General features: G+C 62.9%; 44 protein-coding genes and 2 tRNA genes (1 of these 46 running past the window's edge). 10 read left to right on the forward strand and 36 right to left on the reverse strand.

Features of this window, described 5'->3' with window-relative positions; genetic code table 11:
* The 9 genes from MWN76_RS16100 to ccmA form a co-directional block, all read right to left on the reverse strand.
* Nucleotides 1–3,491 (reverse strand): DUF6531 domain-containing protein (locus MWN76_RS16100; RefSeq protein ID WP_250463089.1); only part of this gene is annotated, 3,491 nt, incomplete at its 3' end.
* Between the two features lie 406 nt (nucleotides 3,492–3,897).
* On the reverse strand, nucleotides 3,898–4,491 hold the full coding sequence (locus MWN76_RS16105) for an IMPACT family protein (protein WP_250463092.1): 594 nt from the start codon (nucleotides 4,489–4,491) through the stop codon (nucleotides 3,898–3,900).
* The gene (locus tag MWN76_RS16110; protein ID WP_250463095.1) at nucleotides 4,454–5,038 is read right to left on the reverse strand and encodes a DsbE family thiol:disulfide interchange protein; all 585 of its coding nucleotides are present in this window, start codon (nucleotides 5,036–5,038) and stop codon (nucleotides 4,454–4,456) included. Before MWN76_RS16110 ends, MWN76_RS16105 begins: the two co-directional genes overlap by 38 nt.
* Nucleotides 5,039–5,058: 20 nt before the next feature.
* Nucleotides 5,059–7,044 (reverse strand): heme lyase CcmF/NrfE family subunit, encoded by a 1,986-nt coding sequence (locus tag MWN76_RS16115; RefSeq protein WP_250463098.1) that lies wholly within the window; start codon nucleotides 7,042–7,044, stop codon nucleotides 5,059–5,061.
* Nucleotides 7,041–7,490 (reverse strand): cytochrome c maturation protein CcmE, encoded by a 450-nt coding sequence (gene ccmE, locus MWN76_RS16120; RefSeq protein WP_250463100.1) that lies wholly within the window; start codon nucleotides 7,488–7,490, stop codon nucleotides 7,041–7,043. The genes MWN76_RS16115 and ccmE overlap by 4 nt, the downstream gene beginning before the upstream one ends.
* Before the next feature lie 73 nt (nucleotides 7,491–7,563).
* Nucleotides 7,564–7,782 (reverse strand): heme exporter protein CcmD, encoded by a 219-nt coding sequence (gene ccmD / locus MWN76_RS16125; protein WP_250463103.1) that lies wholly within the window; start codon nucleotides 7,780–7,782, stop codon nucleotides 7,564–7,566.
* Between the two features lie 12 nt (nucleotides 7,783–7,794).
* Nucleotides 7,795–8,553, reverse strand: coding sequence for a heme ABC transporter permease (locus MWN76_RS16130; RefSeq protein ID WP_250463105.1), 759 nt, complete (start codon nucleotides 8,551–8,553; stop codon nucleotides 7,795–7,797).
* Between the two features lie 13 nt (nucleotides 8,554–8,566).
* Nucleotides 8,567–9,265, reverse strand: a complete 699-nt coding sequence (gene ccmB, locus MWN76_RS16135) for a heme exporter protein CcmB (RefSeq protein ID WP_250463108.1) — start codon at nucleotides 9,263–9,265, stop codon at nucleotides 8,567–8,569.
* Nucleotides 9,252–9,926 (reverse strand): cytochrome c biogenesis heme-transporting ATPase CcmA, encoded by a 675-nt coding sequence (gene ccmA, locus MWN76_RS16140; protein WP_250463111.1) that lies wholly within the window; start codon nucleotides 9,924–9,926, stop codon nucleotides 9,252–9,254. Before ccmA ends, ccmB begins: the two co-directional genes overlap by 14 nt.
* Before the next feature lie 195 nt (nucleotides 9,927–10,121).
* Between ccmA and MWN76_RS16145 the strand changes: the two genes are divergently transcribed.
* Nucleotides 10,122–10,817 (forward strand): 2OG-Fe(II) oxygenase family protein, encoded by a 696-nt coding sequence (locus MWN76_RS16145; RefSeq protein ID WP_250463114.1) that lies wholly within the window; start codon nucleotides 10,122–10,124, stop codon nucleotides 10,815–10,817.
* Between the two features lie 44 nt (nucleotides 10,818–10,861).
* Here MWN76_RS16145 and MWN76_RS16150 read toward each other — a convergent pair whose 3' ends face one another.
* From MWN76_RS16150 to MWN76_RS16160, 3 genes are all read right to left on the reverse strand, one after another.
* Nucleotides 10,862–12,619: an ATP-binding SpoIIE family protein phosphatase gene (locus tag MWN76_RS16150; RefSeq protein WP_250463117.1), complete on the reverse strand. Its 1,758-nt coding sequence runs from the start codon at nucleotides 12,617–12,619 to the stop codon at nucleotides 10,862–10,864.
* Nucleotides 12,619–12,963, reverse strand: a complete 345-nt coding sequence (locus MWN76_RS16155; RefSeq protein WP_250463119.1) for an STAS domain-containing protein — start codon at nucleotides 12,961–12,963, stop codon at nucleotides 12,619–12,621. Before MWN76_RS16155 ends, MWN76_RS16150 begins: the two co-directional genes overlap by 1 nt.
* Nucleotides 12,964–13,235: 272 nt before the next feature.
* Nucleotides 13,236–13,424 (reverse strand): PA3496 family putative envelope integrity protein, encoded by a 189-nt coding sequence (locus MWN76_RS16160; RefSeq protein WP_250463121.1) that lies wholly within the window; start codon nucleotides 13,422–13,424, stop codon nucleotides 13,236–13,238.
* Nucleotides 13,425–13,971: 547 nt separating this feature from the next.
* On the opposite strand from MWN76_RS16160, the gene MWN76_RS16165 reads away from it, so the two are divergent.
* Nucleotides 13,972–14,047, forward strand: a tRNA-Arg gene (locus tag MWN76_RS16165).
* A gap of 645 nt (nucleotides 14,048–14,692) precedes the next feature.
* Here MWN76_RS16165 and MWN76_RS21020 read toward each other — a convergent pair.
* The 8 genes from MWN76_RS21020 to MWN76_RS16200 form a co-directional block, all read right to left on the reverse strand.
* A complete protein-coding gene (locus MWN76_RS21020) occupies nucleotides 14,693–14,824 on the reverse strand; it encodes a hypothetical protein (protein WP_284500612.1) in 132 nt (43 codons plus the stop codon).
* Between the two features lie 228 nt (nucleotides 14,825–15,052).
* Entirely contained in the window at nucleotides 15,053–16,078 is a 1,026-nt protein-coding gene (locus tag MWN76_RS16170; RefSeq protein WP_250463124.1) for an isoaspartyl peptidase/L-asparaginase family protein, read from the reverse strand.
* A gap of 33 nt (nucleotides 16,079–16,111) precedes the next feature.
* Nucleotides 16,112–16,249, reverse strand: coding sequence for a hypothetical protein (locus MWN76_RS16175; RefSeq protein WP_250463129.1), 138 nt, complete (start codon nucleotides 16,247–16,249; stop codon nucleotides 16,112–16,114).
* A 23-nt stretch (nucleotides 16,250–16,272) separates the two neighbouring features.
* A complete protein-coding gene (locus MWN76_RS16180) occupies nucleotides 16,273–17,064 on the reverse strand; it encodes an enoyl-CoA hydratase/isomerase family protein (protein WP_250463132.1) in 792 nt (263 codons plus the stop codon).
* Complete coding sequence (locus MWN76_RS16185; protein WP_250463135.1) at nucleotides 17,051–18,226, reverse strand: CaiB/BaiF CoA transferase family protein; 1,176 nt, start codon at nucleotides 18,224–18,226, stop codon at nucleotides 17,051–17,053. Before MWN76_RS16185 ends, MWN76_RS16180 begins: the two co-directional genes overlap by 14 nt.
* Before the next feature lie 128 nt (nucleotides 18,227–18,354).
* On the reverse strand, nucleotides 18,355–19,125 hold the full coding sequence (locus MWN76_RS16190) for an SDR family NAD(P)-dependent oxidoreductase (RefSeq protein WP_250463137.1): 771 nt from the start codon (nucleotides 19,123–19,125) through the stop codon (nucleotides 18,355–18,357).
* Between the two features lie 86 nt (nucleotides 19,126–19,211).
* Nucleotides 19,212–21,365, reverse strand: a complete 2,154-nt coding sequence (locus tag MWN76_RS16195; protein ID WP_250463139.1) for a 3-hydroxyacyl-CoA dehydrogenase NAD-binding domain-containing protein — start codon at nucleotides 21,363–21,365, stop codon at nucleotides 19,212–19,214.
* Between the two features lie 54 nt (nucleotides 21,366–21,419).
* Entirely contained in the window at nucleotides 21,420–22,628 is a 1,209-nt protein-coding gene (locus tag MWN76_RS16200; protein ID WP_250463142.1) for an acetyl-CoA C-acetyltransferase, read from the reverse strand.
* A 172-nt stretch (nucleotides 22,629–22,800) separates the two neighbouring features.
* Here MWN76_RS16200 and MWN76_RS16205 point away from each other — a divergent pair, with 172 nt between their 5' ends.
* Nucleotides 22,801–23,805, forward strand: a complete 1,005-nt coding sequence (locus MWN76_RS16205) for an AraC family transcriptional regulator (RefSeq protein ID WP_250463145.1) — start codon at nucleotides 22,801–22,803, stop codon at nucleotides 23,803–23,805.
* Between the two features lie 60 nt (nucleotides 23,806–23,865).
* On the opposite strand, the gene roxA is transcribed toward MWN76_RS16205, so the two are convergent.
* From roxA to MWN76_RS16255, 10 genes are all read right to left on the reverse strand, one after another.
* Nucleotides 23,866–25,902 (reverse strand): rubber dioxygenase RoxA, encoded by a 2,037-nt coding sequence (roxA, locus tag MWN76_RS16210; RefSeq protein ID WP_486635094.1) that lies wholly within the window; start codon nucleotides 25,900–25,902, stop codon nucleotides 23,866–23,868.
* 278 nt (nucleotides 25,903–26,180) lie between these two features.
* The gene (locus MWN76_RS16215; protein WP_250463152.1) at nucleotides 26,181–26,639 is read right to left on the reverse strand and encodes a DUF4334 domain-containing protein; all 459 of its coding nucleotides are present in this window, start codon (nucleotides 26,637–26,639) and stop codon (nucleotides 26,181–26,183) included.
* 14 nt (nucleotides 26,640–26,653) lie between these two features.
* Nucleotides 26,654–27,745, reverse strand: a complete 1,092-nt coding sequence (locus MWN76_RS16220) for an NAD(P)-dependent alcohol dehydrogenase (protein ID WP_250463155.1) — start codon at nucleotides 27,743–27,745, stop codon at nucleotides 26,654–26,656.
* Nucleotides 27,746–27,752: 7 nt separating this feature from the next.
* Entirely contained in the window at nucleotides 27,753–29,438 is a 1,686-nt protein-coding gene (locus MWN76_RS16225; RefSeq protein ID WP_250463158.1) for an AMP-binding protein, read from the reverse strand.
* Nucleotides 29,439–29,789: 351 nt separating this feature from the next.
* Nucleotides 29,790–30,932 carry an acyl-CoA dehydrogenase family protein gene (locus MWN76_RS16230; protein ID WP_250463161.1) on the reverse strand — a complete coding sequence of 381 codons (1,143 nt, stop codon included), beginning with the start codon at nucleotides 30,930–30,932 and terminating at the stop codon, nucleotides 29,790–29,792.
* 48 nt (nucleotides 30,933–30,980) lie between these two features.
* On the reverse strand, nucleotides 30,981–32,168 hold the full coding sequence (locus MWN76_RS16235; RefSeq protein ID WP_250463165.1) for a phosphotransferase: 1,188 nt from the start codon (nucleotides 32,166–32,168) through the stop codon (nucleotides 30,981–30,983).
* A gap of 114 nt (nucleotides 32,169–32,282) precedes the next feature.
* Nucleotides 32,283–34,607, reverse strand: a complete 2,325-nt coding sequence (locus MWN76_RS16240) for a TonB-dependent receptor (RefSeq protein WP_250463168.1) — start codon at nucleotides 34,605–34,607, stop codon at nucleotides 32,283–32,285.
* Between the two features lie 168 nt (nucleotides 34,608–34,775).
* Nucleotides 34,776–37,487, reverse strand: coding sequence for a winged helix-turn-helix domain-containing protein (locus MWN76_RS21190; RefSeq protein WP_250463171.1), 2,712 nt, complete (start codon nucleotides 37,485–37,487; stop codon nucleotides 34,776–34,778).
* 209 nt (nucleotides 37,488–37,696) lie between these two features.
* Nucleotides 37,697–38,674, reverse strand: coding sequence for an NAD(P)H-dependent flavin oxidoreductase (locus MWN76_RS16250; protein WP_425606627.1), 978 nt, complete (start codon nucleotides 38,672–38,674; stop codon nucleotides 37,697–37,699).
* A gap of 55 nt (nucleotides 38,675–38,729) precedes the next feature.
* Nucleotides 38,730–39,887 carry an acyl-CoA dehydrogenase family protein gene (locus MWN76_RS16255; RefSeq protein WP_250463174.1) on the reverse strand — a complete coding sequence of 386 codons (1,158 nt, stop codon included), beginning with the start codon at nucleotides 39,885–39,887 and terminating at the stop codon, nucleotides 38,730–38,732.
* A gap of 152 nt (nucleotides 39,888–40,039) precedes the next feature.
* Between MWN76_RS16255 and MWN76_RS16260 the strand changes: the two genes are divergently transcribed.
* The 6 genes from MWN76_RS16260 to MWN76_RS16285 all read left to right on the forward strand — a co-directional run bounded on the left by MWN76_RS16260 (nucleotide 40,040) and on the right by MWN76_RS16285 (nucleotide 52,156).
* On the forward strand, nucleotides 40,040–40,651 hold the full coding sequence (locus MWN76_RS16260; protein ID WP_250463177.1) for a TetR/AcrR family transcriptional regulator: 612 nt from the start codon (nucleotides 40,040–40,042) through the stop codon (nucleotides 40,649–40,651).
* Nucleotides 40,652–40,709: 58 nt separating this feature from the next.
* Nucleotides 40,710–42,362, forward strand: a complete 1,653-nt coding sequence (locus MWN76_RS16265) for a GMC family oxidoreductase (RefSeq protein ID WP_250463179.1) — start codon at nucleotides 40,710–40,712, stop codon at nucleotides 42,360–42,362.
* A gap of 456 nt (nucleotides 42,363–42,818) precedes the next feature.
* Nucleotides 42,819–44,189: a peroxidase family protein gene (locus tag MWN76_RS16270; protein ID WP_250463181.1), complete on the forward strand. Its 1,371-nt coding sequence runs from the start codon at nucleotides 42,819–42,821 to the stop codon at nucleotides 44,187–44,189.
* A gap of 342 nt (nucleotides 44,190–44,531) precedes the next feature.
* Complete coding sequence (locus MWN76_RS16275; protein ID WP_250463183.1) at nucleotides 44,532–45,707, forward strand: efflux RND transporter periplasmic adaptor subunit; 1,176 nt, start codon at nucleotides 44,532–44,534, stop codon at nucleotides 45,705–45,707.
* 12 nt (nucleotides 45,708–45,719) lie between these two features.
* A complete protein-coding gene (locus tag MWN76_RS16280) occupies nucleotides 45,720–48,860 on the forward strand; it encodes an efflux RND transporter permease subunit (RefSeq protein ID WP_250463185.1) in 3,141 nt (1,046 codons plus the stop codon).
* Nucleotides 48,861–49,210: 350 nt separating this feature from the next.
* On the forward strand, nucleotides 49,211–52,156 hold the full coding sequence (locus MWN76_RS16285; RefSeq protein ID WP_250463187.1) for a di-heme oxidoredictase family protein: 2,946 nt from the start codon (nucleotides 49,211–49,213) through the stop codon (nucleotides 52,154–52,156).
* A gap of 481 nt (nucleotides 52,157–52,637) precedes the next feature.
* Here MWN76_RS16285 and MWN76_RS16290 read toward each other — a convergent pair.
* Together MWN76_RS16290 and MWN76_RS16295 are read right to left on the reverse strand one after the other, a co-directional pair.
* A tRNA-Ser gene (locus tag MWN76_RS16290) sits at nucleotides 52,638–52,725 on the reverse strand.
* Between the two features lie 284 nt (nucleotides 52,726–53,009).
* Nucleotides 53,010–53,576 carry a nitroreductase family protein gene (locus MWN76_RS16295; RefSeq protein WP_250463189.1) on the reverse strand — a complete coding sequence of 189 codons (567 nt, stop codon included), beginning with the start codon at nucleotides 53,574–53,576 and terminating at the stop codon, nucleotides 53,010–53,012.
* A 195-nt stretch (nucleotides 53,577–53,771) separates the two neighbouring features.
* On the opposite strand from MWN76_RS16295, the gene MWN76_RS16300 reads away from it, so the two are divergent.
* A complete protein-coding gene (locus tag MWN76_RS16300) occupies nucleotides 53,772–55,166 on the forward strand; it encodes an adenylate/guanylate cyclase domain-containing protein (protein WP_250463191.1) in 1,395 nt (464 codons plus the stop codon).
* Nucleotides 55,167–55,205: 39 nt separating this feature from the next.
* Here the strand turns inward: MWN76_RS16300 and MWN76_RS16305 are convergent, their stop codons facing one another.
* From MWN76_RS16305 to MWN76_RS16320, 4 genes are all read right to left on the reverse strand, one after another.
* Nucleotides 55,206–56,063, reverse strand: coding sequence for a sigma-70 family RNA polymerase sigma factor (locus MWN76_RS16305; protein WP_250463194.1), 858 nt, complete (start codon nucleotides 56,061–56,063; stop codon nucleotides 55,206–55,208).
* Nucleotides 56,063–56,536 carry a carboxymuconolactone decarboxylase family protein gene (locus tag MWN76_RS16310; protein ID WP_250463196.1) on the reverse strand — a complete coding sequence of 158 codons (474 nt, stop codon included), beginning with the start codon at nucleotides 56,534–56,536 and terminating at the stop codon, nucleotides 56,063–56,065. Before MWN76_RS16310 ends, MWN76_RS16305 begins: the two co-directional genes overlap by 1 nt.
* Nucleotides 56,537–56,643: 107 nt before the next feature.
* Complete coding sequence (gene queF / locus MWN76_RS16315; RefSeq protein WP_250463199.1) at nucleotides 56,644–57,474, reverse strand: NADPH-dependent 7-cyano-7-deazaguanine reductase QueF; 831 nt, start codon at nucleotides 57,472–57,474, stop codon at nucleotides 56,644–56,646.
* Between the two features lie 81 nt (nucleotides 57,475–57,555).
* Nucleotides 57,556–57,671, reverse strand: partial view of an ABC transporter permease gene (locus MWN76_RS16320; protein WP_250463202.1) — the 3' portion only. It continues 658 nt past the right edge of the window; the window shows 116 of its 774 coding nt (coding positions 659–774); the start codon falls outside the window, past its right edge — the gene reads right to left on this strand; its stop codon occupies nucleotides 57,556–57,558.

The following is a 57,671-nucleotide window of genomic DNA, read 5'->3' on the forward strand; positions in this document are numbered from 1 at the left end:
CGGTAGCCGCGTTCCAGCAGCGGGTTTTCCACCGGACCGTCGGCCTTGCCCAGGCGCACCTTGTGCAGACGGCCCTGGGGATCGTAGTCCCGTTCGCTGGCGAGGCCGTTGCCGTGCTGGCGGCGGATCTCGCGGCCCAGGTCGTCGTGGTCGAGTACGGTCAGCAGTTCGTCGGTGTCGCCGTCGGCCGCGCGGCGGTGCAGGCTGTCGAACTGGTTGGCGAGGTTGTAGCCAAAGCTGAGTACCTCGCCGTCCGGCAACCTGCTGGTGGTACGCCGGCCGGCGGCATCGTAGCGGTGCCGCATCTCCGCCCCACCCTGCCAGTCGCCGATCACGCGGCCGCCGGCATCGTATTCCCAGCGCAGTTTGCGGTGGGCGTTTTCCGCTTCCAGCAGTTGGCCGGCGCGATTGTAGCGGAAACTGGTGACGCCGTCCGGGGTGGTTTCCTGCAGCAGGCGGCCGAAGGGATCGCGCTCGAAAACGGTGTCGATTCCCCTGCCGCTGTCGGGATCGGTCACAGCGCGGCTGCTGACCAGGTGGCCGGCGTTGTTGTAGGCATAGCGGGTGGTGCGGCCATCGAAGCCCACTTCCTCCACCAGGCGCTCGCTCAGGTCGTACTTCAACTGGTAGCGCTCGCCGTTCTCGTTGGTGAGGCCGACCAGGTTGCGCTCGCCGTCGTAGTGGTACTGCAGGCGGCTGCCGTCGGGGTTGGTGCGCGCCCGGACCTGGCTGAGGCCGTCGTATTCGTAGCGGGTGCTGCGCTCCTCGGCGTCGACGATCTCCGCCACCAGGCCCTGGGCGTTGTAGCGGTACTGCGTGCGGGCGCCGTCGGGGCTGATTACCGCGCTGATGCGATCCTGGCGGTCGTACTCGTAGCGGGTGCTCTGCCCCGGGCCGTGCTGCACTTCGGCCAGGCGCTGTGCCACATCGTAGCGGTAGTGCCGCGACCGGCCCATGGCGTCGTGCACGGCCGCCAGCCGCCCCTGGGGATTCCACAGGTAGCGGGTGGTGTTGCCGAGGGGATCGGTCACGCTGCCCACCAGGCCGAGCGGGTTGTAGCTGTACTCGGTGGTATTGCCGAGCGGGTCGGTGCTGGCGGTGACCTGGCCACCGGCGTTGTAGCGGCGCTGCCAGGACTGGCCGGCGGCATTGGTGATTTTCTGCGGAAGCCCCTGATCGTTGTAGTCGATGTAGTGCCGGCCACCGCCCAGGTCGGTTTTGCCGATCAGGCGCCCGCCGCTGTCGTACTCGTAGTGCTCCACGCGCGGAACACCGTTCTCTGTCGGCAACTGGACGTCGGTCAGCTGGCCGAGCTCGTTGTAGGTGTAGAGGGTCTCGCCGCCCTCCGCGTCGCGGTGGTAGATCGGCAGTGCGCGCTCGTTGAAGCGGTAGCGCTCCCGGCCGCCGCGGGTGTCGGTGACGGTGACGCCCCTGCCGTCGTCATCCCATTCAAACTGGTAGCTGTAGGTGGGCTGGCCGTCGATCGGGTCGCCCCACTGGCGCAGGCAGCGGGCGCCGGGGCCCTCCGCATCCCACTCGAAATGGAAGCTGTAGCCGCTCTTCAGTGTGCGCTGCGCAATCAGGTGGCCGCTGTAGCGATACTGCTCGCTGTGGCCGTCGGCATCGGTGGCGTGTACCAGGTCGCCTTCATCGCTGTATTCGTAGGTGGCGAGGGTCGAGATCTGTCCGTCTGCAGTTTCTTTCTTCAGCTCGCCGATACGGCCGTTGACCGGCTTGATATGCAGTGCCTCGCCGAGACTGCTCTCAACGCAGATCAGGTCCCGCCCGACGTAGTGGAAACGGTAGAAATTGCCGTAGCCGTCGCGGATTTCCGACAGCGCCAGGATGCCGTCACCGGCCTCCAGGGCACGGAAATGTTTCTGCATCCCCTCCGGCGCGCCGTAGGGGGAAACGATCCAGTGGCCCTTGCCGGCGCGGGTCAGGCTCAACTGCTCCACCACATTGTGGCTGCGGCCGCTGCCGCCCGGCGCCGGCAGGGAGATGACACGGCCCTCGGCGTCGTGGAGCTGCAGCGGCTGCTTATCGCCGCGCCATTCCAGCCGCTCGCCCAGGGTGTGGGTCCAGCCGTAACCGAAGCCGAAATCCTTGTGGTTACTGCTGCGGTAGGTGCGCGCCATCGTCAATGGCAGTGGGCCGTCCAGTACCGCGTCGACCAGCGTCAGGCGCTCCTCGCCGGTCTTCAGGTTGATCGGCTCACCGCCCTCACAGGCGTTGGCGTTGCACTGGCTGCTGTCGCCATTCTGGTTGGTACCGGTGGCGCTGCCGGTCCTGTCCGGTTCGTCGGTCGTTGCCGGTTCGACCGCGCTGTCAGGGCCGGAGCCGGACTGACTGCCGCCATTGGTGCCACTGCCGCCCGACCGGGCGGGCGCCGGCTGGCTGCCGGAATTCGCGGGCGCCTCGGCCTCCACGGTTTCCAGGTCGGAAAAGCTGGTGCCGTCGGTCTGCGCGCCGGCATTGCGGCGCAATGCCTGCCGCTGTCGCTGCTTGCCGGCAAATTCGAGCATCAGCTCGCCGATGCCGCGGAAGCGGCCCAGCAGGCGCGCATTCTTTGCCATGGCGCCGGCGGCGCCAACACCGCCGGTGGCAGCGGCCAGCACAATCGTCAGGACAATTTCGAAGGCGCCGGCGCCGGCAAACTCGGCGATCTCCAGGCTGTGCTGGGCATCGACATAATCCCGGGCAAACTGCGTGATGGCGCTGCGCAACGCCGTGTCTTCGCAGACAAGCTCGGCGACGTCGTAGGCCTGCTGCAGCTGGGCGAAGGTGATATCGGTGGGATCGAATCCCAGCACATCCACGACCTCTTTCCAGAGGTTGCCGTGGTTCTCGCGCAGGGATTCCTCGACGCTCTTGCCGTGCACATAGTAATCGGTGGCGGCCGACGCCATCTGGAAACTCTGCCGCAGTGGGCTGACGAGCGCCGCCACCTCGGCGACATCCTTGGCCCACAGCGCCAGCCCCCATACCTGCTGGCCGAAACCGGTGGCGTAGCGGCCCACGTAGGCACCCACTTTTTCCAGCGGGTTGCGCTGCTCGTGCTCCGTCTGGATACGCGCGGCTTCGGCCCGCTCCTCGGCGATGATCCGCTGCAGGCCCATACGGATTTTCATCCGCAGTACCGATTGGCCATCCGCCAGCTCCGCGGCGGACAGGGGGCTCTCCTCGATGGTCAGGCGGTTGTGCAGCAGCGCCAGGTAGATTTCCTTGTGCCGGTCCGGGAGAAGGCCGGGCGCGTCCAGATAGGGGCCAGACAGAATACCCGGACTGCTGGCGGCAGTGTCGAGAAGCAGCGACCTGGGCACCGTATTCTCGACACCGAAAAACTGCTCGTAGATCCTGTCGAGCGCCCGGTCATCAAAAGATGACAGCAACTGGAGCGCGGCCCGGTTGCGGGTAATTCCGTCATCGTAAGACCAACCGCGGCTCACCCGGTAGCGAATGCCCGCCCGGCTCTCAACAATCAATTGCATCGACAATCCCTTATTCCAATCTGCGGCACTGTGCGCGAGCAGCCCCAATCACAGCCGGTTATTCTGACAAGGCAGAAGAAAAAATATCGGTTTCAACAAATTATCGCACTGATAAAAAACCGTTCCGCCGCTATAAAAAAACGATTTTTTTTGAATAACAGGAAGATTGAAACTGCAGTGTCATCACACCTCTCTGGGCGACAGGGAGATTACCCGATTTCGACTCCGGGCAACAGGCGGGCGCATTACACGGAAGTACAGTATCGGCTGGGAATCAACCGGGCGGGGGTGCGAGCGCGCGCTTGCGGAAACAAAACCGACAGCGATCGCCTCAGCTTCGAGTTGAGCCTGCTGGCCACACCGACATGGCAATTACCAGGAGATGCGGGATTTTGCCTACAGGCACTTACTCCCGGATTGCAAAGCCCTCGGCCAACAGCTGCGCTTTCAGCGCGGGCCACTGGCTGCGGGGCAACTCCAGCGCCATGCTGACCCGCTCGCTGTAGTCGGCCGCGCCACAGACACCTCTGTGCTGGGTGGCGAGATAGCGCAGGCGGGATTCGCCGGCGAAGTCGCAGGTGATCCGGACTCGAACCAGGGGCACAAAAGGCTCCTGTTCCACCGACTGCAGCGCGCCCCCCACGGCGCCGCGGTAGGCGCGCATCAGGCCGCCGACACCCAGCTTGGTGCCACCGAAATAGCGGCTGACGACCGCGCCGACATTGCCGATTTCCCGCTTCAGCAACAACTCCAGCATCGGCCGGCCGGCACTGCCACCGGGCTCGCCGTCGTCGTCGGATTGCATGGTGTCGGGATTGGCCGGGTTGCCGATAATCAGCGCGGTGCAGTGGTGGCTGGCATCCGGGTATTGCGCGCGCATCGAATTCAGCGCGCGCTGGAAAGCCGCTTTATCCTGTACCGGCCCCAGCCAGCAGATAAAGCGGCTCTTCTTTTCCTCGATTTCACTGACAACGGGAGAGCAGGGAATCCGATAACTCACCGGCAAACTCGTCCCAGTGCTGTTGTTGCAGTTTCCGGTAGAGCGGCTGCAGCTTGGTCTGCCAGATGCGGTCGCCCACCACGCCCACGTGCTTGCAGCGGATGGTGCCGTCGGCATCGACAAGAAAGGTTTCCGGCGCGCCGAACACACCCAGGTCCAGTGCCAGGCGCCCTTCCCGGTCGGCGATACTGAACAGGTAGGGGTTGTGGAATTTCTGTAGCCATTTCTGCGCCTCGGCGTCGTCGTCCTTCAGGTTGACGCCCACGATGGGCACGCCCTGCTCCGCCAGTTGGTTCAGGTAGGGATGCTCCACCCGGCAGGCGATACACCAGGTGGCCCAGACATTCAGCAGCAGCGGCTTGTCCGGCAGATCCGCCCTGCTCAGCAGGCGCTCGCTGTCGGCCACATTCGGCAGGGAGAACGCCGGCACCGGCTTGTTCAGCAACGCCGACGGCATTTCTTGCGGGTCCAGTGACAGGCCGCGCCAGAACAGCAGCGCCAGCGCGGCAAAAATGATCAGCGGCAGAAACAGTTTCAATCTGGCCATGGTCGAAAACTCCCTACTTCTCAGGCACTGGCGGGTACGGCGCCAGGCACCGGGCTGCGCGCGGTGCCGACTTTGCGATAGCGCTTGTCCGCCACCGCGATACCGCCGCCGACGGCCATCAGCAGCGCGCCCAGCCAGATCCAGACCACGAACGCCTTGTACTGCAGGCGCACGGCCCAATCGCCATTGGGATTGGTCTCGTCCAGCGGCTCGCCCAGGGCGACATAGAGATCGCGGAACAGGCCGGAATCGATCGCCGCCTCGGTCATGGTGTTGCCGCCGGAGAAATAGTTGCGTTTCTGCGGGTGCAGCTCGGCGACTTCGCGGCCATTGCGGGAGACAAACAGTACACCCTCGGAAGCGCGGAAGTTCGGTCCCTGGGCGATGCGCACGCCGTCGAAACGGAATTCATAGCCGGCCACCGAATGGGAGCTGCCCGGGGACATGCGCAGATCCTTCTCCACGGTGTAGACGCTGGTCAGCGTCACCCCCAGCACCGTCACCGCCAGGCCGATATGGGCCAGGTGCATACCGTAGTAGCTGGCGCGCTGGCGCTTCAGGCCGGCGAGAAAAGACGGCGCATTGCGGCTCCGGGCGAAGATATCGGCCAGGCTCGAGGCGGTCACCCAGAGCCCCACAAACAGGCCCAACGCCGCGCCCCAGTGGAACTCTCCCAGCGCAAAGGGCAGCGCCAGTGCGCCGAGCACCGCCACCGCGAATGGCAGTTGCCAGGCTTTCAGCAACCGGTCCCAGCGGCTGTCTTTCCAGTTGGCGTGGATACCGAGCCCCAGCAACAGCGCCAGCGCGGCCATCAGCGGCACAAAGAACAGGTTGAAAAACGGCGGGCCGACACTGATCTTGCCCCAGTTTAGCGCGTCCGCCAGCAGCGGATAGAGGGTACCGGTCAGCACCACCGCCATCGTCAGCACCAGCAGGAGATTGTTGCCCAGCAGGAAGGTCTCGCGGGAGCGGAAGGAAAACACACTGCCGGCACTGACCGCCGGCGCGCGCAGCGCGAACAGCAGCAGCGACAGGCCCACGACGATCGCCAGGAACGCCAGGATAAAGCTACCGCGCAGCGGGTCCGTGGCGAAGGCGTGCACCGATGTCAGCACGCCGGAACGGACCAGGAAGGTACCCAGCAGGCTGAGGCTGAAGGCGAAGATCGCCAGCAGGATGGTCCAGCTCTTGAACAGGCCGCGCTTCTCGGTAACCGCCAGTGAATGCAGCAGCGCCGTCCCCACCAGCCATGGCATGAAGGAGGCGTTCTCGACCGGATCCCAGAACCACCAGCCGCCCCAGCCCAGTTCGTAGTACGCCCACCAACTGCCCAGTGCGATACCGAGGCCCAGGAAGGCCCAGGCCACCGCAGTCCAGGGCCGCGCCCAGCGGGCCCAGGCGGCGTCCAGCTGGCCGCCCAGCAGCGCGGCAATGGCAAACGCAAAGGCCACAGAGAAACCCACATAGCCCATATACAGCAGCGGCGGGTGGATGATCATACCCGGATCCTGCAGCAGCGGATTCAGGTCGCTGCCGTCCATCGGCGGGAATGGCAGGGTGCGGTCAAACGGGTTCGATGTCAGCAGGATGAAGAGGAAGAATCCCACCAGCACAAAGCCCAGCACCGACAGCACCCTCGCCACCAGTTCGTCCGGTAACTGGCGGCTGAACACCGCCACCGCCGCCGCCCAGCCGGCCTGGATCAGCAGCCACAGCAGGATCGAACCCTCGTGGCCGCCCCAGACGGCGGTAATCTTGTAGTGCAGCGGCAGGATGCTGTTGGAGTTCTGCGCCACATAATTGACGGTAAAGTCGCTCTGTACGAAGGCGACCGTCAGGCAGAGAAAGGCGATGGCGGTGAATACCAGCACCCCCAGTGCCAGCGGCCGCCCCGCCGCCATCCACAGCGGGCGCGCGCTATAGCTACCGGCCATGGGCAGCACCGCCAGCGCGATGGACAGCAGCAGGCCGACGATCAGGGCGAAGTGGCCGAATTCCGGTGTCATGTTTTGGCTCCGTTGCCACAACTGGCGTTGGCGCCCATGGACTCGGCCACTTCGGGCGGCGTGTAGTTTTCGTCGTGCTTGGCCAGCACCTGGTCAGCGCGCACGGTGCCGTCGCGCTGCAGGGTGCCGGTCACTACCGCGGCCTCGCCCTCGGCGAACAGGTCCGGCAGTATCTTGTCGAACACCACTTCCACATTCGCGTCGCCGTCGGTGATGGCGAAGCGCACATCCAGGGTATCACCGGCGCGCACCACACTGCCCGGCACCACGCAGCCGCCGGCGCGGATATGCTGCCCGAACGGCACCTCGCCGGCGGCGAAGGCGCTGGGGGCGTAGAAGTAGTTCATGTTGTTGCGCATCGCGTAGGTCACAAAACCCACCGCCGCACTGGACAGCGCGACCAGGACGATCACCAGGATCAGGCGTTGTTTGCGTACTGGGTGCATTGTTGTCGTTTTGCTCCGGAAAAATTCGATCGGCGGGCCCCGACTCCCGAGGGAAGAGAGGCGCAGTCGTATACTATGCGGGTTCGGCCACCCGTTTCTTTTCGGCGGACTGCCGCCGCTGCCGGATCCGCTCCTGGCGTTTCAGCTCCGCCTGCAGCTGGCGACGGCGCCATACCGGCTGTAGCACCAGCGCGGCCATCGCCACCAGCGTCACACCGTAGGCGATCCAGACATAGGGACCGTGGCCCTCCATCGCCAGGAACTCGGCCAGACCGGCAAACTGGAATTCCATCGTCCCGCCCCCTTATTTCCCCGCCGCCAGCGGCTCGCCGCGCAGCGCCTGCTGCGCCCAACTGGTGCGCCACTCGCGCTGCAACACCAGGTTGCGCGTGTGCAGCAGCAGCGTCCAGGCGTAGAAACAGTAGAAACCGATAATCATCGTCAGCAGCGGGTAGAACATGCTGGCATCGATACTGCTGGACTCGGTCAGCTTGATGGTGGCCGGCTGGTGCAGGGTGAACCACCAATCCACGGATTTGTAGATAATGGGGATATTCACCGTGCCCACCAGGGCCAGGACCGCGCAGGCCTTGTCGGCAACCTGCTCGCGGACAAAGGCACGGGACAGCGCGATCACACCGATATACAGGAACAGCAGTATCAACATCGAGGTAATACGGGCATCCCAGACCCAGTAGGTGCCCCAGGTGGGCTTGCCCCAGACGGCACCGGTCAACAGCGAGATGAAGGTCAGCACCGCGCCGATGGGCGCCGCCGCGCGCATGACCAGGTAGGAGAGTTTCATTTTCCAGATCAGGCCGATGGCACCGCTGATGGCCATGATGTAGTAGCCGGCCAGGGCGAGAAAGGCGGCCGGTACATGGATGTAGATGATCCGGTAGCTGTTGCCCTGCTTGGAATCCTGCGGGGCAAAACCCAGGCCCCAGACGGCGCCCAGCACCAGCAACAGCACACTGGCCAGCGCCAGCCACGGCAGCCACGCGCCGGTGTTCTGGTAGAACCAGCGGGGCGAACCCAAGCGGTGAAACCATTGCCAGGCCAAGAGGAAACCTCCGTCAAGAATCGGTGCTGATGCGGATCGCACCCGCAGCAGCGAGCGGTGCCAGCGCCGCGGCCGCTGCCAGCAGCGCGGCGAGTACCGCTAGTTGTACGTGATAGGCGTAGCCGTCGAGGGCCGCCTGCACCGCTCCGGTGCCGAAGATTAACACGGGCACATACAGCGGCATAACAATCAGTGCCATCAGCAGGCCGGCCCGGCGCAGGGAGACCGTCAGTGCCGCGCCCACGGCGCCGATCAGGCTCAGGCAGCCGGACCCCAGCAGCAGGGACACAAACAGGCACAAATACCCCCCGGCGGGCAGGTTCAGCATCAGCGCCAGCAGTGGCGACAGCAGTGCCAGCGGCAGGCCGGTCACCAGCCAGTGCACCGCCACCTTGGCCAGCACCGCGAAATAGAGCGGCTGTGGCGACAGCGTCAATTGTTCCAGGGAGCCGTCCTCGAAATCGCTGCGGAACAGGCTCTCCTGGGACAGCATGGTCGCCAGCAATGCCACCACCCAGATCATGCCCGGCGCCATCCGCGCCAGCAGCTCCGGCTCCGGCCCCACCCCCAGCGGCAGCAGCGCCAGCACGGTGACGAAAAACAGCAGCGGGTTGGCGATATCCGCACCGCGGCGCAGGGCCAGCAACAGCTCCACCCGCAGCAACGCGGAAAATCCGGGGCCTGCGGTGGCCGGTCGATCAACTGAAGACACTGGCACCTCCGACCCAGGCATCGGCGGGGGCAACCGCGTGGTCCGACAGGTTCAACCGGCGCAATTGCGCCAGCGCCAGCGGCTGGTGGGAGGTCAGCAGGATACTGCCGCCGCCGTCCAGATGGGCCGCCATACGCGCTTCCAGTGCGGCCACACCGGCCGTGTCCAGCGCTGCCAGCGGCTCGTCGAGCACCCACAGCGGCGCGGCGTACGGCAGGTACAGGCGCGCCAACGCCACGCGGCGGTTCTGGCCGGCGGAGAGTTGCTGGCAGAGGCTGTCCTCGAAACCGAACAGGTCCACCTGCTCCAGGGCCCACAGGGCATCGTCTTCCGCGGCGCCGTACCAGGCCAGGTTCTCCAACGGTGTCAGGCCGCGGCGCACGCCCGCCTGGTGGCCGATATAGAGCAGCGATTCGCGCAGCGCCGGCAGTGCCCGGGACAGCGGCTCGCCGTTCCAGAGGATCTCGCCGGCGAAATCAGCGGCGCTGCCGATCAGGGTCCGCAGCAGCGTGGTCTTGCCGGCGCCGTTGGCACCTTCGAGCTGCAGTGCTGCGCCAGCGCCCAGCTCGAAAGACAGGCCCGCAAACAGCCGCCGCCCGTCCCGTTCACAGGACAGGTCGCGCACGGATAACCGGTGTCGGGATGTCGCGGGTTCAGACATGGTGCCGGCGGGCCACTGTTGATGAAAAACTGACCGGCATTATACCGGGACTGGCGGGAATTGCATTGGCCATGCCCCCCGCCTCTGTTATCTTGGCGCCATTCATAGACCCCGGTCGGCGCACCGGCATCTCCAGTTCGCCGACTCCGGTGTGCTTTCCCGACTCCCCGAACCATGAACAAGGACCGCGCAACCATGACAACTGCCACTGCCGATGCCACCAACTGGCTGCGAACCGACACGCCGGCGTATCGGGAAGCGCTGGTCCGCTCTGAGCCATTCTCATTTATGGTCGCCGAGGGCATGCTGCCCCGGGATATCATGCCGGCACTGCTGGAGGACTTCCCGCAGCTCAGGGGCGCGGGCTACCTTCCCTACGAAACCGATCAGTGCGGGGATTCGATCAACGCCCTGATCGACCGCCTGGTGGCGCCGGAATTTGCCAATGCCCTGGGGGACAACCTGGGCATCGACAACATGGCCCAGTACCCCACCTACGTCTCCATTTCCCGCTCGCTGAAAAAGCGCCACGGCAATATCCACACCGACGGCAAATCCAAGATCGCCACGGCACTGCTCTACCTGAATGGCGACTGGGCCGAGACCGGCAGCGGCTGCCTGCGCTTCCTGAACCGGATCGACGACTACGAGGACACCGTGGTGCCGGAGATTCCGCCGGTGTACGGCACCCTGGTAGCCTTCAAGCGTGCGGAAAACTCCTTTCACGGCCACCTGCCGTTCCAGGGCGAGCGCCGCGTGATCCAAGTCGCCTGGCTGGTCAGCGCCGAGGACAAGGCGCGCAAATCCAAGCGCGGCCGCCTGTCCTACAAACTGAAGAAGCTGCAGAACTGGCTCAAGGGCAAGTCCGACACCGCGGCTACGGAGCGATGATCGGAACCGAAAATTTCCCGGCGGCGCCGTAAACCCGGCCCGGATCAGATCGCCAGCTCGCGCTGGCGGCGCGAGCGCCTGGCCACCTGGCCCCAGTCGAGCACTGCGCGCACGCGACTGCTGCCCGGCTGCAATTGCAACTTGCGGCAGATGGCCCGCAACAGCGGCAGGCCGCGCCCGGAGTAGGCGGTGCCCCGGTCGCCACTGCCGATGTCCTCCGGCAGCCCCGGACCACTATCCTCGACAATCACTTCCAGCAAGCCCTTCCCGCCGCGATCGCGGCATCGCAGCGCGATGCGGATCCAGCCCCCGGTCAATTGGCGCCGGCCGCAGTCTAGCTGGCGGTAGTATTCGGCAAAACCGCGGTCCGTGCGCTTGAGGGCACTGTCCAGGCGCAGCAACCCATGCTCGAGCGCGTTGCGGAAAAGCTCCCCGAGCACGATGGTCAGGGGATCCTGGAATTTTGCCGCGCCCGGCACCTGCGCCAGCACGCTGTGCAGCAACGGCAGCGGGTCGGCATCGCGCAACTCCTCCGGCCCCAGGGTGAAATTGATCGACCACTCACCGAGGCGGCCGATTTCCAGGGTCGGCTCCGCGCCCATCTCAATGCCGGTCACCGGACCGGACGGCACCTCGGCCAGGGCCACCTCCACCAGCGACAGATCGTCGTGTTGCTCCGCACTGAAACGATTGACCGCGGCCAGGATATGCTCGAACCGGCCGCCCTCCTCCACCGGCACCGCCATGGCCTCCAGCAGGCGCACCTCGCCGAACATCTCGCCCTCCAGGTTGCGCGCCTCGTGAATGCCGTCACTCCACAAATACAGATGGTCCCCCGCATCCAGCGGAAACTGCACCACGGCCTCCTCGAACTGCCCCTCCGCCAGCACCCCCAGGGGCAGGTGACGGGATTCCAGCAGCCGCAGGCTGCCGGAGCCATGGCGCAGGCAGGCACTGGGCATACCGCCGTTGAACAGGCGGCCGCAATGCTTGTGCGGGTCCAGCTCCAACATCGCGGCGCAGCAGAACATATTCGCCGGCAGCACCCGGTGCAGCTTGGCGTTCAGTTCGCGCAGGATATGGCAGAGGGAAAACCCCTTGGGCACCATGGAGTAGAAAATGGAGGTCAGTGGCACCGCGCCCACCGCCGCGGCCAGGCCGTGCCCGGTGAAATCCCCCAGCAGCAGCATCAGCTTGCCGCCGGGGGCATAGGCGGCCGCCAGGACATCCCCGTTGAGTACCGCCCGCGGCGACAGGTGATAGCGGATGGCGCGGGTCTGGTCGAGACAGCTCTCCTGCCCCATATTGCTGAAAATCTGCCGCGCACTGGCCTGCTCGTGGAGCAGATCCGCATGGTGCCGGCGCATGCGGTTGCGCTGCGCCACCAGTGAGCGGTTGAAGTCGCAAAAGCGCTGCAGGGCGGCGAGCTTCAACTGCACCAGGTTGGGGTTATAGGGTTTGATCAGTATGTCGTCGCAACCGGTCTGCAGGCAGGCGGACCCCAGGGTTTCGCGCTCGGATTTCACGAACAGGATGGGTACCGGTTCCAGGCCCGCCTTCGCACGTATCCGCTGCAGCTCCTCCCGGGTGACCCAGGGCGTGGCCGCGGGGCCGTATATCACCAGGTCCGGCAGCAGTTGCGGGTAATTGTCCAGGGCCCTGCGGGTATCGGACACCAGGCGGGCATCGATCGCGTAAATCCCCTGGCCGCTGCGCGCACACTGCTCCAGCAGGCCGCGCAGGCGCGCGGCCTCGCCGGAATCGGCCTCGATGATCAGTACCCGGAATGGGGCAGGAGACATCAACGCAGGGTGAAGATTTTGTCGAAATTGGAGACCAGCAGGATATTTTCCACATGGTCACTGGCATTGAACAACTCGACCTGGCGCTGCCCGACGTCGTCCTCGTCACCGAGGCAGTGGTCGCGCAACAGCAGCAGCATACCCAGCGCGGCGCTGTCGAGGTGGAGTGTTTCGGAGAGGTCGATTCGGTAGTGCCTGGGGGCCGGGGAGAGATTCTGGTAGGCGCGCTGGAAGTCGCGGTGCAGGTTGAAATCGAAATTCCCACACACGCGAATGGTCAGCGCATCCCCCCCTTCCGACAATTCGGAGCTGACCCTGGCTCCAGACCGAACTGAGACTGCCATTGCGAAATTCCTTTTCTTGCTGGGGTCTCTAACAGCCGCGGGGTAGCGGCCACCTGCCGCAACAGGCCGATATGGACGCTGGCGAAGCACTGTGCCGGCCGCGCCGGTCCAGTGTCGGACAATGCCTTGCTGCCCGTCGGCCATTGCCGGGCAACCCTACCGCTTATAAGACGAACCATAAAAGGTTTGCCTCAACGGGTAAAGGATGCCCGCACAGGACCCCTTGCAGTCTCCCACAACGCAGAAAGGCGCCGAGATCGGCGCCTTTCCAGCTACAGGTCGAAGTCGTAGTCCATCAGCTCGCGGCGCAGGCGCATCTCTTCCAGCTTGTCCTCGACCATGCGTCGGGCATCGCGGGGAGGCTGCGATGTCGCCTGCCGGAGCACCTCGGTGGCTACCTGGGGGATGTCATCGATTTCAAAGTCATTGATGTTGACGTTGCCGCTCATACGAAACTCCACAATCTCGATCTGCGAGCGCAGAAACACCCTGATGGGGGGTCGCCCACACTGAACTCGACACTGCTCTGGAGCCCGTTTTTTCCAAGGCAGGGCTTGGTCCCCGCCCCGTGGTCACTCCACATAAACGAACTGCAAAGCAGCCATTGAATTTAGTGTGAACTGGCCCTTGTTTTTGTTTTGCAATCGCAGATTAGCCAGCTCTACAGATCCCGGTCAAGCGGAAATTTGCCGCCGTATACAAGTTTTTTCAGCCCGTTACCCACGCCGTCACAGGCGGGGGAAAACTTGCCTCAAAACCCGGGACAGTGGCGTCAAAGTAGCGCCAATTCGTGACCAAATTGCGACAATTTATCGACAGTCCAATGAAGGGGAAAACGCGTGAAGGAGCGTAACGAAGGGACAGCCCTGTTACCCCCGGTGACACGGCGCTGCGTGCCGATAGCCGGGGGGAGATGTCACTCCAATCGGATTGGCCCATGACACCGGCTCCGACAGCCGTTAGAATAGCCGCCTCCGCACCGGGGCCCAGGGCGCCGGTGCCCGTTGTGTCCCCGTCGGTTAACAGGATAAACCACGGACCTCCTAAGTCCGGACTGCAGGTTCGAGTCCTGCCGGGGACGCCAATCCTCCCGGAATTCGTCCAGGCGAGACGACTTCCTGCACTCCACTGCCAACGGCTGTTCGCAGGACTATTCCGGCCCATCAGCAAGCTGATGGTCGCCGGTGCGGCCGCAAAGCTGCGCTTTGCAAGCGGCCGCCCCGGCCCTGCCGGGGACGCCAATCTTCCCAGAGTTCGTCCAGGCGAGAGACTTCTTGTACTCCGCTGCCAACGGCTGTTCGCAGGACTATTCCGGCCCATCAGCGAGCTGATGGGCGCCGAGTCGGCCCTGCCGGGGACGCCAATCTTCCCGGAATTCGTCCAGGCGAGACGGCTTCTTGTACTCCGCTGCCAACGGCTGTTCGCAGGACTATTCCGGCCCATCAGCGAGCTGATGGGCGCCGAGTCGGCCGCAAAGCTGCGCTTTGCAAGCGGCCGCCCCGGCCCTGCCGGGGACGCCAATCTTCCCAGAGTTCGTCCAGGCGAGACGACTTCTTGTACTCCGCTGCCAACTTTTGTTCGCAGGGCTATTCCGGCCCATCAGGCGTAGCCCGGGTGGAGGCGCGCAGCACCCTATCCCGGATTCCGCTGCGCTCCATCCGAGCTACGCCTGAGACTGCAATAGAGAGACATAAACGGCAACCGGAAACGTCATCGCCAACAAGAGCCGCTACATCATCGCGATGTACATCAGCAGTATTCCCATCAAACCGACCAGCAGCACCCCGCCCCAGAAATAGCGCACTTCGCGCTCGATCTGGCGCCGGTTCTTTCTGTTTTTCTTGCCTGTTCTTTTCACCATGGCTTTCCTGCCCCAAGAAAATTGACTGGAAAAACTAGTGTACTGTTTCGTACTTGCTGGCACTTTCAGCAAGGCGTAGCCCGGATGGAGGCGCGCAGCGCCGGAATCCGGGACTGTGGCGTCGGGCCGCCCCCTGTCCCGGATTCCGCTGCGCTCCATCCGGGCTACGCCTACCCATCCGGAATCTCGAAACTATATCACCTCGCCACAGGCCCCCCGCTTACACCCCTACTCTTCCTTGAAAATGGCGATTTTCGCCGGCTTGCTGCCACTGCGACTGGCCCGGTACATGCCCTTGGTATTGAATGGCATGGCGATATTGCCGTCGGTATCCACGGCGATAACACCACCGGTGCCACCGGTAGGCCAGAGCACATCGTGAATGACCTTGTCCGCCGCTTCGGTAACCGACTTGCCCTGATAGCGCACCCGGGCACAGATATCCGCCGCCACGTTGTAACGGATAAAGTATTCCCCGTGGCCGGTGGCGGAGACGGCACAAGAGTCATTGTCGGCGAAGGTACCGGCGCCGATTACCGGCGAGTCGCCGATACGGCCATAGCGCTTGGCCGTCATACCACCAGTGGAAGTGCCGGCGGCCAGGTTGCCGCTCCGGTCCAGGGCCACGGCCCCGACGGTACCCATTTTGTAAGGCGATGGCAGGGCCTCCACCGCCGCCTGATAGTCTTTGCCCCGGCGATTCTCGCGCTCCAGTTTTTCCTTTGCTCTCTGCAACTGCTCCAGGCGCTGCTCGGTATCAAACATCCGGTTCTCCACCAGTGGCACGCCCCGGGAGCGGGCAAAGGTTTCGGCGCCCTCCCCCGACAGCATCACAAAGGGAGAGTCCTCCATGACCATCCGCGCCAGCGCGATGGGGCTCTCGATCCGGCGCACTCCCGCCACGGCACCGGCCTGGCGTGTCTTGCCATCCATCACGGAGGCGTCCAGTTCGTGGTGACCATCGTAGGTATACACCGCGCCTTTGCCGGCATTGAACAGCGGCGAACTTTCCATGACCTGGATCGCAGCGATCACCGCATCCATACTGCGGCCACCTCCCTCCAGCACCCCGTAGCCCGCGTCCAGCGCCTGGCGCAGTTTGTCGCGATAGGCCTTTTCACGCGCCGGCGTCATGTTACTTTTCTCGATGGTGCCGGCACCGCCGTGGATGACGAGGGCAATCGGGTTTTCCGCTGCGCGCAGCAACGGGCTCGCCAGCAGGGCCAGGAGCATAAACAGGACAGTTGTTTTCATTGTCGGGACCTCTGATTCACCGTGGCGTCATTATTACCACCAGAGGCAGGCCGACAACAAGAGCGGGCTGGTCAGATCCGCATCGACATTTTTGCGCCGGTACAGGTTCCGGCGCAGGGGGTCCGCCACGAACGGCAGCGCCGCCGGGGCCAGCGGCATTGGTCCGGCCATGATTCCGCCCCGCACAGGCCGTATCAGCAACCCTCGAATTCCGGTTTGCGTTTCTCGAAAAAGGCCGCCGCCCCTTCCTTGAAATCCCGACTGCGATACATCAGATTCTGGATCTCCGCTTCCAGCGACATGGTGGCCTCGAGGCCGGAGCGCGCCGATTCACGCAATATCTGCTTGGAGTAACGCAGCGTCAGGGGCGCCGCCCGAATCAATTGCCCGGCGAGCTTTTCCGTCTCCGGCAGCAGGGAATCTGCCGGCACCACACGGTTGGCCAGCCCCAGATCCAGGCAGCGCAATGCCTCCAGTTTCTGGGACAGCGCGATCATCTCGAAGGTGCGCTTGCTGCCCAGCTGTTCCTGCAGCATCTGGTGACTGCCGCCATCCGGAATCAGCCCGATACTGCCGAATGCGGAGTAAAGGCAGGCGCAATCGGCCATCACCACCATGTCGCAGGCCAGCGCCAGGGAGGAGCCGATACCTGCGGCCGCGCCGTTGACAGCACTGATCCAGGGTTTCGGCGACTGCCGGATACCGAGGATCAGCGGGTGGTATTCGGCATTCAGTATCTGGGTCACAAAACCGTCCCGATCGGCCCCCGGCAATCGCTCCACCAGGTCGGCACCGGCACAGAAACCGCCGCCGGCACCGGTCAGGATCACCGCGCGCACATCGCGGTCCCCGTCCGCCTGCTCGATGGCCTGGCGCAACTCCAGCCGCAGCTTGCGGTTGAGCGAGTTGCGCACTTCGGGCCGATTCAGGGTAATGGTGGCAACTCGGTGTTCGGCGCGGTAAAGCAGGGATTCAAACGCTTGCATGGGGTTCCTCCACAGGTTCCGGTGCGGCGACACTGCCATCACTGCACAGGGATTCGATCTCCGTCCCGCTATAACCCAGCTCCACCAGCAGTGCGCGGCTGTCCGCACCGGGCCGGCGGCGGCCGTGCAATACCGCAGATGGCGTGCGGCTGAAACGCGGAGCTGGCGATGGTTGCAGGTAGCCATCCACCGGGATATAGCTGTTGCGCGCCACACTGTGCGGGTGCTGGGGTGACTCTTCGCAGCTGAGTACCGGCGAGCAGCAGGCATCGCTGTCTTCCAGAATGGCGCACCACTGGTCGCGACTTTTCTGCCGGAAACGGTCGGCGAGTTCGGATTTGAGAACCGCCCACTGGCTGCGATCACCCTGCACTGCGGCATTGAAAACGGTTTTGTCCAGCCCGGCCAGTTCCACAAAACGGGTGAAGAACTGCGGCTCTATGGCACCCAGTGCCATATATTTTCCGTCCGCTGTCTCGTAGGTGTCATAGAAAAAGGCCGCCCCGTCCAGCAGGTTGCTCTCCCGCTGCCGCGGATTCCACACCCCGGCAGCGCTGAAGCTGTGGCACATCCACATCAGGTTGGCGACGCCGTCCACCATCGCCGCATCCACCACCTGGCCGAGACCGGAGCCTTTCGCCTCCAGCAATGCCGCGAGAATCCCATTCACCAGGAACAGGCTGCCGCCGCCGAAATCTCCCACCAGGTTCAGCGGCACGACCGGCTTCTGCCCCTTGCGCCCGATCGCGTGCAGGGCGCCGCCCAATGCGATGTAGTTGATATCGTGGCCGGCATTCTGCGCCAGTGGCCCCTCCTGCCCCCAGCCGGTCATGCGTCCGTAGACCAGTTTCGGGTTGACCGCTTGGCACTCGTGCGGACCGATCCCGAGCTTCTCCATGACCCCCGGCCGGAATCCCTCGATCACCACATCGGACCTCTCCGCCAGCTTCAGGAAAACCTCGCGGCCGCTGTCGCTTTTCAGGTCCAGCACCACGGATTTCTTGCCGCGCCGGCTCATGTCCCGCGCGTACATGGGGTCCGGCGCAAGACTGCGATCGACGCAGATCACCTCCGCGCCCATATCCGCCAGCAGCATGCCGGCCATGGGACAGGGCCCCATTCCTACCAGCTCAATGACACGGTATCCGCTCAGCGTACCCATTTTTTTCTCCGCTACTGTTTTTTATTCTGGTGTTCGGGGATGTATTCACGGCGTGTCCCTGAGAGGCGTACCCCGCATCGGCTCGTTGCCCAGATTGTCTCGGAGCGACGAAACTTGATTGCTGCTTTTTACCGCGGCTGCATGCGAATACCCGCATCCATCCGGATACACTCGCCGTTGATATAATCATTCTCGACAATATGTGCCGACAGCGCCGCAATCTCACTGGTTTTTCCCAATCGCTGCGGGAACACCGTCGAGGCCTCGAGGGATTTGTAGTAGGCCTCATCCACCGTTTCAAACAGCGGGGTGTGAATCAGGCCCGGCACGATGGTGTTGACGCGAATACCGTAACTGGCCAGCTCCCGTGCCATCGGCAACGTCATCCCCACCACCGCGCCCTTGGTCGCACTGTAGGCCACCTGGCCCACTTGCCCCTCGTAGGCGGCGACCGAGGCGGTATTGATGATCACACCGCGCACGCCGTCTTCATTGAGCGGCTCATTGGCCGCCATACGCTCCGCCGCCAGCCGCGCGCAGTTGAACGTCCCAACCTGGTTGACCATCACCACGTTCATATAGGCATCCAGCGGGTGCGGCCCCTTTTTGCCGTAGGTCTTGCAGGCAGAACCGATACCGGCGTAGTTATTGAGGATATGTAGTGCGCCGAAGGTTTCGATAACCCTGGTAATGCCCGCCGTCACCGATTCCTCATCCGCCACATTGACCTTGCAGAAGATCGCTCCCCCGCCGAGGGAGTCCGCCAGGGCCTGCCCACCGCGCTCATCCAGATCGAAGATCGCCACATTGGCGCCTTCGGCGATATAGCGCTCCACCGTCGCCCGCCCCAGCCCCGAAGCGCCGCCGGTAACAATGGCCGTTTTTTCCCTGATATCCATGGTTTTCTCCACTCACGGGTTATTCAAGACGATCGATAAATGACGGGCAATTACTGATTGGCAGTTCCATCAGCGATCAGGGGCGATCAGTGAAAAGTCCCGCCCTGCTCCAGGGCCTCCCTCACGATCTGCGGTGCCCGGAAGCGCTCACCGTACTGTTCAGCCAATGCCTCGCAGCGGTCGATAAAGCACTGCAGGCCGTAGGTGTTGACGAACTGGATAAAGCCACCGGTCCAGCTGGGGGCGCCAATACCCAGCAGCGAGCCGACATTGCCGTCGGCGACGCTGCGCAGCACACCTTCCTGCAGGCACTTGAGACTCTCGATCACCTGGCGGAACAGCAGCCGGTCCCCGATATCGCCTTCCGGCATCTCCATATCGTCGCGGAAGTAGAGCTCGTAGAGTGTCGGCCAGACCTGCTTGCTACCGTCTTCGAGGTACTCGTAATAACCGCCGCCGTGATAGCGACCACCGCGGCCAAATTCGCCGATCAGCCGCTCGCACACGGCGATATTGCAACTGTTGTCGCCCTTGCTGCCGAGCACACCCATTTCGCGGTGTGTCTCGGCGGCCTTGCGGGTCAGTTCCTGGCTGACTTCATCCTGGATCGCCAGCGGCCCAACCGGCATGCCGATCTTTTTGCCCATGGCATCGATCAATACCGGATCCAGCCCCTCCACCAACAGGCGCGCACCTTCGTCGAGGAAGGTGCTGAACACTCGCGAGGTAAAGAAGCCCAGGGAATCGTTGACGACAATCGGCGTCTTGCGGATCTGTTGGGCGTAGTCGAACGCCCTGGCGAGAGTCTCGTCGCTGGTCTGCCGGCCACAGATGATCTCGATCAGCGGCATCTTGTCCACTGGTGAGAAAAAGTGGATGCCGATAAAGTTTTCCGGCTTCGCACTGACTTCGGCCAGTTGGCCGATCGGCAGCGTGGAAGTGTTGGAGCCGAAAATCCCCCCCTCGGCGAGAAAAGGTTCCGCTTGCCGGGTGACTCTAGCCTTGAGCTCGATATTCTCGAATACCGCCTCCACAATCAGGTCGCAGCCCCGCAGCTCGTCGTCATCGGCAGTGGGCAGAATCCGGTCCAGCAACTGCTGTTTGTCATCGGCAGTTTTGCGGCCGCGCTCTATCTGCCTGTCCAGTAATGCAGCGCTGTAGGCCTTGCCTTTCTCCGCCGCCTCCAGCGAGATATCTTTCAGCACCACCTGGATACCGGCGCGCGCAGAAGCGTAGGCGATGCCCTGCCCCATCATGCCGGCACCGAGAATACCGACCTTTTTGACAGTGGATCTTTCCACGCCTCTGGGTCGGCTGGCGCCGCTCTTGACGCTGTTCATCTGGAAAAAGCCGGTGGTAATCAGGTTGATGGCCTGGGGTGTGGTGATCAGGTAGGCCAGCGCGCGGGATTCGTAACGCAATGCCGTGTCGATATCCACGGTCACGGCCTGGGCCGCCACATCGAGGATTTTCTCAGGCGCCGGCAACAGGCCGCGGGTCTTCTTGTACAGCATCGCCGGCGCTGCGGACAGGGTCTGGGTCACCTTCGGGTTCCAGATATCGCCGCCCGGAATCCGGTGGCCCTTTTTATCCCAGGACTGCTGCCAGGCGTCCGGGTTTGACACGATCCATTGCTTCGCCGCTTCCACCAGATTAGTGGTGATCTCCTCCATCTGGTCCACCAGGCCGGCTTCCCGCGCTTCATTGACCGGCATATGGCGCCCTTCCATCAGGATCGGCAGGGCCTTTTCAAGCCCCAACATATGAATGCTGCGCACCACACCGCCACCACCGGGGAGCAGGCCCAGGGTGACTTCCGGCAGGCCGATACTGACCTTGGGGGAGTTCCAGGCGATGCGGTGATTGCAGGCGAGACAGATCTCCAGGCCACCGCCGAGCGCAGCGCCGTTGATCGCAGCCACCACCGGCACCGGCAGTTTTTCCAGCCGCCGCAGCGGCGCCTTGACACCGCCTTCGATCATTTCAAACTGGCCGGCCTCTTCTCCCGGCGCCACGCTGGACAGTGCGCGCAGGTCGCCGCCGGCAAAAAATGTACTCTTGGCGGACGTGATCACCACCCCTTTCAGGTCCTTTTCGTTTTCCAGACGTGTGACGGTTTCCGCCATTGCCACGCGGTACTGCCCGTTCATGGCATTGACCGGACCGTCCATATCCATGGTTACCGTGACCAGTCCATCACTGTCTTTGTCGTAGATAAAACCGTTGATTCTCTCGGCCATCGCTTTCACCTGATTCGTATTTTTCTGTCTTTTTCCGGGCGCGCAGCACCGGATTTATACACGCTCGATAATCGTCGCAATTCCCTGGCCGCCCCCGACACACAGTGCCACCAGCGCGCGCTTCTGGTTGCGCCGTTCCAGCTCGTCCAGCACCGTGCCCACCAGCATGGCCCCAGTGGCTCCCAGCGGGTGACCCATGGCGATGGCACCGCCGTTGACATTGGTGATTTCGTGGGAGATATCCAGGTCTTTCATAAAGCGCAGCGCCACCGAGGCGAAGGCTTCGTTGATTTCGAACAGGTCGATATCCGCAGTGGCCATTCCAGCTTTCTGTAGCGCTTTTTTTGCCGCCGGGCCGGGGCCGGTAAGCATGATGGTGGGGTCGGTGGCCAGTACCGCGGTGGTGACGATGCGACCGCGCGGCGCCAGGTCCAGGTCCCGGCCCGCCTGTTCGCTGCCAATGAGAACCGCCGAGGCGCCGTCGACGATGCCAGAGGAATTGCCCGGTGTATGCACATGATCGATCGCCGGCAGGTTCGGGTATTTGCGCAGCATCAGGTCGTCGAAACCGATTGCGCCCATTTTGGCGAAGGATGGGCGCAGCTGCCCCAGCACATCCATCGAGGTATCCGGCTTGATAAACTCGTCGCTCTCCAGGATCGGCATCCCGTTCAGGTCCCGCACCGGCACCACCGAGCGATCGAAGTAACCGGATGCGCGTGCGGCAGCGGCGCGCAGCTGGGAGGCCTGTGCATAGGCGTCCACATCTTCGCGACTCCAGCCCTCGATGGTGGCGATGGTATCGGCACCGATTCCCTGGGGTACCGCACCATCGTGTACATTCACTTCCGGGTCGTTGATCCAGGCACCACCGGCCGCCCCCATAGGCACACGCGACATGGATTCAACGCCGCCGGCCACCACCAGTTCCTCCCAACCGGAGGCAATTTTCATCGCGGCGATATTGACCGCCTCCAGGCCGGAGGCGCAGAAGCGATCCAGCTGCACACCGGCGACGCTCTCGTGCCAGTCGGCGAACTGCACAATGGTCTTGGCGATATCGCCGCCCTGCTCACCCACCGGCGATACGCAGCCCATCACCACGTCGTCGACACAGGCTGTGTCCAGGTCGTGGCGCCGCTGCAGTTCGCGCAGCAGGCCCGCCCCGAGGGCCACCGGCTTCACTTCGTGCAGGGAGCCATCGCGCTTGCCCTTGCCGCGCGGGGTGCGGATGGCATCGTAGATATAGGCGCTCTGTGTCATCGCTCTATCCTTGTCCATTATTGTTCGCAATACGGCCGCAACACCGTGAATATGTACCTTTTAGTCATTATGAAAGGGGAAAACCGGGTCCAACAAGCACATCCGAGGCAAGAAATTGACATTTTATCCCGCAGGAAAAAGAATGACGGAAAGTCCACCAGGGCCCCGCAAAATGCAGGACATCTCTATCCCCGTCTCTTTTCTGCACTCGGTACTGCGCTACGCGCCGGCGCGCGGTATCTCCACCGAGCGCCTGCTGCGACGTTGCGGTATCGCCCCCAGAATGCTGCAGGACAGCGGCGCCCGCGTCGGCGCACGCCGCTATGCCGACCTGCAGACCCTGGCGATGCGCGAGATGGGCGACGAGATGCTCGGCTATACACCGCTGCCAATGAAGCTGGGCACCGGCGCCGCCATGGCCCACTGGATGCTGCACAGCCGCACGTTGGGCCAGGCCCTGAAACGCTACTGCCATTTTTACAGCATGATCGAGCGCGGCCTGCGACCGCAGTTGTTACTGGAAGGCACCCACGTACGGCTGCGCTTTGCCACCTGGTTCGGCCAACCACATCCCGAGCCCTATGCCTACGAGATGATCATGTTCGGCCTGCACCGTTTCGGCTGCTGGCTGACACGGCAGAAACTGCCGATCGATACCGTCGGGCTCGATTACCCGGCACCGGAGCACCGGAGCGAGTACCGCGCGATCTTCCCGGGGGCGCCGATACAGTTTTCCAGACCCCACTGCGAGCTGGTCTTCAAACGCGAACAGTTGCAGACGCCTGTGCGACAGGACCAGGCCGACCTGGAGGAATTTCTCAAGCAACCGCAACGCAACCTGCTGCAGGGGTACCACGACCTGCAAAGCTGGATCGGCAAAACCCGCTCGGTATTGCGACAGAGCCTGAGCGATATGCCCACACTGGTGGAGGTATCGGCGGAACTGGGACTGCAATCCAAACAGCTGCGTCGCCTGCTGGGCGACGAGGGTATCGGCTACGGGGAACTGAAAGAGCAACTGCGCCGGGATGTGGCCATGCAACACCTGGCCGACGCGAGCATATCCATCGAAGACGTGGCCTACCTGACCGGCTTCGCCGAGGCCAGCACCTTTATCCGCGCCTTTCGCAAGTGGACCGGCCATACCCCTTTTGCCTATCGCAAGAAGTTTTACTGATCGACTTCCGCAACATCGAAAAAAGGCCGCCCGGTGGGGCGGCCAAGGTCCACAATAACGCTACAGAGTCTTCAGGTATTCCAGGATCGCGTAGCGCTCCGCGTCGGTCAGCGACCGGGTAAACTCGTGCCCCTGGTTACCCATACCGTACAGGTGACTGTTGAAAATCATGCGCGACCTGATCTGCTTGTCGGTGATCGGCGGCGGTGACTGGTAGGCCAGCGAATTGAACTCCGCCACCTTGTTGGCGACATTGGCAAACAGGATATCGACGGTCGCCATATCGTTGGTACACGGCAGGAAGGGCGAAGTCAGGATAAAGTTGCTGCACTCCAGCTCATCGTGCTTCCAGCCCAGCCTGGTCCAGTCGTAGGCATCAAAGCTCATATCCAGTCCGCGGTTCTTGCCGAAGATCCCCGGACCCGTCTGCCGGCGTTTCCAGATTGCCGGCCGCTCGGACGGTTTCAGTACGCCCCACAGGTCAGGCACACTGCCGTTGTGGAAGAAGGGGGCATTACCCCAGACACCGTACAACGGCGTGGCGATATAGCCGAATGGATCGATCCACTCGTTGGGTCCCTTGGGCGAAAAGACCGGGCCCTCGCCGCGGTCGTACTGGGAGCGCGGTATGCGGTTCAGCTCGCTCACCACCAGGCTGTCGGCAAAACCTGTGTGGTCCGGGCTCAGGTCGTTGTAGGCGAGAAAGGATGTGTTCCAGGCACGGCGCTTGCGTTCGTCCTCCATCAGGCCCACACGGGCCGGATCGGTATCGATGGTCTCGATCGGCGTAATTACCCCGGCCACTCCTTTCAGGCGCGGGTCCGGCAGGTAATCGGAATCCTCTGCATAGCGCGGCGAGTAGACACCGTGGCAGCTTGCGCAGGAGCCATTACCCGGCGTCTTGGGAATATCCGCGTTGGCACCGTTGGCCCACAGGTCCCGCTCGTGAAACAACACAGCCCCCTGCTTCGCCAGTTGATCGTCGATCTCACCCGGGTAGAGCGGTGGCGACATGGCAATCAGGAAGTTGTCGATGTCCTCGAACTCCGAAGTCAGGGCACGGCGCTCTGCGGCATTGCGGGTCAGGTTGGCGACACCGAAAGCCATTTCCGAGCGCACGTTGTCCGAGGTCAGCGCGCCGTCCCAGAACTGGCGGGTCTTGAACGCGCGGTGGTACCAGTGCGGCGCCTTGGTCTGGCCACCGGCGTGGGACGGGAAGTACTCCAGCAGGCTCGGAGCCAGCATCATGGTGTCCATGTCGAACAGCGCCGGCAGGTAATCGATAATGCCGATAGCATCGGTATTGCCGCGATTCACACTCCAGGGAATCGGTGCCAGCTGCAGTGGCAGTGTCACGACATTGGCCCGGAAGAAATCCGACTGGATAAGGCCCGCATCGATAGAGCCGTTGGCGCGACCCCAGTGGAAATAGGATTCCTCACCGACACCCAGTTTCGAGTCGTGGCAGCCCGAGCAGGTGGAGGCGATCATGCCGGTGTATTCGCCGTCTTCGTTCTTGACCTGCACCAGGCCCAGGGGCAACTGCCCGCTACCACCATTGGTCCACTTGGGGTTTTCCCAGGGATACGGGTAGGGATTGCGAAACGGCGCCTCGGTCAGGCCGTAGCGCTTCATCACCTGCTCGTCGAAATCCGACGGGCGCAGCAGGTAGCCCCAGGTTTTATAGAGCTTGTAATAGGCCAAGGAGGTGCTGAAAAACTGGAAATAGTCCCGCCTCTCGAGATTGTGCTTGCCGCGCGCGGCACTCGCGCGGAATTCTCCGCAGGTAGTCGGGTTCGGGGGCAACTTTTCCGGATCGGTGATAAAGGGCTCGGGTGGATCGTGCAGGTCGACCCAGAAAGCATTGAACTGGATTGCCGTTCCCGGCTCGTTCACCCCCGGCACCACCAGTGTGCGTGGATCCAGGGGAAGGGGCGTATCGTCGGGCTTGCCCTCACAGCCGGCGGCCAGAGGCGAGCGGATCTCGCGCTGGTCCAGCAGCGGCGGTTCCGCAGCCGTTGCCCGGATGGCGAAAGAACCCAGCAGGGAAAACAATAAAGCCGCTACGCCCGTGGTTGCTAAAGGACCACGAATCATCGGACACCTCCAAAAATATTATGGTTTTATCTTTTGGGATGCATTCAGGAAGGTCTGAAACGGGAACAGCCAGTATCCTCTTCAGGGGTTCCCCGGCATCTCATCATCGCGATGACAATATAGGAGCAGTTACCACCTCCCGGGTATCGTCCGAAAAGATGAATTTTGGCTGTCGGGCGGGAGATTAAACGCAAAGGTCAGCGGAACCCGCGGGCACCGCGGCAAAAATGCCCGGATTCCGGCGCTGCACATTTGCATCCGGACTACCGTGGTCCGCCCTATGAGAGTCTTTCCAGGTAGAAGAATAGCGGTCGGCCATTGCCCTTCTGCGCCATCACGCCGACCACCCGATCGTCGTCCACGCGACGGAAATGATCAAATACCGGGCTTTTGTCGTAGATCATGGCCGCCGAAGACAGGCCGCGGAAAACCACTTCGCGCAGACTGGCGCCACCCAGTGCGTCGTTGACAAATCGCGCGCCTTGTCCGTCCCGGCTGATGATCGGGTAGACCTCATCGGCGCTGGCAAAACGTTTGCCGTCCCACTGCATCGCGTGCAGTTGCTCCTCGACCGGATGTCCGCGGCTCAGGATGCCGCCGCGCCACTCGCCGATCATCGCCTCGACCGACACTGCCGGCAGGCGATCGAAAAAGTCAAACAGGTCCGCGGGCGCGGCCCCGCCCGATTTCAGCTGTTCGAAAAGTTCCCGGCTGTCCGCCGTTTCCATTACTTGCATAGTAGTATTTCCCTTCAATCCATCAACAGCACCGGTTTTACGGTTTCCCCGGAGCGCAGATCCGCCATCGCCCTGTTGATTTCTGCAAACGGATAGGTTTTGACAATCTTGTGCAGCGGCATCCAGCCAGCGCGGAAATAGTCGATCATCTGTGGAACAAACGCGGCCGGATCCGAATCCCCCTCGACACTGCCGCGGATGCTGCGCCCGGTGAAAACCAGTTCCCGCGGATCGATACCGAACTCGCGGCCGCCGGGGCTGACGCCGAGACACAGCAATTGCCCGCAGCGTCTCAGGCGTGCAAAGGCGGACTCGATTACCGCCGTCGATCCGGTGGAATCCAGTGCACAATCGACCGGGGCCATCGCACGCAATTGATTTTCTATCGCTTGGGTGTCACCACTGACGACCTCGGTGGCGCCGATTTCACGCGCAATGGCGATACGGTCTTCCCGCAGGTCGACGGCGACAATGCGTTCATAGCCGGCAATAACCGCGGCCATGACCGCCGCCAGGCCCACGGTTCCGCAACCGAAGACGGCGATACTGCGCCCCTCACCGGCGCCGAGCAGCTTGATCACCGCAGACATGCCCGTCTGCACACCGCAGGCCAGCGGCGCCATCAGTTCCGCCGGCAGGTCTTCGGGCAGCCGGATCATATTGCGCAGGCCGGCGACGGTATGGGTGGCGAACGAGGACTGACCGAAGTACTGGCTGGTGATGGCAGTCCCGCCCAGGGACATGGGCCCCGTCCCCGCCGGGCGCCGGCCGAGAAAATTCAATGGCAGGGCCGCATCACAGTAGGCCGGCGCACCACCGTCGCAGCGCGGGCAGTGGCCACAGGCGGCAAAGCTCATCAACACCCGGTCGCCGACGGTAAAGCCTTCACCTTCCGCCCCCAACGCCTCGATACGGCCGACGCCCTCGTGGCCCAGCACCGCCGGCAGTGGCGTTCCCAGTTGGCCGCCCAAAGACAGCAGATCGGTGTGGCAGATTCCGCAGGCCTCCAGCCTGACGAGAGCCTCGTCCGGACCCGGCCGGTCAAGGTCGCAGGTCTCGATATCGACAATGGAACCCGCCCTGGCGATGGCCGCCTGTATTTTCATCGCGACACTAACCTTCCCAGATGATCTTCCGCTCGCTCTCGCGCCAGCCCTCGGCAAACTGCAGGTAGCGCTCCTCGATCACATTGCGTTTCAGCTTCATGGTCGGCGTCAGCATGCCGCTCTCGATCGTCCAGGGTTCCCTGACGATCACCACGTAATTGAGCTGCTCGTGATCCTCCAGTTGCCGGTTGATCCGATCCAGGTGCGCCCCGAACGCCTGTTCAAACTGATTTTTATCCTCTTCGCTGTCCGGGTCCAGCGCGCCGGGCGACAACACTGCCAGTGCGAACGGCTGCGGCTGCCCCGGCCCGGTAGCGCAGATCACCTCGATTCCCGGGTGGGCACCGAGCATATTCTCGATCGGCACCGGTGCCACATATTTTCCCTTGGCGGTCTTGAAAAGATCCTTGGTGCGCCCGGTGATCCTGAGGCGGCCGATTTCATCCAGTTCCCCGCGGTCCCCGGTGCGGAAGAAACCGTCTTCGGTGAGATTTGCCCGGGTCTCTTCCGGCATCCTGTAATAGCCGAGCATCTGTCCCGGGCTCTTGACCAGCACCTCGCCGGAGTCGTCGATACGGCACTCCACCCCGGGCAGTGGCGTGCCCACATAGCCGGGCCGCACCTCGCCGATACGCGCCGCGTGGGAGGCCGCGGCATTTTCGGTCATACCGAACACCTCGAGCAAGTCCAGGCCCAGCCTGCGGTACCAGCCGATAATCTCCGCCGACAGCGGCGCCGCCCCGGTGAGCCCGACCCTGACACTGTCAAGCCCCAGCTCGCGGAGGATTTTCCGCTTCGCTGTTGCGCCGATAAAAGGCAGCGCAAACAGGAACCGCTGGCGGGCCGGTGGAACTTTGGCGTTGACCGCCTGGTAGAACTTGGTCCAGAGGCGCGGCACCGAAAAGAATCGTGTCGGTCGCGCCCGCTTCAGGTCCGCGGGGAAAGTCTCCAGCGATTCGTTGAAAAAAACCTGGAAGCCGAACACCAGCGACGGAATTTCCACCGCGACCCGCTCAGCCACATGGGCCAGCGGAAGGTAGGAGAGCATGCGATCGTCGCTGTCCGGTTTCCACAACCCTACGGAACAGCCCGCCGGTGCGGTGAGCGAACGAAAACTGTGCATCACGCCCTTGGGTTTACCCGTGGTGCCCGACGTATAGATGATTGTTGCCAGTTCATCCATGGTGCGCTCGGGGATCTCCCGCAGTGGCTGCTGCTCGTGCAGAATTGCGTCCCAGGGTTTTGCCGTTACCGGCGGCGCCATCGGCAGGACCACCAGCGGCAGCCCTTCCGGAATGACCGGCTCCACTTCGCTCCAGCTGTCGCTCTGGCCGTCCAGGCGGCCGACGAACAACAGTCTGGCTTCACAGTGTTTGAGAATATATTCGGTGGCATCCGCCCCCAGGGTCGGGTACAGGGGCACAGTGACATGGCCGGCCATCCAGATGGCGAGATCGGCAATAACCCAGTGGGCACTGTTCTTGCCGGTGAGCGCGATATTGCTGCGCGGCGGCAGATCCAGGGACACCAGGTAGTTGGCGACGCGACGGGCCTGGTCGGCCGCGTCCTTCCAGGTCAGTTGCAGCAGCTTCCCGTCGGCCAGCGGCTGGGTCATATAGACCTGGTCCGGCTTTTCGCGCTCCCAGCGCATCAGATAGTCGAGGGGCGATGCGAACTTCACGACCTGGCTCATAAGCGCTCCGTGTTTTCTCTTATCATTATCCAGTAATTCGCGACTGTTTCTCCGTAAACGCCCGGAGAAAACTGATATCCAATGCGAAGGGCCTGGTGGACCGCTCGCAAAGTTAGGTAACAGTTCGCTTCGCCAAATCGTCCAGCTCTGCGTTGAGAAGGCTTGAAATAACGCTGCTATTCCAGCGCTTTCTCGCCTTGACCTGAACGATTTGGCTGTGCTCCTTTGTTACCGAGCTTTACCAGCGGCCCACTAGTGGGCCATATTTTTATATTCGACTGAATAGCAAGCTAATCCCGCCGCGCCGCGGTGTCAATTACATTGCGACCGATACCCGGCGCCACCGGGCGGTCACAGTGACCGTGCGATCAACTCCTTCATGATTTCATTGGTACCGCCGTAGATGCGGCCGGCCCGGGAGTCGATATAGGCCTTGGCGATCGGGTATTCCAGCATGTAACCATAACCACCGTGGAGCTGCAGCCCCTCGTCCACCACCCGGCACAGCAACTCCGAGGTCCAGAGCTTCGCCGCCGCGGCGGCCTCGGGGGCGAGACGGTTTTCCAGAACCTCCTCGATACAGCGGTCCACGAATACCTGGCCGATCTCGATTTCCGTTTTCATTTCAGCCAGTTTGAAACGGGAGTTCTGGTAGCTGGAAACCGCCTGGCCGAAGACTTTTCGATCGCGGGTGTACTCGAGGGTGTTTTCCAGCGCCGCGCGGGCGGCGGATACCGACAGGATGGCGATAATCAACCGCTCCCAGGAAAGTTCCCGCATCAACTGAATAAATCCCTGTCCCTCCACTTCGCCGAGCAGATTGCTCTGCGGCACCCGCACATTATCGAAATAGAGTTCACAGGTATCCTGGGCCTTCATGCCGATTTTCTGCAGCGGGTTGGCCTTGCTGAACCCGTCGCGGTTCGCCTCCACCAGAATCAGCGAGGAATCCTTCGCGCCCTCGCCGCTGTCACCGGTCTTGGCTACGACCACCACGATATCCGCCAGGTACCCATTGGTGATAAATATTTTCGATCCGTTAATGATGTAGTCGTCGCCGTCTTTTTCCGCTCGGGTAGTGATGGACTGCAGGTCCGAGCCGGTGCCCGGCTCGCTCATGGCCACCGCCCCCACCGCCTCGCCGGATGCCATTTTCGGCAGCCAGTCGCGCTTCTGCGCCCCGGTGCCGAAGTTGCAGATGTAGTTGGCGACAATATCCGAGTGCACGCTGAAGCCGGGGCCGGTGGCGCCGGCATAACTCTGCTCCTCCATCAGCACCGTGCTGTACACACGATCGGCGCCGATACCTCCGTACTCCTCGGGAATGGTCAGGCAGAGAAGACCGAGCTCGCCGGCGCGATTCCAGAGTTCGCGGTCGACATGCTGCTGGCTCTCCCAGCGCTCGTGATGGGGCATCACTTCCTGCTCGATAAAGCGTTTTACCATACGGCGGAACTCTTCGTGTTCCGGTTTGAAAAGCGTTCTCGGAATCATGTTTACTCCAGATATACCCATCAGAAAAATAAATTTCTATACCCTGAATCAGGCGATCACATTGCTGCGCTCGCCCAGCAATTTCTCGGACTCCCAATCCACAAGCGCCAGGCAGTTGCGGCGAATGCGTTTTATCAGTTCGCCGTTGCCGGTCAGGCGATAGCCCAGGAAAGCGGCCGCACAGACATTGAAAATCAGCGGCCCGAACAGGTTGAATTGGTAATCACGGAACGCCTCCCTCAGCGGATACTGGATACCACTCTGCTCAAAGATACGGCAGTAGCGCTGGATCAGTGCGGACTCGCTGTTGTTGCGCGCGGTATAGGACAGATCGTTGGCCAACAGGCTCGCGACGTCGTACATCGGGTTGCGCAACCCGGCCAGCTTCCAACCGACCAGGCTGGCATTGCAACCCGCATTTTCCCGGCGCAGGAAAAGTCCATTTTCCAGCCGCGCATCGCCGTGGGTCAGGGTCAACAGGTGGCGCTCGAAACGGTGCCAGGTGGCGACCCTGGCCGAAAAGCGCTCCAGCAAACGGAAATGCCCGCGGGATAGCCGGCCGGCAAAAACACCCCGGAGAGTCTCCACCCCCTGCGCATAGCGGTGCGCGACAAAGCGCGCGCTGTCCCGCTGGCGCAGTTGCCAGCCGGGGGCCGAGGCGGGCGAAGTGCGCACGAAGCAACCGTGCAGCTGTGCCAGCTCCTGCAGGAATGCCTCGTGTTCCGGCCGGTGCACATCGACACTTGCCGCCGGCTCAACGGGCGCGGCACCGGTATCGGCGAGCAACATATTGAAACTGCCGCCGCTGGCGACGGCAAACAGCAGGTCCGGCACGCGGCAGGCATAGTGCCGGTTGAGTTCACAGTAAGCGGCGGCCTCGCGCCTGAACGACTGGCGGACAAACTCCCGCCATTTCGGCGCGGGCAGGGGGCGGGAAAATTTTGCCAGGACGCTGGCCGGCCCATGGCGACGCCCGCGATATTCAAGCTGCAGGCGCACGGTAATCTCGAAATCACTGGTGCTGACCGGCCGTTGCGAGAAATCCGCCAGCGCCGACACCCCCGGGCTCGCCCGCTGCAGAACACGGTTCAGCCACGACAGGCTGATGGCCCGCGGTGACGCCAGTGCCGTCACATCGCCGGCGAACGCCGCTGTCTCTGCGCTCGGCGCCGGGAAAATGATCCCGGCGCGCCGCTGCCGATCGCCCCGCGGAGTAATCACTGCTGTCTGATTCATGAAAATTACCTGCTACTTGACCCGCCCCGACAACATCTCCCGCGGGTTACTGCTGCCAGACTGCCGGATTGCCTCGGGGGCTTTCCGGCCGTCCGTTGACTGCACTTCCGTCGATCAAAATGCGCCCCGCAATGTCAGGCCGTAGGTTCTGGGCACGGAGACATAGCCGTTCGAATCCGGCCCCTGCAGCGGCGAATTGAAATGCTGGGTCACATAGCGCGCGTCGCTACAGTTCTGGCACCAGGCCGCCAGCGACCAACCGCCACCGGCCGGGCGTACCCCCAGGGTCGCGGCCAGCTGGCTTTCGGCATCGCGCATATAATCGTTGGAGGTATTGGTGTAGAGCTCGGTGGAATAATTGAGCCCCAGGCGCCCGAACAGGTCCAGCGAATCGGTCAGCGGCTGGTCGAGGCTCAGCGCCAGGTTGCCGGCCCACTCCGGCGCGTGGGCGAAATCGCGATCCGCCAGGGCGCCCAGCAGCGGGGCGTCACCGAATTTCGCCTCGGCGATATGGGTCAGGTCGAACGACAGCGTAAAGGCGTCGCTGAGCAGGAATTCGTTTTCCAGTTCCACGCCGTAGGCGGTGGCCTCCGGGGCATTGTCGATCGTGAAGGCGGTGCCAATAAACTGCGCTATCTGCAGGTCTGTCATTTCGTTGTAGAAGAGCGCCAGGTTGCTGCGCGCGCGGCCGCCCAGGTATTCGCTCTTCAGGCCCAGTTCATAGCCGTCGACGAATTCGGATTTGTAGGTCGGATCCTGCGGCACTGCGCCCGGCACTTCCCCCGGATTGTTGTCCAGGGTACCGGCCGCCGTGTTGTCGATATTCACACCGCCGGCCTTGTAGCCGCGGCTGTAGGAAGCGTAGGCCATGGCATCGGCGGACAGGTGGTAGCGTGCCGCCAGGGTGCCGCTGATGGCGCTGTCCCCGAAGTCGTCGCTGTAGACCGGCCCCGGCTGCACGCGCAACAGGCGGAAGACAGCGGTGGGGGATTCGGTGAAATAGTTGCGCACCATCACACCGCTCTTGTCATCCTCGGAGTAGCGCACCCCCAGGGTCAGGCCGAAGTCATCGGTGACATCCAGGTTCCAGTGGGTAAAGGCCGCATAGCTGGTGCTCTCCGCGGGCATGTCGATATCGCTCCAGATACCCGGACTCGCGTCGGCGACACCCGCCGGAATCCCCGCCGCGCCCAGGTAGACATCGAAATAGGCCTGCGCCTGGTCGCCCCAGCCGAGTTCGTGGTGCGCCTCGATATCCTCCTTCGCCATATAGACGCCGGCCACATAGTCGGCGCCGGCGAAGGGCCCGACGCTGCCCAGGTCCCCTTCCAGGGTGAATTCCTGCGAGAGCATCTCGGTGGACAGGGATTCGTTGATGATCAGGATATTGGCTCCGGTAAAATCCCCGTCCATATTCCACTGGGAAATACGCCAGTCGCGGTAGCCGGTAACGGATTTGAGCGTATTGCCGGACGCCAGGTCCCAGCGCATCCTGAGAACCACGCCGCCGTCCTCGATCCCCTGGTCGGTGGCGCCGCTCAGTACTTGCTCGTAGTCGTCAAAATCGGCGGACGGCGCCTCCAGCCCGCGGGCCGGAATCAATACCGTGTCGATAAACGGCTGCATGGGGCCATCGATCACATCGACCTGCCCGTAACAGCAGTTGTTTTCCTCATCGGACCAGTCGGCGATCAGGTGGGCGGAAAAGGTGTCCGAGGGCTGGTACAGGAACTGGGCCTTGAGGGCGCGCGGTTTGCGCTCGTTGTAGTCGCCGCCGTTGGGATCTTCGATATAGCCGTCCTGCTCCCCCCAGAGGCCGGCGATGCGCACCGCCAGGTTGTCGGATACCGGCAGATTCGCCGCACCGCGCACCATCTGCTTGCCGTAGCTGCCGAAGCCCACTTCGTAATCCAGCGCAACGGCATCCGGGTCCGGCGCCACGCTGTTCAGGATCAGCGCGCCGGCGGAGGTGTTCTTGCCGAACAGCGTGCCCTGGGGACCGCGCAGGATTTCCAGGCCGCCGATATCCAGCCAGTTCTGCATTGCCTGGCCGGCGCGGGTACGGTAGACGCCGTCGATGAATACCCCCACGGCGCCCTCGAAGGCGCGGCTGTTGCCGACCGTACCGATGCCGCGAATCATGATATTGGCACTGTTGGCAGCGCTGTTGGTGACATCAAACTTGATACTGGAGGAAATCTGCTCGATGCCGGCGATGCTGTCCACCTGCGCCATCTGCAGGTCCTCGGCGGTAGCGGCGGTCACGGCCACCGGCACTTCCTGCATACTCTCGGCACGGCGCTGGGCGGTGACCACGACTTCCTCGAGCTGGCGACCGCCCCCGTCCTGCTGCGCCATTGCCGGAAGAGTTGCCGCCACCGCTGTTGCGATGGCACTGAACCTGAACAGGGTACCGCCGGATTGATTATTCATCGCCATGAGAGATCTCCCCTCGCTTTCATTTTTATAGTGGCCCGGTCGGCGTACACCCTGACAACACCGCCGGAGCGTTGGAATCCACAGCAGTATGCGAAGACACAGACGAAAAAAACTCGTCCATTCCGATGAGATTTGGCAGGCCTGCGACGGTAAGTCGGGACGGGGGGATCAGCGGATCAGGTTCAGCTTGCGGGCCACGGCGACCGCCTCGGTGCGGCTGCGGGTCTGCAGTTTGCCGTTGATATTGCGCAGGTGGGTGCGGACGGTGTTTTCCGAGACGAACATGCGCTTGCCGATGGCGCCGTTGGACAGCCCCTCCACCAGCAGTTCCAGCACCCGGAATTCCTTGCGGGTCAGCTTTTCCTGCATACCGGCGGCCGCCGGTGTGGCGCGGGGCGGCGCCTGCGCGTCGCCGCGATCCACGGCCAGGGCCCGGAACAGTTCCACCGGGCGCTGTAACTGGTCCCGGTGGAAGGGTTGCCCCTGTTGCTCGGCCAGCCTTTGCAACAGCCGGACCGCCAGCTCGCCCTCGTCCAGTACCAGGCGCACATAGTGCTCGGAAGCGGCGATCTTGAGCAGGTCGCGCAGTTGCCGCAGCGCGGCGTTGTCGTCGCCGTGGCGACAGTGCGCCAACGCCAGCAGCAGGCGCAGTTTCAGCGCGCGGCGGCCGCGTCCGGAGGCCTCTGCAGCGGCGATGTCCCGCTTCAGTTCCCGCGCCGCGGACTCGCTGTCGGCAAAGTGGATCCTCCAGCGCAACTCCGCATCCCGCGGCGAATCCAGATCGCTGCCGAACAGGGACCAGCTGTCGAACCGGTTCCAGTCGCCGGCGGTCGCGGCGCGCTTGAGTTCATCCCGCGAGGCGGCCTTGTCACCCTCGAGCAGGAAAATGCGGGCGCGCTCCAGCCGCGCACTCGCCACCAGCCGCGGCAGGTCGTTGCGATAGCCGTAGTATTCCAGCTCGGTGATGGTCTGGAAGGCACCGTCGGTATCGCCGCGGGCACAGAGGATACGCGCCAGGTTGCGGTGGCCGCAGATCAGGTGATCGGGCACCCCCTGTTGCTGCATCAGCGGCACGTAGACCTGCAGCAAGCGCTCGGCATCGGCAAAGCGCCCGGACTCGTACCAGACCTCCGCCAGCAGTATCGATGCCATGGCGTTGCCGTTGGTTATAAAGCGGCCGTTGCGTTCGTTGACGCCGGCGGCCAGCACGAAGCGGGCGGTGGCCTGGCGCAGGCGCCCCTGCAGCAACTCGATCGCGCCCTCGACACACTGGGCGTAGATATGGGTAAAGGGACTGAAGTCGATCACCTGCAGGCGGCGGCCCGCGTCCAGCAGGTCCTGGGCCTCGCGGTAATTGCCCACCACCAGCGCCACATAGGCAAGCGAGGTGCGCAGGATCGCGTGGGGGAAGGCATGCTGCACCGGCAGGCGGTCGATATTTTCCAGCGCCACCCGATAGGCCTCGTCGTGGCGGTCCAGCATCGACAACAGCATGGGTCGCAATGCCATGCCGTGCATGCGGATCGCCGAGCCCTCGGCACTGCCCTGCTCGTAGTCGCCTAGCTGCGCCATCGCCTCGCCGGCGCCGCGGGTAAAGGCAATCGCCCATACGTGCACCACCTGCAGGTCGGGCCACTGCTGCAGCGCAGGCGGCGGCACTGTGCCCATCAGCCGCGTCAGTAGCAGTGCCCGCCCCTCCTCCAGCAACCGTTGCGCGTGCTCGGAGAACAGCGGCAGCGCAAACGCCATATCGCCGGATTTCAGCGCCTGCTCGATCGCCGGCACCAGCCGCCCCTGGGCCAGGTAACCGTCCGATGCCGCCCGGTGCAGCGCGTTGATTTCGCCCGGGATCTGCAGCTGCAACTGCGCGCGCAGGAAAGAGGCGAACATACTGTGGTAACGGAACCATCGGCGCTCTCCGTCGAGCGGCTCCAGCAGCAGATGCGTGCGGGCCAACTGTTCAAGGATTGCCGCGCTGTTGGTGCCGGGACAGAGCGCATCGCAGAGTTCGGCATTCAACTGCGGCAGTATGCTGGTGCGCAGCATGAACTGCCGCAGTTCGCCGGGCTGCCGGGCCAGCACCTCCTCGCCCAGGTAGTCGGCCACCAGCGCGCTGGAACCGGAAAAGCCGGCCACCAGCGCCGCCGGATCGCCGCTCCGGTCCAACGCCAGGTAGGCCAGCCACAGGGCCGCGGCCCAGCCCTCGGTGGTCCGGTGCAGCCGCGCAATTTCCTCCGTACTGATCGAAAGCCCGCAATTGGTGGCCAGGAACTGCGCGGTTTCCGCTTCGCTGAAACGCAGGTTATTGGCATCGATTTCCAGCAACTGCCCGCCCAGGCGCAGTCGCGCCAGGCCGATATCCGGTTGCGAACGCGAGCCCAGCAGCAGGCGCGCGCCCTCGGGGAGCCTCTCCACCAACTGCCGCAGCAGTGCCAGCGCCACGCTGTCCTGGATCACCTCCAGGTCGTCGAGAAACAGTACGAAGGGGGGCGGCAGGCTCTCGACCCGGTCCAGCAGGTCCATGGCGACAACACCGGGGGCATTGCCGACGTCCAGCTGCCAGGCGTCATCGCTGATTTTTTCCAGTGCGCGGGCGAGAAAATGCAACAGGCGGGAGGAATCGTTGTCGGCGCTGTCGAGCCGCATCCAGGCCGCCGGCACGCCGCGCGCGGCCAATCGGTCGTAGGCCTGCTGCATGAGTGTGGATTTGCCGAAACCGGCCGGGGCGCGCACCAGGGAAACCCTGATACCGCCGGCCTCGCACAGCCGCTCGCAGAGTGTCTCCCGGGCAATAAAGAATGGCGGCGCCTGCGGCCGCGACAACTTGGCCGGCTGTGCAACCACGCGCGGGGCGCTGGCGGCGCGGCCGGTTTCAATCACGGCCGCCTCCCCCGGCGGCGGCGCGGCGCCAGGCACTGCAACCGGCCGGTGGCAGCCGGTAGCGGGCCGCACCGGGCCTCTGCACAACTCCGCCAATATCCATGGATCTTCTCTCTCAACAGCCGCGGATTGATTATTTTTCTGGCCGCGGGCAATCTGAAATTAAGCACAGCTTCCCGCACTGTCAAATCCTGCGGGATACGGGGACATCAAAGGCCAAGGGAACGCGCGCGTGTACGGATCGCCTGCTCGGCCTCATCCACCATGCGCCGCAACAGTTCGGCGCAATCGGGGATATCGTCGATCAGGCCGATCACCTGCCCGGCGGTCCAGATACCACCCTCGATATCGCCGCCCTCCAGCACCTGTTCCCGCCCGCGCGTACCGGCGACCAGTGGCTGCAGGTCGGCGAAATCCGTCTCCCCCTGTTTCGCTTCGATTGCGACCACCTCTTTCGCGATAGAGTTGCCAAATACGCGCGCGGTATTGCGCAGGCTGCGGAAGATCAGTGTGGTCTGGCGTTCATCCGCCTCCACCATGGCCTGCTTCACCTTATCGTGTACCGGGGCCTCGCGCGTGGCCACGAAGCGCGTGCCCATATTCACCGCCTCGGCGCCGAGCATTAGCGCCGCTGCCAGCTGTCGACCGTTGCCGATACCACCGGAGGCGATCATCGGGATCGTCAGCCGTTTTGCCGCCGCGGGCAACAGCACCAGGTTGGTGACGTCGTCCTCACCCGGGTGCCCGGCGCACTCGAAGCCGTCCACGCTGACCGCGTCGCAGCCGATGGATTCGGCCTTGAGCGCGTGGCGCACGGAAGTGCATTTGTGGATGATCCGCACCCCGTTTTCCCTGAGACGCGGAATAAATTCCTGCGGATTGCGGCCCGCAGTTTCCACCACCTTGACACCGCCTTCGATGGTCGCGTCGAGGTACTCGTCGTAGGGCACCGGCTTGATGGTGGGCAGTATGGTCAGGTTCACGCCGAAAGGTTTGTCGGTCATTTCCCGGCAGCGCTGTATCTCGCGGAGCAATTCCTCCGGCGACGGCTGAGTCAGCGCAGTCAGTATGCCGAGGCCGCCGGCATTGGAGACGGCCGACGCCAACTCCGCACGCCCCACCCACATCATGCCGCCCTGGATAATCGGGTGCTCGATACCGAGCATCTGGGTCATTCTTGTTTTCACGATCGGGTCTCTTGTTGATCACGCTTTGCGCGGTGCGCCGCGCGCATTCGGCGGATTATCGTTTGTGGCGGAAATCCAGCCCCATATCCCTGGAAATAATTTCCCGCATCACCTCGCTGGTACCGGCGTAAATCCTGGAAATACGCGCATCGGCGTAGCGGCGGGAAATCGGGTATTCGTCCATGTAGCCGGCGCTGCCGTGGAACTGCAGACACTGGTCAACGACGCGTCCCTCAAGTTCCGAACAGAAGAGTTTCACCTTGGCCGCGTCGGCGGCATCGAGCCGGTTGGCGTTCTGGTCCAGCACGCAGCGATCGACAAACACCTGCGCCACATCCAGTTCGGTCTGCATGGAGGCAAACTGGAAGCGGTTGTTCTGGAAGCTGGCCACCGGCTGGCCGAACACTTTCCGCTCGCGGGAGAACGCCAGCGTCTCCGCCAGTGCGGCAGTGGCGTTCGCCAGCGAGCTGGCACCACTCTGCAGGCGCTCCTCGGCCAGGTTCTGCACCAGATAGTAGAAACCCCTGGCCGGATCCCCCAGCTGGTTTTCTTTCGGGATACGCACAGCGTCGAAAAACAGTTCCGCGGTGTCCTGGGCTTTCATACCCAGCTTGTCCAGGTTGCGACCGCGACTGAAACCCTCCATGCCCCGTTCCACCAGGAACAGGCCCAGTTGCCGCTCGCCCGCACCGCCGGTCTTTGCCGCCACCACGAACAGGTCGCCGATGATACCGTTGGAGATGTAGGTCTTGGCCCCGGTCAGTTTCCAGTGATCGCCACAGTCCTCGGCGCGGGTTTTCATCGACGCCAGGTCCGAGCCAGTATCCGGTTCGGTCATGGCGATACCGAGAATGGTTTCGCCACTGATGCAACCGGGATAGAAGCGGTCTTTTTGCTCCTCAGTGGCGAGATTGCCCAGGTAGCGCCCCACCAGTCGGTTGTGGGCGGGAATGAAGATATCGCCGCAGCCGGCGCGATACAGTTCCTCGATCAGTATCTGGTCGTAGCGGAAATCGTTGAGCCCCAGGCCGCCGAAACGCTCCTCGGCCCACATGAACAGGAAGCCCTGCTCCCCCGCCCGGCGGAAAATCTCCCGATCCACCAGGCCGTCGCGGCGCCACTGCTCCATGTTCGGCACGGCTTCCACCTGCAGGAATTTGCGCACTGACTCGCGGAACATGTCGTGCTCGCTGTCGAAAAGCATTCGCTCCATGACACTGCCTCTCCCATCGACCGGCCGGATTTGTGACTTTTCCAGCATCATAGATAACATACTTGCTTGCCGCAAGTATGTTTATTGAATAGACTGGCTCCAACAGGCAGAACCGGGTCCGGATCTGCGCCATAAACAGGGTGTGACAACAGATGAGTACCGGGAAAGCGCGCATGACCCAGGCGGAGCGCACTGCCCAGTCGGATCGGCGGATGTTCGACGCCGCCGTCCGGCTGATCGTGGAACAGGGGCCGCAGCGGGCCACCCTGGCGGATATCGGAACAGAGGCCGGCTACAGCCGCGGCCTCGCCGCCTACCGCTACAAGACCAAGGACGTGTTTTACAGCGCACTGATCGAGCACCTGCACAACCTGTGGTGTGGCGAACTGGACCGCGCCATCGCCGGCAGCAGCGGTCTGGACACCATCCTCGCCGCGGTCAGCGCGCTGCAGAATTTCGTGCAGACCGATCCGGATCGGCTGCGGGCGATGTTCAAACTCTATTACCACACCATCGATCACCACTCGGATATGACCCGCAAGCTGCAGGAGATCCACACCAGCCAGCGCCGCCAGGCGGCCCGCTGGGCCAGCCAGTGCCCGCGGTTCGATGCGGAACATTACTCGGCGGAGGGTTTTGCCGAGCAGTATTGCGCACTGGTGTTCGGTGCCATTTACCAGTGGCTGGTCAACCCGCAGGCGATCGACCTGACGCAACTACTGGAGCGCTGCAAGAACAGCCTGCAACGGATTGCGCCGGGATAACGACAACCCGCAAGCAACCCGAAAGAACAGCCACAAAAAAACAATAAACGGGGGCGGTATGAGAGAAACACTGGAATTCGATTATGTCATTGTGGGCGGCGGCTCCGCCGGCTGTGTAATGGCCAACCGCCTCAGTGCCGACGGGCGCCACAGTGTCTGCCTGCTGGAGGCCGGGCCGCCGGACAACAGTGCGCTGATCCGTATCCCCATCGGTATCGGCCTGCTGGTGGCCGGCGACCGCTACAACCTCGGCCACTACACGGAACCGCAGGAACGGCTCAACGACCGCCGCCTGTTCTGGCCCCGCGGGCGCACCCTCGGCGGCTCCAGCGCCATCAACGCGATGGTCTACATCCGCGGCAATGCCGGCGATTACGACGACTGGGCGCGCGCCGGCAATCCCGGCTGGGACTGGCGGTCGATGCTGCCGTATTTTCTCCGCGCGGAGGGCAACGAGCGCGGCGCCTGCAAGCTGCACAGTGGCGATGGTCCCCTGTCGGTATCGGACCTGCGCTACAAAACCGGTGCCGGCGAAGCCTTTGTACAGGCCGCCGCAGAGGCCGGTCACCCGCTCAACAGCGATTTCAACGGCGAACACCAGGCCGGCTTCGGCTTCTTCCAGGTCACACAGAAAAACGGTCGCCGCTGTTCCGCTGCCAATGCCTACCTGCACCCGGTGGCGATGCGGGACAACCTGACGGTCATCACCGACGCCCGGGCGGAGCGGATCCTGTTTCGCGCCGACACCGCCACCGGTGTGCAACTGCTGCGCGGCCCCAGAGTGGCGGCGCGGCGGGAGGTCATCCTGTGCGCCGGTGCGCTGCAGTCGCCCCAGCTGCTGCTTCTGTCCGGCATCGGCTGCGAACGACAATTGCGGCAACACGGCATTGCCACCCGCCTGCACCTGCCGGGTGTGGGCGAGAACCTGCAGGACCACCTGGACGTGACCCAGGTTGTTCGGGTCAACCGGCCCATCACCTTCAACAACGCCCCCTGGCCGCTGCTGAAGGCCGCCGCCAGCCTGCCGCAACTCCATTTCCGGAACTGCGGCATGCTGACCAGTAACGGCGCCGAGGCCGGCGGCTTCAGCAAGTCCTCCCGCGCCGGTGAGTTTCCCGACCTGCAGTTCCACCTGACCGCCGGCCCGCTATTCGATCACGGCCGCGACCGGCGCTGGGGTTACGGCTACTCCCTGCACGTGTGCGGCCTGCGCCCGCAGAGCCGCGGCAGCGTCCGCCTGCGCAGCGCCGATCCCACCGACCTGCCGCGGATCGACGCCAACTACCTGCACAGCGCCGCAGATCTCGATGTGTTGATCGAAGGCGTACAACAGGCCAGCGAAATCATCGACCAGCCGGCACTGCAGCAGTACCACCGGAAATACTGGCTCCCGGAGCGGCGCCTTCGACGGCGGCAAGAGGTGATCGACTTTATCCGCGCCCACGCGGAAAGCGTCTATCACCCCGTGGGCAGCTGCAGGATGGGCGACGATGCGCTGGCAGTCGTGGACCCGCAACTTCGCGTCCGGGGTATCGGCAGGCTGCGGGTCGTGGATGCCTCCATCATGCCGAATATCGTCAGCGGTAACACCAATGCGCCGACCATCGCCCTGGCCGAAAAAGCCGCCGACCTGCTGCGAAATAAAACTGCCAAAAGGCCTGCCAGATCCACCGATAGTCGCCCTGTATCGGCCGTGACAGGCAGAGAATGAAATGTACCGGAAAATGATTTTCCGCCAGCCTGGATTCCTGGAAAAAGCCAATACGCCATAGCACCGAAAAACAGTAAAGACAGCGCCCGATGCGGAACAAAAGAATCAATCGGGCGCGGCTTTAAACAACAATAAAAACCGACGTACTGGCTGCAATTACACACCATTACCCGGCAAAGAAATTGCCGCTGAAGCTGTTGTAGACTCACCCCCGCCCGCGACGGAGACCGCGTACCGGTAGCGCGCACGCGTATCGGAAACGCGGGCTCCGGGGGCGATCTGATTTCTATCCGCCCGATTTCACCAGCCGGTAGCAGATTACGTTCCCCCGATTTGCCACCACCCCGGCTGGAGCCTCGTGGTCCACCAAGAGACACCCTGCCATCAACGGCGGATAAGCGGATCCAATCATTTCGTGAGGTCGACGGAAAACCGAAAACACAAGGAGAAAACATCATGAAAAGACCGCACGGTATGCGCTACGGACTCCCCGACCTGCTGGAGAGAACCTCGCGCGAGGAGGATGCCTGCCACGATCGTTTCCGCAGTCATTTCGGGCGTATCTGGGCCGCCCGCAGCGACCAGCCATTTGACGAGGAAGAGCTGGCCAAGCTCTCCACCCTGATGGAGGAAGACGACGAAAATACCAGTACCGATACCGACACCCCGATTGGCCTCGCAATCTTCGGCCAGTTTATCGATCACGATATCACCCTGGATGCCACCACCCGGCTCGGCCACGCCGCGGGCAACCCGGAGCGGATCGAGAATTTCCGCACCCCGCGCCTGGACCTGGATTCCATCTACCTGGACGGCCCCGAAGCGAGCCCTTTCCTCTACGACGGCCACCACCTGCTTGTCGGCACCGACAGGAACCCACTGGATGTACAGCGGGTGCATCGCAATGGTATTCCCTCCACCGCCATCATCGGCGACCCACGCAACGACGAGAATATTTTTATCGTCCAACTGCAGAGCCTGTTTATCCGTTTCCACAACTTCGTCGTCGACCGGATTGAAGCCGGCAAGATCAACAAACGCGACCTGCCGGATGCCGCAGATACCTTCCACCAGGCCCAGGCACTGTGCCGCCGCACCTACCAATGGCTGGTGGTCAACGAATTCCTGCCGGCAGTGGTGGAACAATCGGTGCTGGCCGACTATATCAGCGGCTTCGAATCCGGAAAGCTGCCCGGCCCGATAGACTGGGAAACGGCTCCCGCCATGCCGGTGGAGTTCGCCGGCGCCGCCTACCGCTTCGGCCACAGTTTTATTCGCCAGGACTACCGCCTCAACGACGTGGTGGCCGGTGACCTGTTCGCCTTCGACACTTTCTCTCCGGTCGAGGAATACATGAATATCGACTGGAAATACCTGTTCGACCTGGACGGCAGCAGCTACCTGAAAGCCAAGGCGATCGACACCAGGCTGGCCAGCGCTCTGTTCAACCTGCCCTTTGCGGAGCCGCCGCAGAACAACCTGGCGGCCCGCAACCTGATCCGCGGCCAGTTGACCTTCCACCTGCCGAGCGGCGAACAGACGGCCCGGAACATGGACCTGGAAGCGCAGGAAAAACACGTGGCCATCGCAGCGCTGGGCATGGACGAGACTCCGCTGTGGTTCTACACCCTGTCCGAGGCGGAGAGGAACGGCGGCAAACTCGGCCCGGTGGGCGGCAGCATTGTGGCCGGCACCCTGCTGCAGATGCTGCTGCGGGACGACGGCTCCTACATCCACACCTGCAAGGGTTTCGCCCCCTGCGAGGTGTTCGGTTTCGATCCGGAACAGTCCGTATTCGCCGGCATTGCCAAAGCCCTGCAGGAATAGACAGAGGGAATGGGAAGGGCCCGCTCTCGGGTCCTTCTCCTACAGGTCAATGGCACACGCTCAATCGCGGCGGACCCCATGGCACGCTACCGGAACAGGACTTTCCTGCCATTTGGCACACTTTGACACCGAACAACTTCCACCCCCGGCAATTTTTTTCCGGGGCTGCATCCAGATTCCCACCCCGCCCAGTCAATAACCCCGTTGGCATGGACATTCGCCGCCGATCCGGTTCGCTCCGGCTCCGGGACGTGGCCGACCCGGGCATTTCGTGCTCCCATGAACCCGCCAACAATAACGACCGCCACAGGCGGATTTCACAACCCAGGCAAGATGAGACCGATGAACAAGAAATACTTCAAAGCTGCCGCACCGGTCGCCGTGCTGGCAGTGGCTTTCGGGGCTGTCCAGTTGATGTCCGCCGCCAAACAGGCGCCCGAGAAAAAAGAGGAAGAGCAGCGCCTGGTATCGCTGGTGTACACCCAGGCGCGGGAACAGGCGGTCCATCTCAATGTGCGCACCCAGGGGGAAGTTCGCGCGCATACCGAAATCGATCTCTCTGCCGAGGTGTCCGGCCGCATCGTCGCCATTTCCGATAATTTCGCCGAGGGCGCCGGCTTCGAGCCCGGCGAAACCCTGGTCCAGCTGGACGACGCCGATTACCGGCTCGCCCTGGCCCGCGCCAAGGCCGGTGTGGCACAGGCGGAAGTCCTGCTGCTGCAGGCCCGGGCGGCCGCCTCCATCAAGCGCCAGCAGTGGCTGCAGCTGAATCCGGACAGGGAGCCGACGCCGCTGCAGGTAAACCGGCCCCAGGTCGCGGAAGCGGAAGCCAACCTGCGTTCCGCCCAGGCGGAACTGTCGGATGCCGAGCGCGACCTGGCGCGCACCCGCATCGCCCTGCCCTACCGCGGCCGCGTGGCCAGCCGCGCGGTGGGCGTGGGCCAGTATGTCACCACCAACACACCGCTGGGCCGGGTCTTTGCCACCGACCGCATGGAGGTGCGGCTGCCGCTGACCGATGCGCAACTGCAGGAACTGGACCTGCCCATGGGCTTTGTCGCCGGCGAACAGAATCCGGGCCCGCAGGTCACCCTGTCGGCCCAGGTGGGCTCCCGGCAGCACCAGTGGCGCGGGCGCATCGTGCGTACCCAGGCCTCGGTAGACCAGCAGACCCGCCTGATCTACGCCGTGGCGGAAGTGAACGACCCCTACGGTGCCGGCGCCAGTGACGGCGCCCCCCTGGCGGTGGGGCTCTTCGTGAGCGCCGAGGCCCAGAGCACCCGCGAGCGCCGCGCGGTGGTACTGCCGCGCGAGGCACTGCGCAACGCCGACAAGGTGTACGTGGTCGACGGGGATGATCAACTGGATATCCGCACCGTGGATGTCCTCTCCACGTCCGAAAACCGCGTTGTGGTCGCCTCCGGTGTCGCCGATGGCGAGCGCGTGGTGACCTCCACCGTCGCCAATGCCGTCGACGGCATGCAGGTGCAACCCATCACCCACCTGGCCCGCAAGTAACGGAGTGCGCAGATGAACAAGTTGATCGCATGGTGGGCCCGCAACAGCGTCGCCGCCAATCTGGCCATGGTGGGCATTTTCGTGGCCGGCCTGATCGGGTTCTTCAGTATGGAGCGGGAAATGGACCCGCAGGTGCGCTTCCCGGGCCTGGAAATCCGCGTCGCCTGGCCGGGCGCCGCACCGCAGGAAGTGGAGGAGCAGATCGTCGCCCGTATCGAGGAGTCGGTCAGCGACCTGGACAATATCGACTGGGTGCGTTCCACCTCCTCCGAGGGCATGGGCGAAGTGTATATCCTGGCCGAGACCTCGGTGGATTTCTCCCGCTTCATGAACGACGTCAAGATCCGCGTCGACGGTATCTCTTCTTTCCCGCGCGATATCGAACCGCCGCAGGTGCACCAGTGGGTCAACCGCGAGGAGTTTATCCGCGTGGCCGTCCACGGCGACCTGGGCGAGCGGAAACTGAAACGGCTGGCGGAACAACTGCGGCGCGAGGCCGCCACCCTGCCGGCCATCTCCATCGTGGAATTGTTCGGCACCCGCCGGGAGGAAGTCTCGGTGGAAGTCAGCGAGCGCGCGCTGCGCCGCTACGGCATGACGTTCCAGGACGTGGCCGATGCCATCCGCAACAGCTCCATCAACCAGTCCGCGGGCACCGTGCGCACCGAGGTGGGCGCCTACCAGCTGAAAGTGCGCAACCAGGCGGATAGCGAACAGGAATTTGCCGATATCATCGTGCGCCAGACCGACGACGGCGGCACCATCCGCGTGGGCGATGTGGCCACGGTGATAGATGGCTTTGAAGACAACGAAATCCTCGCCACCCTCAACGGCGAGCCGGCGGTGCTGCTGCAGGTGATGAGCACCGAGACCATGGATATCGTCACCGCCTCCGAATCCATCCGCAAATGGATCGACGAGCGCGGCGAGACCCTGCCCCCCGGTGCGAAACTCACGCTGTGGACCGACAACGCCGAGGCCTTCGAGGGCCGGCTGGATACCATCGGTACTTCCGCCTTCCAGGGCCTGATCCTGGTGCTGTTGGTACTGGTACTGAGTCTGCGCCCGAAGGTGGCCTTCTGGGTCGCGATCGGTATTGCCACCGCCTACGCCGGCGCCTTCGTGCTGCTGCCGAGCGTCGGCGTGTCCCTGAACATGCTGTCCACCTTCGCCTTCCTGCTGGTGCTGGGGATCGTCGTGGACGATGCCATCGTGGTGGGCGAAAGCATCCATACCGAATCCCACAACCCCGAACACCGACACGCGGGCGGCGGGCTGGACGCGGCCGTGCTCGGCACCCAACTGGTGGCCAAGCCGGTGATCTTCGCCGTCGTGACCACCATACTCGCTTTCCTGCCGTGGATTTTCATCTCCGGTTCCACCAGCGAGTTCACCCGCCATATCACCTGGGTGGTGATACTGGCACTGCTGTTCTCGCTGATTGAATCCCTGTTTATCCTGCCGGCACACCTCGGCAACCTGAAACCGCGCACCGAACTCGGCCGGTTCGGGCGCATGCAGAAACGCATCGCCGACGGCATCGTCCATTTCGCCCAGCACCGCTACCGCCGTATCGGCCAGTGGGCCGTGGACCACCGCTACCTGACCGCAAGTATTTTTGTCGCCGTGCTGATGATCGGCTTCGGCCTGTTCGGCAGCGGCTGGGTCAAGAAAAGCTTTATGCCGGAGATCGAATCCGACCAGGTTATCGTCAACGTGACCATGCCCGAGGGCGCGCCCTACAGCCGCGCACTGGAAATCCTGGCCCAATTGCAGGACGCCGAGAAGCAGCTGGAACACGAAGTCAACGAGCGCACCGACGGCCAGGGTGCACTGATCGAGAACTGGTACACCCGCTCCCGGCGCGACAGCGTCATGGCCATCGTGCAACTGGCGCCGCCGGAAGTCCGCGAGATGTCGGCCAAGGACGCCGCGCTGCGCCTGCGGGAACTGATCGGCGACGTGCCCGACGCCAAGGAAGTGTCGGTACAGTATTCCTTCAACAACAACGGCCCCGGTTTCGAGCTGTCCATCCGCCACCCGGACCTGGGCGTACTGCGCGAGGCCACCGCGGAGCTGGAAGACAAACTGCGTACCTACGAAAGTCTCTACGACGTGCGCAACAACCTGGAGGGCGCCTCTGAGGAAATCCGCATCGAACTCAAGCCCGGCGCCACCCGGCTCGGGCTGACCCTGGCGGACGTCAACCGCCAGGTGCGCCAGGCCTATTTCGGTGAAGAGGTCCAGCGCCTCCCCCGCGCCGGCCAGGACGTCAAGGTCATGGTGCGCTACCCGCGCGAATCCCGCCGCTCCATCGAGAGCCTGAAGGACTTCCGCGTGCGCACCGAAGACGGCCGCGAAGTACCGCTGCTGGCGGTGGCCGACCTGGAATACGCGCCGGGTATCAAGCGCATCCAGCGCTGGAACGGCAACCGCGCCGCGCGGGTGATGGCAGACCTGAAAGACGACGTGCGCGGCGAGATCATGGAAGACCTGGAAAAGAACTTCTTCCCCGACTGGGAAAAACGCCACCCGGGCATCATCCGCGGCGCCGTAGGCCAGGCCGAGGGCGAGAAGCGCTTTATCCAGGAAGTCCTGGGCCTCTACACCATGGCCTTCTTCGCCATGTACAGCCTGCTGGCGGTGGCCTTCCGCAGCTACTTCCAGCCGATCCTGATCCTGGTCGCCATCCCCTTCGCCTTCGTCGGCGCCATTCTCGGCCACGGCATCATGGGCATGACCATGGCCATCTTCAGCTACTTCGGCATCGCCGCCGCGGCGGGCGTGGTGGTCAATGACAACCTGGTGCTGATGGACCACTGCAACCGCTTGCGGGAGAGGGGGATGGAGCCGCTGAAAGCCATCGTCGAAGCCGGCGCAGCCCGCTTCCGCCCCATCCTGCTGACCACCGTCACCACCATCGTCGGCCTGATGCCGATGATGATGGAGCGCAGCATCCAGGCGGCCTTCCTGCAGCCGATTGTGGTGGCACTGGCGTTTGGGGTGTTTGTGGCCTTCTTTGTGACGCTATTGCTGGTGCCGGCGCTTTATGGGATTGGGGTGGATATTGGAGCTTTTGGTGCGCGCACGAGAGACCGCTTGAAAGCATTGCTTGCGGGAAAAATACAGGGCGAGGCTGCATCTGCAGAGTAAGGCGCTTTCGCTTCCCGGGAATGGCAGCACGAGAGCCCGGAGTGGAGAACCCCATGGCAGGTTCAAAACAGGGCTCTTCGTAAATTAGCGTGAAGCCACCGGCTTCATATTCAGGCCGTCGCAAATCTACACTGCTGATATCCCTCGGAGAGCTGATCCCCAGCACAGCGCATAGTGCCCACTTACATCCGCGAATACCTTCTCACCAGTGCCCCTATCAAAGGGGCGATTATGCTATAAGCTCACATTTTCTCCACGAAGAGCCTGTTAAGATAGGAAAATTTTTCCAATACAGCGGATTTGCCACCAAGTATTGGCTCTCGATAATCGAAATTGGAGAAAAACTGACCATGCGCTGGTTCCTCACCCTATTTTTAACATTGACGATATCAGCCTGCGGTGGCGGGGGTAGCTCTGACGACAATGACAGCGCACCACCTGCGGAAGTGCCTGCCGAACCCGACCCCGAGTCCCCTCCCATTGGCGAACTACCCGAACCAGATTTTGAGTCAGCGCCAGTCACCGGTATCAGCCCACTGCCGTCCGCTGATGCGCCTGTACTACCAGCGCCACCGGCAGCGCTGCGCCTGGCAGCTGACTATGACAAAAGTCAGTTAGCGCAACCCATACCCATCACTGCCATCACCGCGAGCTCATCCGGTGACGAAAACGACAATAACACTGCTGCAAAAGCCGTTGATGGCGATTTCAGCAGCCGCTGGGAAAGTGCCTGGAATGACGATATCGCCGACCCCGACGATGCCTGGCTGCAGTTCGATTTTGGTAGCAAAACCGCTATCGGTTATATGAAACTTTACTGGGAAAACGCGTATGCCGATGAATACGCCATCTATATTTCCGACAATGCGGAAGACTGGTATCAATTGCGCTACATCACCGCCGGTAAAGGCGACACCGAGGCTTTTTTCAACCTCAATATCGACGCCCAGTATGTGCTCCTGCAAGGTATTCGTCGCCACACCCAGTATGGCTACTCGCTATTTGAGGCCGAGTTCAAAACACCCGGTCGCGATAATTCAATGCCAACACTGGACACCTCCTATCTGTCTTACCCATTAGACGGTAGTGGCCGCCAGCCCCCACCAGCGCCAGCGGACCCGATTGAAAGTATCAGTTTTACCCTGGCCGATGGCACGCTGGTGACCCGTTTTGGCATGGTCGGCCGCTCACGCCACGCGCGTGAACGCGGCGAGGAGTGGAATGAATACGGTTTTGGCCGCAATGATACCGTTGATGGTCAAGGCAACCCGGTGGACAAGGGGCCTGGTGCACACCTGAACTTTGTCGCCAATTACTTTAAGAACCGCACCTGGGGCGTTGAGTTTATCGACAACAGCAACGTCCCTGGTGTCACCGAGCCACACATTATCGTCAACCAGTACTTTCAGCAGGCGCAGAAAGGTGGAGGACATTCCTTTGTACGCCGCTTCGATGACCCCAATGTCACCGGTTTTGGCTGGATGAGCCCTGGTGATCTGCTTGATGATTCAACCTATCTCAGCGATGGCGCGCCATGTGAGGTAGTCCCCAAACCTGCCAACAACAAGCTAAGGAGACCCAATAGCGGCTACGACGGGATTACCGGTGCCAACGACGGCTGCAGCGTGGTGTTCGATACCTATCCCGGCCACAGCGCCCTGGTCGAGAATGCCGACGGCGTGTTGGTGCCCGGCGGCGGAAACGTGCCAGCGCGGCCGTTGGAAAAAGGCGACATCATCGAGTTCACCAGCTCGTTTTTCTCGACTCGCGCGGCCATGGATGCAATCGGCGATGATGGCGCAGTTCGTTATTATACCAACGAACTGACTTACGTAATGGGGGAAGGTTTGCGCCCCTGGTATGGCCTACAGCCGCGGTTGATGAACGAACCCTTGCCCAAGCACACCCTACAGGGTGGATTGGGTTCGGTGTCATACGATTACGCCGACAATGCCAGCTTTATCTTTCAACAACCCCACAACAACGTCGGCATGCAAAATATCCAGCGTTTTATGGAGGGCCGGCGCTGGTTACACACCAACCTCTGGAGCGGCGAGCACAATGAAGCCGGCAACGACCGCAATGATGCAGGCCGGGAACTCCAAGGTCACCATTTCAACCAATCGACCTGCGTCAGCTGCCATATCAATAATGGCCGCAGCGTTGCACCGGTAGTCGCCAATCAACGATTAGACACCATGGTGGTGCGTGTGGGTGGCGCTGAGAACAACAACAACCCCGACAGTGGTGAATACTACTGGCCACATCCTGTCTATGGCCAAAGTTTGCAAATGAATGCGCGCTCCACTACCAGCGGCGCCAGCGAAAACTGGGGCAACGCCGCTTATGTGGCTGGCTTCGAGAGCCACAAGGTAACCCTTGCCGATGGCAATGTGATTACACTGCGCAAACCCACTATCGCCTTTGAAGGACCGGTACCCGACTCGTATTCGCTGCGCGCGGCGCAACCGTTAATTGGCATGGGGCTGTTAGAGGCCATTGCCGATGACACCATTCTGGCACGAGTTCGCAGCACACCAGACGAGGATGGCGTACTCGGCACAGCCAACTACGCTTACGATCCCGAAAGCGGCGAGGTACGCTTAGGCCGCTATGGCTGGAAAGCAGGCAAGGTCAGCCTGCGTCACCAGGTAGCCAACGCCGCCCTGCTCGATATGTCAGTGACCTCATCGGTTTATCCAAACCGTGACTGTTTGGCCGGCCCGAAATACTGCGATCCTGCCAGCGGTACCGAAGCTGGCTTACCCGATGACGCGCTGCAACTGATGACCGATTACTTGCATTTGTTGGCGGTACCCGCGCAACGCAGCCAAGTAAGCGGTTTTCCCCGAGGCGTGTCCCCATTACCCTACCTGGACGTCGATCCCAATAAGATCGAGCAAGGCGAGCAAGTGTTCAACGACATCCGCTGTAACGCTTGCCATGTTGGCGAAATACAAACCAGCGCGCGTTCGCGCTTCGCCGAAGTCCGCAACCAGACAATTCGGCCATACACCGACCTGCTGCTGCACGATATGGGCGAAGGCTTGGCCGATGACTTTGCCGAAGGCGTCGCCAACGGCCGCATGTGGCGCACACCAGCGTTGTGGGGCATCGGCTACACAAAATACGTCGCCGGCGACATACCCGTTGGCTATTTACACGATGGCCGCGCCCGCACCCTCACCGAAGCCATCGTCTGGCATGGCGGTGAAGCTGAAGCGATTAAAAACCGCTTTACCAACCTCAGCAGCGAAGACCGCGAAGCGCTTCTGGCGTTTTTAGGATCGCTGTAGGAAGTGCGAGCCCCAATGCCACGTTGACGGCTTATTAAGCAAGGGATTGCGTGATTAATGAGCCGTTATTTAGTGGTCAAGCGATTGAGGCCACAGCCCTGCCGCACGCATTGCTGCGTTGCACCCCCCGTACGCCGGGCGGCTGCTGGCCTGGTGCGGGGCAATACGCCCACCTTCAACCAGTTGTTGCAACGGTACGCGAAAGAGTACGGCTTTAAGGTGCGATAACTGCTGACCAGCCCAACCATACCGAGGGGAACGGGGGACTCAGGCCGCTCGCCCCTGGCTCAATCTTTCTTCTTTGAGCCGCTTGGGGAACTGAACAAATTTCGGGGGCGCCACCCGGGGAGGGATTAGCTCGCTTCGCTCGCTGGTCTCCGGCGCTACGCGCCTCCGGCTCGAACGGGGCTCTCACCCAAATCCTCCTCACCGCCACATACAAAAAAGGCCCCATGCGCGAGCATGGGGCCTTTTTTGTATGTGGCGGTGAGGGAGGGATTCGAACCCTCGATACCTTGCGGTATACACACTTTCCAGGCGTGCTCCTTCAGCCACTCGGACACCTCACCGGATTCTGATTGTCACGTTTCGCCGGCCGTCTCATCGACTCCGAACCGCACGCCTGCGTGCTCGTTACGCCCTACGGGCGTGGTCTCCGCTACGCTCCGGCTCAGCCACTCGGACACCTCACCGGATTCTGATTGTCACGTTTCGTCGGCCGTCCCATCGACTCCGAACCGCACGCCTGCGGTTTTTTACTTCGCTCGGCGAAGCTCAAATTGCCTGCTAAATCAGGGACATAGCCCCGTTCAGCGAGCGCGCACTTTACAAAAACGAGGGCGGCAGTGCAACCCTAATGTGCCTCCCAGTGGGTAAAAAATTCCTCCAGGGGCAGATCCGGGGCGCTGCGGGGTGGTTTCTGGGGGGTGCCCATATAGATGAAGCCGTCGATGCGCTCGTTGTCCGCCAGGCCCAGTTGTTCCGCCACCAGCGGGTTGGTGGCCAGGGGGCCGGTGCGCCAGTAGGCGCCGACGCCCTCGGCGAAGGCGGCGGTCAGCATGGCCTGTACGGCGCCGGCGGTGGACTGGTGCTGTTCCAGATGCGGGACCTTGGGGTGGTCCCGCAGGCAAGTGATGGCCACCACCAGCAGCGGGGCGCGCAGGGGCATGTTCAGGGTTTTCTCCCGCTGGCCGGCGCCCAGCGGCTCGCCGGCCGCCTGCTCGGCCGCGCGCAGGAAGACCTCGCCCAGGCGATGGCGGGCCTCCCCTTCCACCAGCAGGAAACGCCACGGGCGCAGGAGGCCGTGGTCCGCCGCGCGCAGGGCGGCGCGGAAGATGTTCTGCCGCTGCGTCTCATCCGGTGACGGATCGGTCAGCACACCGATCGAGACTCGATTGTGCAGGGCCGTCAGGGCATCCATCGCTCTCTCCTGTCTTTGGCGTCAACAAAACGGGGGATTCTACCGCAGGGCGGCGGTGCGCGAGAAAGAACTTCGCAATATTCGTCCGGGCAGAGTACACTTCCCGGCTGCCGCGTGCGCCAGCTCTCATTTTTGGTAAAAGCTGCCGCACGACACCAGTTTGGTTATTTTCTGCGCAACAAAAGACAACTTCCAATGCAGGACCAGCCTGTTGAAAACGCCGGGCGGAATGTTGATTCTCGCTATCCGTATTACTTCCGCACCCTGATCTGTTTCGCGGCGGCGGGTACGCTGCTGAACGCGGTCAGTTGGTCCTCCCCCTGGAACCTGGACAAGGTTTTGCTGCTGGGCATGGCCGCCCTGCTGCTGGTCTATACGGCAATCGCCTACCGTATCAGCCGCCACGCCCTTCCCGAGAATGCGCCCAATATCCGGCGCTGGCTGTCGTTCACCGACGCGGCCATGATCGGTATCGCCATCGCGCTGGCCAATTTCAGCCTGCTGCCCACGCTGCTGTTCGTCACCATGGTGCAGTTCAATGCGCTGACCGAGGGTGGCGGACGCCGCTGGTTCGAACACAACACCGGGCTGCTACTCGGCGTCGGCACCGGCTACCTGATCCACAAGCCGACCATGGTGGTCAACGCTGACCTGACCATCAGCGCCGCCAGCCTGATCGGTGTCTTCACCTATTTCTGTGCCTACGCCTTCTATACCCACAAGCAGATTGCCAGCCTGAAGAAGACCAACCGCACGCTGACCAGCGAACAGCATGTGAACAAGATGCGGACCTACAAGCTGTCCAAGTACCTGCCCCAACGCCTGTGGCGCGCGGTGACCAACGGCCGCGAGAACGAGCTGGCGACCGAGCGCAAGCTGCTGACCGTGTTCTTTTCCGATATCAAGGATTTCAGCCAGCTGACCGAAGAGCTGGAGGCGGAGACCTTTACCCTGCTGCTGAACAACTACCTGTCGGAAATGGCGCGTATTGCCGGCCAGTACGGCGGCACCATCGACAAGTTCATCGGCGACGCGGTGATGGTGGTGTTCGGGGACGACGAGAGCAAGGGCCCCAAATCCGATACCCTGCGCTGCGTGGCCATGGCTCTGGCGATGCGCAAGCGCGTGCGTGAAATGAAGCAGGAGTGGTACAACAAGGGCATCGCCCGGCCGCTGCAGGTGCGCATGGGTATCAATACCGGCTACTGCACCGTGGGCATTTTCGGCACCGCCCATCACCAGTCCTACACGGTGATGGGCACCCACGTAAACCTGGCCGCGCGCCTCGAGGGTGCCGCGCAGCCGGGGGAAATCCTGATCAGCCACGAGAGCTGGGCGCTGATCAAGCACTCGGTCATGTGCCGCGACAAGGGCCATGTGACGGTGAAGGGCTTCAGTACCCCGGTGAAGGTTTACCAGGTGACCGACCTGCGCAAGAACCTGGGTGGACAGCAGAGCTACCTGGAAGACCACGCGCCCGGCTTCTCCATGCATATGGACCTGGACAAGATCCGCAATTACGACAAGGACCGGGTGTTGCAGGCGCTGGACAAGGCGACCAAGACGCTCAAGAGCAAAGTCATTATCTGAATTGGGGCGCACGACCCAGTGCGCCTTTTTATCATCCGATCAGTGCAGGTGCCCCAGCTTGTCCGGGTTCCGCACCACATAGATCGCCGCAACCTTGCCATCCTCGATATCCAGCGCGGTCACCTGGATTTCCCCATCGGCCTCCCGCGTGATAAACCCGGGCAACCCGTTGATGAAGCCGGTGCGAACAAGCTGTGAGCCGTGCTTGATAAACAGCGCCGCCAGCCCTTCGTGCAACTTCAACACGGAATAAAAACCGACCACGGGCTGCGTAGCCGCCGAACGCTTGCCGCCGCCATCGGCGTGCAGGCTGATATCGGCCGCCAACATCGAGCCGAGCGCCTTCATATCGCCACTGCGGGAAGCGGCAAAGAAGGCCTCGGCGAGTTCGAGGCCGCGTTTCCTGTCCACCTCGTAGCGGGGCCGCGCGTCGCGGACTCGCTTGCGCGCGCGGGCGGCGAGCTGCCGGCAGGCGGCCGGGCTGCGCCGGATGGTCCCGGCCACTTCCTCAAAACCGAGACCGAACACATCGTGCAGCAGGAAAGCCGCCCGCTCCAATGGCGAGAGGCGCTCCAGGGCGAGCATCAGCGGCAGGGTGACATCCTCGCCCTCCTGCTCTTCGAGCAGTGGCTCGGGAAGCCACGGGCCGATATAGGTTTCGCGCCGGTGGCGCGCGGATTTGAGCTGGTCGAGACAGAGCCGCGTGACGGTGCGGCGCAGGAAGGCTTCAGGCTCGCGCACCCGATCGCGATCGGTCCCCATCCAGCGAATGAAGGCCTCCTGGACAATATCCTCGGCATCGGCGACCGAGCCCAGCATGCGATAGGCGACCCGCACCAGGCCCGGGCGCAGCGGGTCGAAGCTGCCCGCTGCCTCCGCAAGCGCATCAGCGGCCATCAGGCCGCCGTTCCCCTGGCCCCGGCCTTCGCAGCCTCGGGCTCGATCCACAGACCGAAGCCCACCGCGAGCCGGTTCCAGCCGTTGATGACATTGATCATCAGGGTGAGATTCACCTGCTCCTCCGCGGAGAAATGCTCGACCAGCGCCTCCCGCGCCTCCTCGTGCGTATGCCCTTCGGAGAGCCGGGTCAGGGCCTCGGTCCAGCCGAAGGCGGCGCGTTCGCGATCCGTATAGCAGGGGGCCTCGCGCCAGGCGGACAGCAGGTAGATGCGCTGTTCGGTCTCCCCCTGCGCGCGGGCTTCCACCGTATGCATATTGATGCAGTTGGCGCAGCCGTTGATCTGCGAGGCGCGGATCTTCACCAGCTCGATAAGGCTGGACTCGAGGCTGGCGGCGACGGCGAGTGACGTGCCGATCCAGCTTTTCATCAGGGACGGGGCGGCGGCAAAGGGATCGATGTTGGCAGTCATGATGGGACTCCTCTGTTGGTTTCCCCCTATAGACGAGACAGGGCCCGCCAATGTGACATGCACGCCAATTTTTCTGCTTTTTGCGGGACCGGCGGCCTTGCCGCCCGCTACTGCCGGGCGAACCTTCCCGGCAGTTTCGCTTCCGCTCGCGAACTGCGCAGCGGATTGATATCCAGGCCGCCGCGGCGGGTGTAGCGCGCGCAGACGGTCAGTTGATCGAATGCCGCCAGTTTCTGCAGGTCACAGAATATCCGCTCTACACAGTGTTCGTGAAAATCCTGGTGTTCGCGGAAAGAGACGATATAGGCCAGCAGCGCCTCGCGGTCCAGGGCCGGCCCCTTGTACTCGATGCAGACCGTCGCCCAGTCCGGCTGGCCGGTGACCGGGCAGTTGCTGCGCAGCAGGTGGCTGTACAGGGTCTCGTCTGCCTGCTCGCCGCCGGCGTCCAGCTTCAGCAGGGCCGCATCCGGCTGGTAGTGGCGGATCTCGATATCCAGTTGATCCAGGCAGCTGCCCTGCGGCCTTTGCACCGTCAGCCCGGGATCCTCGACCCCGAACAGCTCGACCGCAACCGGGCCGCCGGCGGCTGCGCCCAGGTCCCGCGCCAGTATATCCCGCACCACCTTATCCGAGTCGAAGCGGGTCTGGTTGAAGGAATTCAGGTACAGCTTGAACGACTTGGATTCCACCATATACGGCGTGGTGGCCGGGAAGCTGAACTTCGCCACGGCCACCCGGGGCAACCCTTTCGCATTCAGCCAGGACAGCTCGAAGCCCCACCACTCGTCCTCACCGGAAAACGGCAACGCGTCCTCCCCAATCTGCAGGTGCGCGCGGGAAATGGCGCGCTCGATCGGGTGCAGCAGTTGCGGGTTGTAACGGGATTCATAGGTGGTTTCCCTGCCCAGCGGCAGGTTTTGCCAGTCTTCGCGGTTCATCGGACTTGTCACCCTCAATGGTACCCGGAGTCGGCGTAGGGTGCGCCGCGCGCACCCTGCAAGCCCCGGGAAAATACCGGTTTAGTGTCGCAGGCGCTTGCCGTGGCTCATCAGGTGCAGGCCCCACGCGGACAGCAGGGCGATAAAGACCAGCACGCCGACAAATGCCCAGAACACATTGATATCCGACACACCCA

The sequence above is a fragment of the Microbulbifer litoralis genome, from assembly GCF_023634065.1.
Taxonomy (GTDB): domain Bacteria; phylum Pseudomonadota; class Gammaproteobacteria; order Pseudomonadales; family Cellvibrionaceae; genus Microbulbifer; species Microbulbifer litoralis.

What these genes read in the sequence shown, in the direction of transcription:
- MWN76_RS16110 (WP_250463095.1), bottom strand. Translation starts at nt 5,038, where the DNA reads ATGGCCAGATTGAAACTGTTTCTGCCGCTGATCATTTTTGCCGCGCTG.
- MWN76_RS16115 (WP_250463098.1), bottom strand. Translation starts at nt 7,044, where the DNA reads ATGACACCGGAATTCGGCCACTTCGCCCTGATCGTCGGCCTGCTGCTG.
- ccmE (WP_250463100.1), bottom strand. Translation starts at nt 7,490, where the DNA reads ATGCACCCAGTACGCAAACAACGCCTGATCCTGGTGATCGTCCTGGTC.
- ccmD (WP_250463103.1), bottom strand. Translation starts at nt 7,782, where the DNA reads ATGGAATTCCAGTTTGCCGGTCTGGCCGAGTTCCTGGCGATGGAGGGC.
- ccmA (WP_250463111.1), bottom strand. Translation starts at nt 9,926, where the DNA reads ATGTCTGAACCCGCGACATCCCGACACCGGTTATCCGTGCGCGACCTG.
- MWN76_RS16145 (WP_250463114.1), top strand. Translation starts at nt 10,122, where the DNA reads ATGACAACTGCCACTGCCGATGCCACCAACTGGCTGCGAACCGACACG.
- MWN76_RS16150 (WP_250463117.1), bottom strand. Translation starts at nt 12,619, where the DNA reads ATGTCTCCTGCCCCATTCCGGGTACTGATCATCGAGGCCGATTCCGGC.
- MWN76_RS16155 (WP_250463119.1), bottom strand. Translation starts at nt 12,963, where the DNA reads ATGGCAGTCTCAGTTCGGTCTGGAGCCAGGGTCAGCTCCGAATTGTCG.
- MWN76_RS21020 (WP_284500612.1), bottom strand. Translation starts at nt 14,824, where the DNA reads ATGGTGAAAAGAACAGGCAAGAAAAACAGAAAGAACCGGCGCCAGATC.
- MWN76_RS16170 (WP_250463124.1), bottom strand. Translation starts at nt 16,078, where the DNA reads ATGAAAACAACTGTCCTGTTTATGCTCCTGGCCCTGCTGGCGAGCCCG.
- MWN76_RS16175 (WP_250463129.1), bottom strand. Translation starts at nt 16,249, where the DNA reads ATGGCCGGACCAATGCCGCTGGCCCCGGCGGCGCTGCCGTTCGTGGCG.
- MWN76_RS16180 (WP_250463132.1), bottom strand. Translation starts at nt 17,064, where the DNA reads ATGCAAGCGTTTGAATCCCTGCTTTACCGCGCCGAACACCGAGTTGCC.
- MWN76_RS16185 (WP_250463135.1), bottom strand. Translation starts at nt 18,226, where the DNA reads ATGGGTACGCTGAGCGGATACCGTGTCATTGAGCTGGTAGGAATGGGG.
- MWN76_RS16190 (WP_250463137.1), bottom strand. Translation starts at nt 19,125, where the DNA reads ATGGATATCAGGGAAAAAACGGCCATTGTTACCGGCGGCGCTTCGGGG.
- MWN76_RS16195 (WP_250463139.1), bottom strand. Translation starts at nt 21,365, where the DNA reads ATGGCCGAGAGAATCAACGGTTTTATCTACGACAAAGACAGTGATGGA.
- MWN76_RS16200 (WP_250463142.1), bottom strand. Translation starts at nt 22,628, where the DNA reads ATGACACAGAGCGCCTATATCTACGATGCCATCCGCACCCCGCGCGGC.
- MWN76_RS16205 (WP_250463145.1), top strand. Translation starts at nt 22,801, where the DNA reads ATGCAGGACATCTCTATCCCCGTCTCTTTTCTGCACTCGGTACTGCGC.
- roxA (WP_486635094.1), bottom strand. Translation starts at nt 25,902, where the DNA reads ATGATTCGTGGTCCTTTAGCAACCACGGGCGTAGCGGCTTTATTGTTT.
- MWN76_RS16215 (WP_250463152.1), bottom strand. Translation starts at nt 26,639, where the DNA reads ATGCAAGTAATGGAAACGGCGGACAGCCGGGAACTTTTCGAACAGCTG.
- MWN76_RS16220 (WP_250463155.1), bottom strand. Translation starts at nt 27,745, where the DNA reads ATGAAAATACAGGCGGCCATCGCCAGGGCGGGTTCCATTGTCGATATC.
- MWN76_RS16225 (WP_250463158.1), bottom strand. Translation starts at nt 29,438, where the DNA reads ATGAGCCAGGTCGTGAAGTTCGCATCGCCCCTCGACTATCTGATGCGC.
- MWN76_RS16230 (WP_250463161.1), bottom strand. Translation starts at nt 30,932, where the DNA reads ATGATTCCGAGAACGCTTTTCAAACCGGAACACGAAGAGTTCCGCCGT.
- MWN76_RS16235 (WP_250463165.1), bottom strand. Translation starts at nt 32,168, where the DNA reads ATGAATCAGACAGCAGTGATTACTCCGCGGGGCGATCGGCAGCGGCGC.
- MWN76_RS16240 (WP_250463168.1), bottom strand. Translation starts at nt 34,607, where the DNA reads ATGGCGATGAATAATCAATCCGGCGGTACCCTGTTCAGGTTCAGTGCC.
- MWN76_RS16255 (WP_250463174.1), bottom strand. Translation starts at nt 39,887, where the DNA reads ATGGAGCGAATGCTTTTCGACAGCGAGCACGACATGTTCCGCGAGTCA.
- MWN76_RS16260 (WP_250463177.1), top strand. Translation starts at nt 40,040, where the DNA reads ATGAGTACCGGGAAAGCGCGCATGACCCAGGCGGAGCGCACTGCCCAG.
- MWN76_RS16265 (WP_250463179.1), top strand. Translation starts at nt 40,710, where the DNA reads ATGAGAGAAACACTGGAATTCGATTATGTCATTGTGGGCGGCGGCTCC.
- MWN76_RS16270 (WP_250463181.1), top strand. Translation starts at nt 42,819, where the DNA reads ATGAAAAGACCGCACGGTATGCGCTACGGACTCCCCGACCTGCTGGAG.
- MWN76_RS16275 (WP_250463183.1), top strand. Translation starts at nt 44,532, where the DNA reads ATGAACAAGAAATACTTCAAAGCTGCCGCACCGGTCGCCGTGCTGGCA.
- MWN76_RS16280 (WP_250463185.1), top strand. Translation starts at nt 45,720, where the DNA reads ATGAACAAGTTGATCGCATGGTGGGCCCGCAACAGCGTCGCCGCCAAT.
- MWN76_RS16285 (WP_250463187.1), top strand. Translation starts at nt 49,211, where the DNA reads ATGCGCTGGTTCCTCACCCTATTTTTAACATTGACGATATCAGCCTGC.
- MWN76_RS16295 (WP_250463189.1), bottom strand. Translation starts at nt 53,576, where the DNA reads ATGGATGCCCTGACGGCCCTGCACAATCGAGTCTCGATCGGTGTGCTG.
- MWN76_RS16300 (WP_250463191.1), top strand. Translation starts at nt 53,772, where the DNA reads ATGCAGGACCAGCCTGTTGAAAACGCCGGGCGGAATGTTGATTCTCGC.
- MWN76_RS16305 (WP_250463194.1), bottom strand. Translation starts at nt 56,063, where the DNA reads ATGGCCGCTGATGCGCTTGCGGAGGCAGCGGGCAGCTTCGACCCGCTG.
- MWN76_RS16310 (WP_250463196.1), bottom strand. Translation starts at nt 56,536, where the DNA reads ATGACTGCCAACATCGATCCCTTTGCCGCCGCCCCGTCCCTGATGAAA.
- queF (WP_250463199.1), bottom strand. Translation starts at nt 57,474, where the DNA reads ATGAACCGCGAAGACTGGCAAAACCTGCCGCTGGGCAGGGAAACCACC.